The sequence below is a fragment of the Streptomonospora alba genome (assembly GCF_000826685.1).
In the GTDB taxonomy this organism is placed as follows: Bacteria; Actinomycetota; Actinomycetes; order Streptosporangiales; family Streptosporangiaceae; genus Streptomonospora; species Streptomonospora alba.
Genome location: NZ_JROO01000007.1, coordinates 1 through 56152 on the forward strand (window position 1 = coordinate 1; position 56152 = coordinate 56152).

A 56152-nucleotide genomic window follows, 5' to 3' on the forward strand; every position below is an offset into this window, starting at 1 on the left:
GCGGCGGCCCCCGCCGCGACCGGCGGGGGCGCCCGCAGCGCCCGGCGCGTGCGGCGCGTCCACAACCGGTCCGGCCGCGCTTCCTCCGGGCGCGCCGCCCCCCGAGACTTGAGAGACTGAGTGGACGGATGTGATCGGCGCGGCCGCGGCCGGCCGCTGATACGCCGAGCCGTCACGACCCGAACCCCACGGCCCGCCCGGTGCTCCGGCCGGGCCGGAGCGGAATGGAGGCGCAAGCATGGACCCCGACCGCGTGCTGGAGGGACTCGATCCCGAACAGCTCGAGGCGGCGCGCGCCCTGCGCGGACCCGTGTGCATCCTGGCCGGAGCCGGCACCGGCAAGACCCGCGCCATCACCCACCGAATCGCGCACGCGGTCGCCAGCGGCGTCGCCACCGAGCAGCAGATCCTCGCGGTGACATTCACCACCCGCGCCGCCGGCGAGATGCGCGGCCGGCTGCGTTCGCTGGGCGCGCCCCGGGTCCAGGCGCGCACCTTCCACTCCGCGGCCATCCGCCAACTCTCCTACTTCTGGCCGCAGGCGGTCGGGGGACCGATGCCCACCCTCGTCGAGAGCAAGATCCAGGAGGTCTCGCGCGCCGCCTACGCCTGCGGACTGCAGTTGGACCGCACGGGCCTGCGTGACCTCGCCGGCGAGATCGAGTGGTCCAAGGCCACCCAGGTGCGCCCCGCCGACTACGAGAAGTCCATCGCCAAAGTCGGCCGCACCGCGCCCATGCCCGTCCACGACGTGGCACGCGTCTACGAGGCCTACGAGGAGCAGTGCCGCGACCGCAACCTGCTCGACTTCGAGTCGATGCTGGAGCTGACCGCGGCCATGATCGCCGAGCACCCGCAGATCGCCGAGCGCGTGCGCGCCCAGTACCGCTACTTCGTCGTCGACGAGTTCCAGGACGTCAACCCGCTGCAGAAGCTGCTGCTGGACACCTGGCTGGGAGACCGCGACGACATCTGCGTGGTGGGCGACCCCAACCAGACCATCTACTCCTTCGCCGGAGCGACCCCCGGCTACCTCACCGGCTTCTCGGCCGCGTACCCGCACGCGACCGTGGTGCGGCTGGTCCGCGACTACCGCTCCACGCCGCAGGTGGTGGGCGTGGCCAACGGCGCGCTCAAGCACGCCCGCGGCCCGGCGGCCGAGCACCGCCTGGAGCTGTCGGCCCAGCGCCCCGACGGCCCCGACCCCCTCTACACCGAGTACGACGACGAGCCCGCCGAGGCCACGTCGGTGGCACGCAAGATCGCCGCACTGATCGACTCCGGAGTCCCCGCGCGCGAAATCGCAGTGCTGTTCCGCACCAACGCCCAGTCGGCGGCTTACGAGCAGGCGCTCGCCGACGCCGGGGTGGCCTACACCGTGCGCGGCGCCACCCGCTTCTTCGAACGCCCCGAGATCCGCCAGGCCGTGCACACCCTCCGCGGCGCCCGCCAGGGAGCCGGCTCCGACCCCCTTGTGCAGACGGTGCGCGACATCCTCGCGCCCCTCGGACTGACCCCCGAGGCACCCGAGGGCCGCCAGGCGCGCGAGCGCTGGGAATCGCTGGCTGCGCTGGCCCAACTGGCCGAGGACGTCGCCGCGGCGCGCCCCGGCGCCGCCATGGACGACTTCGTCGAGGAGTTGGAGGCCCGCGTGGCCACCGAGCACGCGCCCGAGTACGAGGGCGTCACGCTGGCCTCCCTGCACTCGGCCAAGGGCCTGGAGTGGGACGCCGTCTTCCTGGTGGGGCTGACCGAGGGCCTGATGCCGATCGTCTTCGCCGAGTCCGCCGACCAGATCGAAGAGGAGCGCCGACTGTTCTACGTGGGCGTCACCCGCGCCCGCGAGCATCTCTCGCTGTCGTGGGCGCTGGCCCGCTCGCCCGGCGGCCGCAAGTCCCGCAAGCCCTCGCGCTTCCTGGACGGCCTGCGCCCGGCCTCGCCGTCGCTGGCCAACCGCGAGAACCGCAGACAGGCCAAGCTGGTGCGCTGCCGGATCTGCGGGAACACCCTCACCGAGGCCGCCGAACGCAAGCTTGCGCGGTGCGGCGACTGCCCGGCCGACTACGACGAGGAGCTGCTGGAGCGGCTGAAGGCCTGGCGTCGCGGCGTAGCCGAGGAGCAGCGGCTCCCGGCCTATGTGATCTTCACCGACGCCACTCTGCAGGCCATCGCCGAGCACCTGCCGGCCGACAAGGCCGCACTCTCGCGCCTGTCCGGCGTGGGAGCCGTCAAGCTGGAGCGCTACGGTGATGCCGTGCTGGCCCTATGCGCAGGCGACGAACCCGCCGCCGAGTACCGAGGAGGAGTGCCCCATGGGGGACGCACAGAGCAGGCCGACTGACACCGCCGAGCCGCCTGCCCAGCAGGGCCAGTCCGTCGACGGCCTGCTGGAGATCCTCGACCTGGAGCGGATCGAAGACAACATCTTCCGCGGCCGCAGCCCCGACGGCGGGCCGCAACGGGTCTTCGGCGGGCAGGTCGCCGGCCAGGCGCTGGTGGCCGCGGGCCGCACCGTGCCCGAGGATCGGCGGGTGCACTCCCTGCACGCCTACTTCATCCGCCCGGGCGACCCCTCGGTGCCGATCGTCTACGACGTCGACCGCGTGCGCGACGGCCGCTCCTTCACTACGCGGCGTGTCACGGCGGTCCAGCACGGAAAGGCGATCTTCACGCTTTCGGCGTCGTTCCACAAGGACGAGCCGGGACTGGAGCACCGCGTCTCGATGCCCGAGGCGCCCGGCCCGGAGGAGCTGCCGAGCATGCGCGAGCGGCTCTACAACGCCTTCGGCCGCGTACCGCGCTTCGCCAGCTGGCACCCGATCGATCTGCGCCCTGTGGGCCCGCTGTCCTTCGAGGTCGAGCGCGATCCCAGCCTGAGCACCACCGACAACCTGGTGTGGCTGCGCGTCGACGGCAGCCTGCCCGACGACCCGATGCTGCACGTGTGCCTGATGACCTACGCGTCGGACATGACGCTGCTCGACACCGTGCTGCTGCGCCACGGGCGCACGTTCTCCGGCATCTCCATGGCCAGTCTCGACCACGCCATGTGGTTCCACCGGCCCTTCCGCGCCGACGACTGGCTGCTGTACGCACAGGAGACCCCCGCCGCCGGCGGCGCGCGCGGCCTGGCTCGGGGCCAGGTGTTCACCCGCGACGGCGACCTGGTGTGCTCGGTGGTGCAGGAAGGGCTGCTGCGCGTCCTCGACTCCGACGGTTCGGGCGAGTCCTGAACCCTCGCAGGCTTCTCCGTATCCCGCGGTCCGGTCCGCGGCCTGCGGACCGCCTGCGGACGGAGCCCGCGATCGGCGGTCCCGGGCCTCGGGATCCGGATGAGCGGACCCGATTCCAACGCCCTGCCGAGGTTGGCCATTCCATCGCCGCAGTGGCCGAGTCCGGACGAAACACCAGGTCAAAAATTGCTTGCCGGTCGTGTCGGCGCCACTCTAGTGTTGACTCCGTCAGCGCCCGCGCAGGCGGCGGACGAGAGTCCGCGGCCCGGCCCCGAGGGGAGGTGTCCCATCCGATGATCGTGAATATGCGGCCCGGTTCCGTCGTCGTCTCCGGCGAGTTCGTCGCCATGTCCTGGGACACCGTGCGCAGCGGCGCCACGTGTGCTGAGTCGCAGCTGCTCGGCGTCCAGGGCATCGCCCGCGGCGCCGTCCGGATGCGTCCCGGTGTCGAGCACGGGCGTTTCTATGCCCGCAGTGCCCGTACCGCGGATATCAGCCGACTGGAAACCGAGCCCGCAGCAGGAACCCCGCGCCCCAAGGGCGTCGTGGGGGAGTGTCCACGGGGCATACCGGCCTAGAACACCGGCCGGGTGTCTTCCCCGTGGCCGCGGACCCCACATAGGGGCCGCGGCCATTTTGATCTTCAGTGGAGACCGCCGTTCCGGCAGGTCCCGGGAGCGTCTCCGCCGATCGCAGGTCCTGGCCCCGTAGCCGGACGCACAGACGTCCGGCGATGTAGCCGCCAACCGCGTTCGACACCACAGATCAGGGAGGACACCGATGCTTGCGTCGGTCCTGGAGACGTCGAGTTTCGGCGAGACCGAGATCCCGTGCCGGCAGGACCCCGACCTCTTCTTCGCCGAAGCACCGGCGGACGTCGAGGCGGCCAAGGCGATCTGCGCGGACTGCCCGGTCCGTGAGCAGTGCCTGGCCGACGCCCTTGAGCGTCGGGAGCCGTGGGGAGTCTGGGGCGGCCAGCTCCTCGTCTCCGGAAAGGTCGTGCCGCGCAAGCGCCCGCGCGGCCGTCCCCGGAAGGACGCCGAGCCCGTGGCGGCCTGACCGCCCGCCGCGGACCCTCCGCCCGCCGCCGACCACCGGCCCTCGAAACCGCACTACCTGCATGAACGAAAAGGACCCGGGAAAATGCTGCTCTACGAGCTTGTGAACCTGCAGATGAACGTCGACCAGCGGCGCGAGCGTGAGCGCCGCCGGCTCTCGGCCCGCAGGCTGCGCGCCGAGCTGCGCGAGCGCCGCCGCGCCGAAAGCCTGCTCATGGAAGTGTCGTGGTCACGCCTATGTTGATGTGACCCCTTCAGGGGCCGGTCCGGCCGAACACGGCGTGGGCCGGCCCCGGCCCGTTGTCGGCCGGAACCGGTCACGCGAGGTGCGGTAAGGGTTCCGCAGGTCACCGCGGATTGCGCTCCGTTGCGCCGCTGTAGCCGCAGGCAGACCGGGTCATCACTTCCGATAAGGAACAAAAAGTGGCAACACGGCCCTGTGTCGTCGGCCCGGTCTGAGCTACCGTGAATCTGTGCCTCAGAACACCAAGGTCGAGGTACGCCGAAGTCCCCGCCGGCGGCGCACGGTGTCGGCCTACCGCGACGGGGACAAGACGGTCGTCCTCGTACCAGCCTCGTTCTCCCGCGCCGAAGAGAAGCGCTGGGTCGATCGCATGCTGGAGCGACTTGAGGCACGCGAGGAGCGCCGCCGCCCCGACGACGAGTCGCTGCAGTCCCGCGCACTCGACCTCGCCGACCGCTACCTCGAAGGCCTCGCCCGCCCTTCCAGCGTGCGCTGGGTCGACAACCAGCAGACCCGCTGGGGCTCGTGCACGCCCGAGAACGGCTCCATCCGGCTGTCGCGCCGGCTCTCGGGCATGCCGTCGTGGGTCGTCGACTACGTCCTGGTGCACGAGCTCGTGCACCTGATCATCCCGCACCACGGCCAGGAGTTCTGGGACCTGGTGCACCGCTATCCCAAGGCCGAGCGGGCCCGCGGCTACCTCGAGGGCGTCAGCGCGGCCCCGCGCCTGGAGGACGGCCGCAGCGGCGAGGTCGGCGAAGAGGACGACGACATCGACGACGGGCTCTCATCCGGACTCGACCGCTCCGACAGCGCCTGACCCGCGGGCCCGCCCCGACGCGCGGCACCGGGCACGCGCAGGTCAGCGGCGCGCCGCCGAGTCTCGTCCCGCTTGCGCGCGCACGGCCTGCGCCGCCGCGCGAACGAGCAGGCGGCAGGCCTCGTCGGTGGGCTCGGGGACCTCCTCGACGCCGAACCAGCCCAGATCCGCCGACTCGGCGGCGTCGCGGGTCAGCACCGCGTCCTCAGCCGCGGCGACCACCGCGTACTGCACGTCCAGATGCCAGGTCCCGCCGCCGCAACCCACCCGGTGGCGGTCCAGTCGTACCGGCCCCGGCAGCAGCCGCAGGCCGCTCAGGCCCGACTCCTCGGCCGCCTCGCGCAGGGCAGCATCCCCGAGGGAGAGGTCGCCCTCCTCGCAGTGGCCGCCGGTCTGCAGCCACTTGCCGATCTTGCGGTGCAGGGTCAGCACCGCGCGCGTGCCGCCGGGGTCGACGACCGCGGCGCTGGCCGTCAGGTGCCCGGGCATACAGGCGCGCGACATCGCGTCGGGGTGGCGGTCGAGATGGTCCAGATAGGAGCGGCGCAGCTCCTCCTGTGCGGCATCGGGTGCGCTCCAGTCGGCGAGTTCGCGCCGGGCGCCGGCGTGCAGCCCGGTCACGTTCACGCGGAGCCTCCGCCCGTGCCGGGGCCCTCCCCGCGGTCGTCGCCGCCCTCGCCCTCGGCCCGCTTGTCGCCGGAGGACTCCTCGGGGGCGTCCGCGGAGCCGGCGGTGAACTGGCTGATGTCGATCTCGTCGGCCTCCGAGCCGCCGCGGCCGTGCACGAAGCCCTGGGGATCGTCCAGGTCCTCTCCCGAGGGCATCAGATCGGGGTGCTCCCACACGGCGTCGCGCCCCTCGATCCCGCGGGCCTCCTCCAGTGCGCTCCACAGCGCCGCGGCGTCGCGCAGCCGGCGCGGCCGCAGTTCCAGACCCACCAGAGTGGCGAAGGTGTGCTCGGCGGGGCCGCCGGTGGCCCGGCGCCGGCGGGTGGCCTCGGCCAGCGCCGCCGACTGCGGCAGCCGCTCGGCGACCGCGGAGTCGACCACGACCGACAGCCAGCCCTCGACCAGCGCCAACGCCGTCTCCAACCGGGCCAGCGACGCCTTCTGCTGCGGGGTGTCCTGCGGCTGGAACAGGCCCTCGCCCTCGCTGCCCGAGAGGATCTCCTGCAGTGCTTCGGGATTGGCGATGTCGACCTGGCCGAGCTTCTCCTCAAGCCCGCTCATGTCGAAGGACATGCCCCGGGCGTACTCCTCGACCAGGCTGAACACGTGCCCGCGCAGCCACGGGACGTGCCCGAACAACCGGTGCAGAGCGACCTCGCGCGCGGCCAGGTAGAGCCGGATCTCGTCCTCGGGAATGCCCAGGCCCTCGCCCCAGGCCGCGACACCGTCGGGCAGCAGCGCCGCGGTGCCCTCGCCGGCCAGCGGCAGGCCGACGTCGGTGGAGCCCACCACCTCGCCGGCGAGCTCGCCGATGGCCTGGCCGGCCTGCTGGCCCACGAGCATGCCGCCCATCTGGCGCACCATGCCCATCAGCGGGCCCGCCATGGACTGCATCTCCTCGGGCAGGTTCTGGCCCATGGACTCCACCAGCCGCCGGGTCAGCGGCTCGCACAGCTTCGACCAGGTCGGCATGGTCTTCTCGATCCACTCCGACCGGCTCCAGGCCTGCATGGTGTGCACACCCGACGGCAGCGCCGTGGCCTCGTTGGTCCACAGGTCGGCCAGTCGCAGGGCTTCCTCGACCTTGGCGAAATCGTGCGCGCCGACACTGGAGTCGCCCTTCTGGGAGACCGCGTGCCGGGCGATGTTCTTGGCCATGTCCCAGTTGACCGAGGCGGACTCGGACTGCTGCTCGCCGGTCGAGGACTGGGCTGCCATCATGTCGGCGAACTGGCGCAGCATCTGCGCCATCTGCTGCGGATCGCCGAACGGGAAGCCGCCCGGCATCCCCGGCTCGCCGCCGCCGGGGCCGCCACCGCCTGGGCCGCTGCCGGCGCCCGAGCCGGAGTCGCCCGATCGGCGCCCGGACTCGTCGTCGGGGTCGTTCGGCATGCTGAAACCAAAAGGTAGGTCGCTCACGATTAGACCTCAGGCAGGATTAGGTTTGTCTCCACTGTCACGTTAGCTGGGAGCCGCCCGGAGTGAATACCGAAACCAGCCAGGTTCGCCCACAGCACACCACACGCCCCCGCGCGCCGGTGGTAGCTGTCACCGGCGCCGCCGAGGGTATCGGGCGTCTCCTTGTGGAACGCCTGGTCAAGGCTGCTAGTTCCGGCCATGTAGCCGAAGTCGTGGCGATCGGCGACAGCGCTGACGAGGCTGCGGGCGTCCCGCTGGGCGTCACCTGGCGCACCGCAGACGTCCGCGACCCCCGGCTGGCGGCCTGCCTGCCGGGCGTGGACGTGCTCGTGCACGCCGGAGACGACCGCACTCTGGCGACCGCGCCCAAGCAGCGGCGCGCCGACAACCTGCGCGCGGCCCAGACCGTGCTGACCTCGGCCGCCGCCCGGCGTGTACCCCGGGTCGTGCTGCTGACCAGCACCATGGTCCACGGCGCCGACCCCGACAACCCCGTGCCGATGTCCGAGGACTCCGAAGTCCGCACCGAGACCGGGCCCGGCCTCCTCGGCGACTGGGTGGAGATCGAGGACCTGGCCTGCCGCGCCCGCCGCTCCCACCCCGGCCTCTCGGTGACCGTGGTGCGGCCCGCGCCGCTGGTGGGCCCCGGCCTGGACACCGTGCTCAGCCGCCACTTCTCCGCCCCGCGGCTGCTGACCGTTCGGGGCCGCGAGCAGCGCTGGCAGTTCTGCCACGTCGACGACCTCGCCGGCGCCCTGGAACACGTCGCCGTGCACGGAGTCGTAGGCAAGGACGGCGCGCTGGCGGTGGGGTGCGAGGGCGCGCTCGACCAGGCCGAAGCCGAGGAGATCGCGGGGCTGCGCCGCTTCGACGTGCCGGCCAACCTGGTCTTCGGCGCCACACAGCGGCTGCACTCTGCGGGCATCACCCCCGCCTCGGCCGCCGAACTGAAGTTCCTCGTCTACCCGTGCGTCGTCGACTGCGCGACTCTGCGCGAAAGCGGATGGCGGCCGGACTACGACAACGCGGGTGCGCTGCAGGCGCTGCTGGAGGCGCGCAGCGGCAAGGCCGCGCTGGTGGGACGCAACGTCGGCCGCAAGGAGGTCACCATCACCGCGGCCAGCGCCGCAGGCGCCGCGGCGGCGGCCATCGGGACCGCGGCCGCGGTGCGCCGCCTGCGCAAGCGGCGCGGCCGCTGACCCACTCGGGCCGCGGCCGCGCGCGGCGATCAGGGGCCGATCCGGCTCCGGCCGCGGCGCCGGCGCTGTTGATACTGTCGCTCATGTGGATGCCATCAGCCTGGTAGGACTGCGCGAAACCCCGATCTCGGTCGACGAGGTCCTCGCCGCAGTGGGCGATCCCCGCGCCGGGGGCACCGCCTTCTTCGTCGGAACGGTCCGCGACCACGACCACGGGCGCGCCGTCGCGCGCCTGGCCTACTCCGCCCACCCGCGCGCCGAGGGCGACATGCGGCGTGTCATGGAGAAGGTCGTGGCCGACGTCTCCGGCGACGGCCGCCCCGTCTGGCGGGTGGCCGCCCTGCACCGCGTCGGCGACCTGGAGATCGGCGACACCGCCGTGGTCGCGGCCGCCGCGGCCGGGCACCGCGACGAGGCGTTCGACGCCTGCCGCCGGCTGATCGACGACCTCAAGGCCGAGGTGCCCATCTGGAAGCACCAGGAGTTCACCGACGGCGACACGGAGTGGGTCGGCGCGGAGTAGCCGACCGACAGCCGCCCGCGGCGGGTCCAGATCGGGGTCCGCTCTGCGCCGTTTAGGCTGTGCAGCATGTTCCGTCGTGCTATGACCCTGATCGTCGCGTTGCTGCTGCTGGTCGGCTTCGGGGCGGGAGCGGTGTTCCTGCCCGTGCCCTACCTCGTCGCCTCGCCCGGCATCGCGCTGAACACCCTGGGCGAAGCCGACGGCGAGAAGATCATCCAAATCGAGGGCACCGAGAGCTACAGCCACGAGGGCGGCGAGCTGTCCATGGTCACGGTGCAGTACTCCGGCGGACCCGACGTGCGCATGGACCTGTTCACCGTGCTCGGCGCATGGCTGTCGCCCACCCAGGCGGTGATCCCCCAAGAGGCGCTGTTCCCGCCGGACCGAAGCGTCGAGGAGATCACCCAGACCCAGACGGTGGAGATGAACAGCTCCCAGCGCCGGGCCACCGCGGCGGCGCTGACCCAGCTGGGCGTCGAGTACGAGACCAGCGCCTACGTCGCCCAGGTCATGAAGGACATGCCGGCCCGCGGCAAGCTGCGCAAGGACGACGTCATCACCCGGGTGGACGGCGAGCCCGTCGCCGACAAGCAGGAGGCGGTCGAACTCGTCGCCGACCGCGAACCCGGAGACCCCGTCGCACTCACCGTCGACCGGGACGGCGAGCGGGTCGAGGTCGAGGTCGGCACCAAGGCGAACGACGACGGAGACCCCGTCATCGGCATCCTCATCGCCGACCGGATGGACTTCCCCTTCCAGGTCGACATCAGCGTCGGCGAGATCGGCGGCCCCAGCGCCGGCATGATGTTCGCGCTGGGCACCATGGACCGGCTCTCCCCCGAAGACCTCACCGGCGGAAACCACATCGCCGGCACCGGAACCATCACCCCCGAGGGCGAGGTCGGCGGTGTCAGCGGCATCGCGCAGAAGATGGTCAGCGCCCAGCAGCAGGGGGCCGAATACTTCCTCGTCGCCGGCGAGAGCTGCTCGCAGACGTTCGACTCCGCCGCCTCCGGCGAGATCGAGGTCGTCAAGGTGAACACGCTCGACGACGCCGTCGGCGCGCTGGAGGCCATTCGCGCCGGCGAGGACGGCGACCTGGCACGCTGCCAGCCGGGCTGAGCCCTCCGGCCGCACCGGCGCGCGCCGGTGCGGCACCGCCCGGGTCCGCTCCCGGGCCGGCACAGCGCCGGAGCGGGCCTCAGCCCTCCTCGCCGTCCTCCTCCAGCGTGATCGCCAGCGCCGAAGTCAGCGCCGGCACGAGGTCCTCGCCGCTGAGCACCTCGTCCTCGGAGTCGTGGCTGCGCATCCGCATCGCCGACTGCCGGCTGCCGTCGCGCAGCACACCCGCGACCATGCGGACCTCCTCACGCCCTTCCTGGCTCTGCGCCCACGTTCCCGCGTCGACGTCGTCGGGCGGGTCCAGCGTGGCGTCGGAACCCTTCACCACCAGGCGCTCCATCACCAGGGCGCATCCGGTCACCGCCTCGGGCCAGGCCATCCTGCCCAGCGCCTCCTCCAACGGGACGTCCTCGGGCAGCGGTTCCTGCTCCACCGGGGTCAGGTCGTCGGCGGGGACGTCGCCGGTCAGCCCCAGCATCTCCGCCAGGGCGGGTTCACGCTCCATCAGGTCGGTTGTCGGCACCAGAGCGTAGATGCGCACCGGCTGGTCCCAGCCTTGTCCGGCGGCGTGGCGCTCGAGTTCGAGGACGGCTTCGCGAATGTTGAAAGACACCCCTCCATGGTGGCCGACGAGGGAGACCGGAAAGCGCGCCGCCGACGGAGTAAAGTCGCACCACGGCGCTCCGATGCCTGACCGAGGCACAGTCGATGTCATGTTGTCATCGGCTGGCGCGGGGTTTCGGGAACCCCCGCACCACCCAATAAGTTGCGTTACCGAAGGGACCCGAGTCCCCAACCGACCGACCCGCAGTGCTACCTATGAGGGGGAGGCGTGAGCTTCCGATCGCCCGGCGCACCGTCCGCGCGAATGCCCCGCCGATCCCGGCTGCTCGCGCCTGTCGCAGTGGCCGTGGTCGTCGTCATCGCGGGGTTGCTGACCGCCGCGAACTTCTGGACCGACTACCTGTGGTTCGACTCCGTCGGGTATACGTCGATCTTCCTCACCGAGCTGCGCACGAAGGTGCTCATGTTCGTCGTCGGCGGCCTGGTCATGGCCGCCGCCGTCGGCGCCAGCATGTACTTCGCCTACCGCAGCCGACCGCTGGCGCCGCCGATGAGCCCCGAACAACAGGGGCTGGCGCGCTACCGGATGTCGATCGAACCGCGCCGCAAGCTCTTCTTCTGGGCGATCGTCGCCGGCCTCGGCGTGCTGGCCGGCGCCTCGGCCAGCGGTGAGTGGGGTACCTACCTGCAGTTCGCCAACGGCGCGTCCTTCGGCGTCGAGGACCCGCAGTTCGGCCGCGACATCTCCTTCTACACCTTCACCTACCCCTTCCTGCGGGTGGTGCTGGGTTACCTGTTCGCGGCCGTGGTGCTGGCCTTCATCGCCGCGGTCGTCGTGCACTACCTCTACGGCGGCGTCCGGCTGCAGGGCCAGGGCCAGCGCGCCACCCCCGCCGCCCGCGTGCAGCTGTCGGTCCTGCTGGGCGTCTTCGTGCTGCTGCGCGCCGCCGCCTACTGGCTCGACCAGTACGGGCTGGTCTTCTCCAGCCGCGGCTACACCTTCGGCGCCTCCTACACCGACGTCAACGCGGTCCTCTACGCCGTGATCATCCTTTCGGTGATCTCCGTGGTCTGCGCGCTGCTGTTCTTCGCCAACATCTACGTGCGCAACGTGATGATGCCGGTGGCCAGCCTCGGCCTGCTGGTGCTGTCGGCCATCCTGATCGGCGGCGTCTACCCCGCGATCGTGCAGCAGTTCCAGGTCAGCCCGAACGAGCAGCGGGTGGAGCGACCCTTCATCCAGCGCACGATCGAGGCCACCCGTGCCGCCTACGGCATCGACAGCGCCGAGGTCACCGACTACGACGCGCAGACCGAACTGTCAGCAGACCAGCTGTCCGACGAGGCCTCCACCATCCCCAGCGTCCGGCTGGTCGACCCCTCCGTGGTGTCCCAGACCTTCCAGCAGATGCAGCAGGTGCGCGGGTTCTACCAGTTCCCCGAGGTGCTGGCCGTCGACCGCTACCAGGACGGCGAGGGCAACAGCGTCGACACGATCATCGCCGCACGCGAGCTGTCGGGGCCGCCGCAGGACCAGGACAACTGGCTGACCCGGCACACCGTCTACACCCACGGCTTCGGGATCGTCGCCGCGGCCGGCAACCAGGTGGACAACCAGGGGCGGCCGGTCTTCACCGAATACAACATCCCGCCCGAGGGCGAGCTGTCCGAAACCACGGGCGAGTACGAGCCGCGGATCTACTTCGGCCAGGAGGGCGCCGACTACGTCATCGCCAACGCCGAGCCCGAGTACGACTTCCCTCTGGGCGGCACCAGCGACGACGTCACCACCACCGAGGACGAGGAGGGCGCCACCCCCACTCCCACGTCGGACAACGCCAACGCGCCCGCCGATGCGCAGGCCGATGCCCAGGCCGACGGCCAGGGCGGCGGTGAAGGCGGCGGCCAAGGCGGCGAGAGCCCCGAAGGCCAGGGCGAGGGCGAAGGAGGAGACGGCGGCGAAGGCAGCGGCCAGCGCACCAACAGCTACGACGGCGACGGCGGCGTCGAGCTGAGCAACTTCTTCAAGCGCATCCTCTACGCGCTGCGGTACCAGGAGCCCGACATCCTGCTGAACAACGCGATCTCGGAGGAGTCGCGCCTCATCTACGAGCGCGACCCGGCCGACCGCGTCGAGCGGGTGGCGCCGTTCCTGACCGCCGACGGCAAGGTCTACCCGACCATCGTCGACGGCCGCGTGAAGTGGGTCGTGGACGCCTACACGACCACGAACATGTACCCCTACTCGGAGCGGATCGACCTCTCCGACGCGACCGAGGACACGTTCACCCAGAGCACCGACACCGTCAACGCGCTGCCGGGCAACCAGGTGAACTACATCCGCAACTCGGTCAAGGCCACGGTCGACGCCTACGACGGCACCGTGACCCTCTACGGCTGGGACCAGGAGGACCCGGTCCTCAAGACCTGGTCCAAGGCCTTCCCCGAGGTGATGACCAAGAAGGGCGAGATCAGCGACGAGCTGATGTCGCACCTGCGCTACCCCGGCGACCTGATGAAGGTCCAGCGGGAGATGCTGCGGCGCTACCACATCACCGACGCCGACGCGTTCTACGGCGGCCAGGACTTCTGGAACGTTCCCTCCGACCCCACGTCGGAGAGCGACAGCCCCGAACCGCCCTACCGCCAGACCATCGGCTACCCGGGCGAGGACGACGCCGACTTCTCCATCACGTCGACGTTCGTGCCGCGCGGCCGCGAGAACCTGGCCGGCTTCCTGGCGGTCAACAGCGACGCCACCGAGCAGGACTACGGCAAGCTGCGCATTCTGAAGCTGCCGCAGGACACGGTGGTCATGGGGCCGGGACAGGTGCAGGCGCAGTTCTCCGCCGACGACGCGATCCGCGACGAGCTGCTGCCGCTGCAGCAGAGCCAGCAGTCGCGGATCATCAGGGGCAACCTGCTCACCCTGCCGTTCGCCGACGGCCTGCTCTACGTCGAACCGCTCTACGTCCGAGCCGAAGGCAGCCAGACCTCCTATCCGCTGCTGCAGAAGGTCATGGTCGGCTTCGGCGAGGAGGTCGCGATCGGCAACAACCTCCAGGAGGGGCTGAACAACCTCTTCGAGGGCGGTGAGGGCCCGCTGAACGAGGGCGGCGGCCAAGACTCCGGCTCCGAGGACGGCCAGGAGGACGGCGGCCAGCAGGACGGCGGCGGAGGCGGCGGGGGCAACGGCGAGCTCGCCGAGGCCCTCGACGACGCCGCTCAGGCCTACGAGGACGGCCGGCAGGCCCTGCAGGACGGCGACTTCACCGCCTACGACGAGGCCAACGAGCGCCTTGAGGAAGCCCTGCAGCGCGCCGAGGAGGCCTCAGGCGACGGCGGCGGAGGCTCGGACTGAGCCCTCTGCACAGTGATCGCTGCGGCGGCCGCGGCGGAAGGCGCTCCTTCCGCCGCGGCCGCGGTCGCACCGATTTGGTGTTGGCGCACGGAAGCGCTAATGTTGGAAACACATCGACGCGGGGTGGAGCAGTTCGGTAGCTCGCTGGGCTCATAACCCAGAGGTCGCAGGTTCAAATCCTGTCCCCGCTACCAAGGAAAGATCCGGTTTCGCATTCCGGAGCCGGATCTTTCTTTTTGCCCCCGCCGCATCCGGATCGCACGGTCCGCCGATTCCCTCTGGGGATCATCGGATCCGCGTTCCCACCTGCGGGGGTACGGAGTGCGCCGAGCCATCCGATTTGGTTCAGAGGCTCGGACGCGATAGTGTGGAAACACATCGACGCGGGGTGGAGCAGTTCGGTAGCTCGCTGGGCTCATAACCCAGAGGTCGCAGGTTCAAATCCTGTCCCCGCTACACAGAATGGCGGCCCGGTACTCGGAAACGAGCACCGGGCCGTTTTGTGTTCGCTTCCGGGCGGCGGCTCCCGCCGTCCGCCGCAGACCCCGAGACCGGCACCCCACCGGGAAGACCGGCGGCCGGTCACCCCGAAGGCGCGTCGACGGGGGCGGGTGTGCGCGAGACGGGCACCCGTGCCCGCACAGCGCGGTGATGCGGGAACCCGCCCGAAGCCATTCACACGCCCCGTGTGGGAGCAGGCGGGAATCCCGAGCCTTCAGGCCCGGGAGGATGTCAATCGCCCTTGAAGCCGTCGCAGGCGATGTAGACGCCCTTGTCGGTGGTCCACACGACGGTGTGGACGCCGCTCGACAGCGACGCGTCGGGGAAGTCGTCGGGGAAGTCCACCTCGGCCCAGTCGCTGCCGGAGACCTTCGCCTGCGTCTCGACGGTGCTGTCGTCGGGTGCGGTGACGGTGGCCGTGACGGAGACCTCGCCCGATCCCTCGGTGTCGCGCAGCTTGAGGGGCGCGCTCTTGGAGACGCCGTTGCGCGGCGCCGCGGTCTCCCACGCGCCGGGCGCGTTGCCGGTGATCCGCGGATCGCAGGCGAGGGCGTCGGCGTCGAAGCGAAGCTCCGCCAGCGCCGACGGGTCGGTCACCGGCGCCGCGGCGTCGGCGCTCGGGGCGATCTGCTGCTCAAGCTCCTCCAGCGACGGCCCGGTCTCGGACCCGCAGGCGGTCAGCGCGAGGCAGGCCGCCGCGGCGGCCGGGAGCAGGAGGCGGAGGGGGCTGCTGATGAGCTGTTGCGACACGAGCCGCAGACTACTACGCCCCGGCGGCTCGCGAACCACGCCCGGAACGCCCACCGCAGGCGCGCACGGGTTCAGGTCAGGCGCAGGGGAGCCGGCCCGCCGCCCGGGGTGGGGCCGCCGTTGAGCCAGGTGAGCACCTCGTCGTGCAGCACCCCGTTGGTGCAGACCAGCGGGCCGCCGTCGGTGAAGTCCTGGCCGCGCAGGTCGGTCGCGCGGCCGCCGGCCTCTTCGAGGATGACCGGCAGCGGTGCGGCGTCCCACAGCGACAGCTCCGGCTCGGCGGAGATGTCGACCGAGCCTTCGGCGACCATCACGTGCGACCAGAAGTCGCCGTAGGCGCGCGTGCGCCACACCGACCGGGTCAGACCGAGGAAGCTGTCCAGGCGCTGCTGGTCCTCCCACTCCGACAGTTCGGAGAACGACAGGGACGCGTCCTCCAGCGAGGACACCCCCGAAACCGTGCAGCGGGTCGCCTTGGTCAGACTGCGCCCGGACCAGGTGCCGCCTGATCGCGAAGCCCACCAGCGGCGGGTCAGCGCCGGTGCGGACACGACTCCGACCACCGGGCGGTCGCCTTCGAGCAGCGCGATCAGGGTCGCCCAGACGGGCACTCCGCGCACGTAGTTCTTGGTGCCGTCGATGGGGTCGAGGACCCAGACCCGGTGGCTGACACCGGTCCTGCCGTACTCCTCGCCCACCACCGCGTCGCGCGGCCGGGCGCGGGAGAGCACCCCGCGCAGCGTCTCTTCGACGGAACGGTCGGCCTCGGTGACGGGCGTCAGGTCGGGCTTGGTGTCGACTTCGAGGTCGAGCGCTCGGAAATGCTTCAGGGAAATGTCGTCGGCCGCGTCCGCGAGGACGTGGGCCAGACGCAGATCATCGTCAAAGGACGCCATGGCGGCTTACGCTACCGTTCCGGGCGCCGGTGCGGGCTACCGGCACCCTGCGGATAGGAGAACTGGGAGACGTTCGTGACAGTATGGCGGCATGGGCCAGGCGAGTGAGCAGCCGACCCCCCGCAGCGAGGCGGCGGGCACGCGGACACGCCTGCTCGACGCGGCATACGTCGAGGTCGTGGGCGGTCGGTGGGCGCGGATGCGCATGGCCGACATCGCCGCGAGCGCGGGAGTGTCGCGCCAGACGCTCTACAACGAGTTCGGCGCCAAGGAAGGGCTGCTGCAGGCGGTCGTCGTGCGCGAGGCGGGACGGTTCCTCGACGCGGTGATGGACATCCTCGCCGGATCCGCCGGCGACCCCGCGGACGCGGTGGGCGAGGCGGCGCGCTGGACCCTGGCGGCCTCGGCCGAGGACCCGCTGCTGGGAGCGATCATCACCGGCGACTCCGAATTGCTGCCGGTGCTCACCACGCGGGCCGAGCCGCTCTACGTCGAGCTGGGCTCGCGGATGACGCAGTACCTGCACGAGCGCCTGCCCGACATCGGCGCCGAGCGGGCCGAGGCGGTGGCCGAGGTGGCGCTGCGGCTCACCCTGTCCTACGTGCTGCTGCCCACCGCTTCGGACAAGGCCGCCCAGCGGGTCCAGCTCGCGGTGCGCAGCATGGTGGAGGCCTCGCGGGATTCCGCGCGCACCCGCGCGCCGGGGCCCTGACCGCCCGATCGGACCGCCGCTCCAGGCCGACGGCGAGGTCGAGGGGCTGTATCGCACCCCGGTGGAGGAACGGGGGCGTCGGCCGCGTTTCCGACGTCCCCGAACACCGCGGCTAGTGCCGCTCTTCCTCGGCGTCGCGGCTGCTCAGCAGGCGGCGCAGGGAGTCGACGCGCTCGGGCGCCAGCCGGCCCCGGGCCACTCCGGTGTCCAGGGCGCAGCCGGGGGTGTCGACGGCGTGCGGGCAGCCGGGCGGGCACTCGGCCACCTCGTCGGCGAGGTCGGGGAATCCGGCCACGACGTCGTCGGGGCTGACATGGGCGAGCCCGAAGCTGCGCACGCCCGGGGTGTCGATGATCCAGCCGCCTTCGAACGGCAGCGCCACGGCAGAGGTCGAGGTGTGCCTGCCGCGCCGGGTGACGGGGTTGACGTGGCCGACCGAGCGTCCGGCCTCGGGATCGAGCAGGTTCACGAGCGTCGACTTGCCCACGCCGGAGTAGCCCACCAGGACGCTGATCCGGCCGGCCAGGCGCTCGCGCAGTGCGCTCAGGTCGCCGGTGCTGCTGGTGACCACGTGGGGCAGGTCGAGCCCGCCGTAGGTGCGCAGCAGGCCGCCGGGGTCGGCCAGGTCGGCCTTGGTCAGGCACAGCAGCGGTTCCAGCCCGGCGTCGAAGGCGGCCACCAGGCAGCGGTCGACGAAGCGCGGCCGGGGCTCGGGGTCGGCCAGGGAGCAGACGATGGCCAACTGGTCGGCGTTGGCGACGACGACCCGCTCGACGGGGTCGGTGTCGTCTGCGGTGCGGCGCAGCACCGAGGAGCGCTCTTCGACGCGCACCACCCGCGCCAGCGTGCCGGGTTCGCCCGACAGGTCGCCGACCAGCCCGACGCGGTCGCCGACCACGATGCTGCCGCGGCCCAGCTCACGGGCCTTCATCGCCACCACGGGGCGGTCCTCGATCAGGCAGCTGTAACGGCCGCGGTCGACGGCGGTGACGAAGCCTTGCCGGGCGTTCTCGTGCTTGGGGCGGTTCCGGGTGCGCGGGCGCGAGCCGCCGCGCGCGCGGACGGGAACGTCGTCCTCGCCCAGTTCGCGCCGCCCGCCCCTCATCGCGTCACCTCGGCCCACAGCTCGGGGAATCCGGGCAGCGTCTTGGCCGTCGTGGCGATGTTCTCCACCTCCACTCCGTCCACCGCGAGGCCGATCACCGCGCCGGAGGTGGCCATCCGGTGGTCGTCGTAGCTGTGGAACACACCTGCGTGCAGCGGTCGCGGACGCACCGAGAGCCCGTCGGGCAGTTCCTCGGCGTCGCCGCCGAGCGCGTTGATCTCGCGTACCAGCGCCGCGATCCTGTCGGTCTCGTGGCGGCGCAGATGGGCGATGCCGGTCAGTCGCGAAGGGGTGGAGGCCAATGCGGCCACGGCGGCGATCGTGGGGGTCAGTTCGCCGACTTCGCGCAGGTCGGCTGTGATGCCGCGGATCTCTCCGGTGCCGTGCAGGGTCAGACCGTCGGGGCCGACGGCGACGTCGCCGCCCATCCGGGAGAACAGGTCTCGCAGCGTGTCGCCGGGCTGAGTGGTGTGCTCGGGCCACCCCGGAACCGTCACGCGGCCGCCGGCGACCAGCGCCGCGGCGAGGAACGGTGCGGCGTTGGAGAGGTCGGGCTCGACGGTGATCTCGCCGGTCTTGACCGGCCCCGGCACCACCCGCCACACGTCGGGCTCGGAGGTGTCGACGGAGACGCCGGCGGCGCGGAGCATCTCCACGGTCATGTCGAGGTGGGGCCGTGAGGGCACGGGGGGTCCGTCGTGGCGGATCTCGACCCCCTGCTCGAAGCGGGCCCCGCTGAGCAGCAGTGCCGAGACGAACTGGGAGGAGCCCGAGGCGTCCAGACCCACGGCGCCGCCGGGCAGCCGGCCCGTTCCGCGGATGAGCAGCGGCAGCGCACCGCGGCTGCCGTCGTCGATGTCGGCGCCCAGGGCCCGCAGCGCTTCCAGCAGCGGGCCGACCGGGCGCTCGCGCGCCCGCGGGTCGCCGTCGAAGGCCACCTCGCCCTCGGCCAGGGCGGCCAGCGGTGGCAGGAAGCGCATGACCGTGCCCGCGTTGCCGACGTCCACGTGTGCGGGCCCGTGCGGCCGCGCGGGCGCGACCTCCCAGTCGGCGCCGGCATCGGCCACCCCGATGCCCAGCGAACGCAGCGCGGCGGCCATGAGGTCGGTGTCACGGCTGCGCAGCGGGCGGCGCACCATGCCGGGAGTCTCCGACAGCGCCGCCAGGACGAGCGCGCGGTTGGTCATCGACTTCGAGCCCGGAAGCTCGACCGTGGCGTCCACGGGCGTGCGGGCGGTCGGTGCTGGCCAGTGCTGCGCGGATCGGGGCATGCCCCAAGGTTAACCGGCGGGCGCGGACGCCGGCATCGACCGCGGCGCGCCGGTGGGGGAGGCTGGGAAGGGGCGGCGGCGCCCGCCCGGCCGCGGAGCGCGGCAGGCCGGGGGAAGCAGTGCACGGCATCCCGGGAAGGGGAGGCTCAGATGGCCGACAAGGTCCACCACTACCGAGTCGACGTCCGATGGACCGGCAACACCGGCTCGGGCACCGGCGGCGGCTACCGCGGCTTCGAGCGCGCGCACGACGTCGAGGCCGAGGGCAGGCCCGTGCTCAAGGGCTCGGCCGACTCGGCCTTCCGCGGCGACCCCGGGAGGTGGAATCCCGAGGATCTGCTCGTCAGCGCACTCAGCGAATGCCACATGCTGTCCTACCTCTCGCTGGCGGCGGCGGCGCAGATCGACGTCGTCGCCTACACCGACACCGCCACCGGCACCATGACCACCCACCGCGACGCCTCCGGGGAGTTCGACGAGGTTGTGCTGCACCCGGTGGTCACCGTCGCCGAGGAGGGCATGGTCGCCACCGCCCGGCAGCTGCACGAGAAGGCGCACGGGAAGTGCTTCATCGCGCGGTCGGTGAACTTCCCCGTCCGCAACGAGCCCGAGATCCGGGTGGCGGGCGGGGAGTGAGCCGGGCGGGTGTGTCGGCCCCTGCCGGGGGAGACGGGCGCTGCTCTTTGTCACCGCCCCCGGCTAGGCTTGCCCTCATGTGCGGTCGATACGCCCAAGCCCGTAACCAGCACGAGCTCCAGCTCGCGTTCGACTTCCCCGAGGCCGACGAAACCGCGGCCCCGGCCGACGGCGCCGCCGATCCCCGCGCCCGGCCGCCGCTGGAGGAGCTGGCGCCCGACTACAACGTCGCACCGGGCAAGAACGTCTACACCGTGCTGGGCACGCCTCCGGGAGAAGCCGCGGCCGACGGCGGCGGGTACCGGGGACCGCGCACGCTGGGGACCATGCGCTGGGGACTCGTGCCCTCGTGGGCGAAGGACCCCAACGTCGGCTACAAGATGATCAACGCGCGCAGCGAAACCGTCGCCGAGAAGCCCGCCTACCGCAGCGCCTTCGCCCGCCGCCGCTGCCTCATCCCCGCCGACGTCTACTACGAGTGGCAGCTGCTGCCCGAGGACCGGCCGGGCGAGGCCGAGGCCGGCACGTCTCCGGTGACCGATTCCGGCCACCAGCGGCGCAAGGCCAAGTCCCGCAAACAGCCCTACGCCGTCGGCTACGCCGACGGATCGCCGCTGGCCTTCGCCGGGCTCTTCGAACGCCGGCGCGACCCCGAGAGCCAGGGAGACGACCCCGCGGCGTGGCTGTGGAGCTGCACCATCGTCACCACCCAGGCCGCGCCCGAGCTGAGCGCCATCCACGAGCGCATGCCCGTGGTGGTCCCGCCGCAGCTGTGGGAGGTCTGGCTCGACCCGGCCTCCGGCCCCGACGAACTGCACCACGCCCTGTCGGCCACGCCGGCGGGCGACTTCTCCGTCACCCCGGTGAGCACCGCCGTGAACAGCGTCCGCAACAACGGCCCCGAGCTGCTCCGTCCCGCCGAGGCCCCGGGGCTCCCCGGTGCCGAGAGCGCCACACTGTTCTGACACGGGCCCTGCGGCCGCGCGCGAGCACACTCCGCATCCGCCTCCCGATTCCGCCGCCGCTCTGGAAGCCGCCCGCAGCCCGCGGGTAGGGTGGCCCCGATCACTCGATCACCGCCGACCGGACGCGGTCGGCGGCGCACCGTGACGACGGTGCGACAGCCGATTCGACACCGACTGCACTACACGGGCCGCGGGGCCGACAGCGCCCCGGCGGCGAGCCGACACCATCACAAACCGCGGGAGCTCGCGCCATGGCGGGCTGAGAGGGTGGCTGCCCCCGAGAAGGGGCCGGTGCCGCCGACCGCAGAACCTGTTCGGGTAATTCCGACGTAGGGAGGCATGCCTTGACGGCGCTCGACGACCGTAGTGTCCAGCCCACCGTGACCAGCGGCCCCATCAAGGGGTCGCGGAAGGTCTACCACGAGGTCACCGGCCCCGACGCCGCGCAGACGCTGCGCGTGCCGCACCGGCGGGTGGAACTGGACAATGGCAGCCACATCGACCTGTACGACACCTCCGGCCCCTATACCGAGTCCTCCGTCGACATCGACGTCCACTCCGGCCTGGCGCGCATGCGCGAAGAGTGGATCCGCGACCGCGAACCCGTCGGCGGCGCGGTGACTCAGGCCGCCTACGCCGAGGCCGGGATCATCACCCCCGAGATGCGCTACATCGCCGCGCGCGAGGGCATGGACCCCGAGTTCGTGCGCTCCGAGGTGGCGATCGGGCGGGCGGTCATCCCCGCCAACCGGTGCCACCCCGAGTCCGAGCCGATGATCATCGGCAAGAACTTCCTGGTGAAGGTGAACGCCAACATCGGCAACTCCGCGGTGACCTCGTCGGTCGCCGAGGAGGTCGAGAAGATGGTCTGGGCCTCCCGGTGGGGGGCCGACACGATCATGGACCTGTCCACGGGCAAGCGCATCCACGAGACCCGCGAGTGGATCATCCGCAACTCCCCCGTCCCGGTGGGCACCGTGCCCATCTACCAGGCCCTGGAGAAGGTCGACGGCGATCCCGCGCAGTTGACCTGGGAGATCTACCGCGACACCGTCATCGAGCAGGCCGAGCAGGGCGTGGACTACATGACGGTGCACGCCGGCGTGCTGCTGCGCTACGTCCCGCTGACCGCCCGCCGCACCACGGGGATCGTCTCGCGCGGCGGCTCGATCATGGCGGCGTGGTGCCTGGCCCATCACGAGGAGAGCTTCCTCTACACCCGGTTCGAGGAACTCTGCGAGATCTTCCGGCGCTACGACATCACGTTCTCCCTCGGCGACGGGCTGCGGCCGGGCTCCATCGCCGACGCCAACGACGAGGCCCAGTTCGCCGAGTTGCGCACGCTGGGCGAACTGACCCACATCGCCCGTGCCCACGGCGTCCAGGTGATGATCGAAGGGCCCGGGCACGTGCCCATGCACAAGATCGCCGAGAACGTCCGCCTGGAGGAGGAGCTCTGCGGCGAAGCCCCGTTCTACACGCTGGGGCCGCTCGCCACCGACATCGCGCCGGGCTATGACCACATCACCTCCGCCATCGGCGCTGCCCAGATCGCCTGGCACGGCACGGCGATGCTGTGCTATGTCACGCCCAAGGAGCACCTGGGCCTGCCCAACCGCGACGACGTCAAGACCGGCGTCGTCACCTACAAGCTGGCCGCCCACTCCGCGGACCTGGCCAAGGGCCATCCCCGCGCCCAGGAGTGGGACGACGCGCTGTCGACGGCCCGGTTCGAGTTCCGCTGGCAGGACCAGTTCCACCTGGCCCTGGATCCGGAGACCGCCCAGGCCTTCCACGACGAGACGCTGCCGGCCGAGCCCGCCAAGACCGCGCACTTCTGCTCCATGTGCGGTCCCAAGTTCTGCTCGATGAAGATCACCCAGGACGTGCGCAGGTACGCCGAGGAGAACGGCCTGTCCACGGTGGCCGCCATCGACCAGGGCATGCGGGAGAAGTCCGAGGAGTTCAGCGATCGCGGCAAGCGGGTGTACCTGCCCGTGGCCGAGGCCGACTGAAGGCGCGGGGGCCGGGCGCGCCCGGCCCCCGCGGACGGCCCGCCCTCCTCGACGGGAGGGGAAGGAACCCCCGGGCACCGCCTGGGGATCGTCACCATAGAAGGCTGCGGCCAGGGGCCCAGCTCGCCTGGCGAGCGGGCCCGCCCGTCTCCCACCACTCGCCCCCGCTGCCTGCGGGGGCGGGTGGTTGCGGTCGCTCGCCGGATACGGGCTTTCAGCGCGGCTTCGGCAGGGCATCCATGGCGGGCTTGCGCGCGCTGGCGAGCAGGTGCACGCCCACGTTGTCGTCGGACTCCGCGGCCCGCAACTCCATCTCGACCAGCCGCCCCAGCGCCTGGGAATCCCGCGCGAGCATCAACTCCACGGTCGAAGCCGAGAGCACGGTGCGCGGTCGGACCCATTCGAGCTCCAGGCCGACGTCGGCGACGACCTCGGCGACCTGTTCGGCGGTGAAGCACCGGGTGATCGAGCCGTCGGGCCAGGGAACCAGCAGCACGTCGGCGCTGGGGGCCGAGCTCAGCTCCGGCCAGCAGTCCTGCTCCGCCAGCAGGGCCATGCCCAGCACGACCGAGTCCACGCACAGCAGCACCTGGCCGCCCGGTCGCAGCACGCGCGCGATCTCGCCCAGTGACGCCTCGGTGGCCAGGTGGCGCGACAGCACGCGGTTGTCGGCGACCACGCAGTCGAAGGCCCCGGAGGCGAAGCCCGACAGGAACGTGGTGTCGCCGATGACGGGGTGCAGCCGTCCGGGCGATCGGCGTCGCGCGGCGGGGACGTGGCCGTTGACCAGGGTGAGCTGCCGGCGCGGGCGCAACTCGGTCGACGGCAGCAGGGTGACCACGTCGTGTCCGTCGGCCACCGCGCGCGGGGCGCCGCGGAAGTCGGGTCCGGACAGGTCGAGGATGCGCCCGGGCTCCTCGGGGAGCCACCGGGCGAGCTGAGCGTCCGCCACCGCCCAGTAGAACCGCCAGTAGGCGGACAGGGAGTCGCTGGTCGCGAAGTGCGCGGACGCCGAACGTGCCGTGCGGGGCTCAGACACGGTTTCGGCGTCGTGGTCCGGCGGGCGGGAGGACGCGGAGTTGGAGGACGGTGGCACGCATGCTCCTCTCCCACGTCTTTGTCGGTGGTTTTACCCCCACTGTGGCACGGGTCACCCCCCGCGGGTGCGCCGAAAGCAGCGGTTCCGTGCAGTGCGTGATCGGACCTCCCGGCGGAATCAGCAAGGGGGACCGGTTGTTGGCACCTACATCACTACCCGGCAGGTCAGGTCCGGAACACGCCGCGGCGGGATCCGGACAGCGCTGGAGATCGGGACGAGCACGAGGAGAGTAAAGGCAGGTCAATGCCTACTGCTACCGCTGAGTTCGTTGAAGCTCGCGCGGGCGATTGGCCGCCCGGCGATGTGCCCTCCGGCGGTGCGGCGTCGTATCGTGAGGCTACGGTTGCCCCACGGGAGGCCAGCACAAGGAGGCAGGCGGGCTTGAATCAGAGCCAGGAGACACTCGACGAGCAGTCGGCTCGGTTCGAGCGGGACGTGCTCCCGTACTTGGACCAGCTTTATTCGGCGGCGTTGCGCATGACCCGCAACCCCTCCGATGCCGAGGATCTCGTCCAGGAGACGTTCGCGAAGGCGTTCGGTTCGTTCCACCAGTTCAAGCAGGGAACGAACCTCAAGGCCTGGCTGTATCGGATCCTCACCAACACGTTCATCAACTCCTACCGCAAGAAGCAGCGCGAGCCCAAGCAGGCGGGTACCGAGGACGTCGAAGACTGGCAGCTCGCCCAGGCCGCGGCACACTCCTCGTCCGGGCTGAAGTCGGCCGAGGCGGAGGCGCTGGAGCACCTGCCCGACACCGACGTCAAGCGCGCCTTGCAGGACCTGCCCGAGGACTTCCGCATAGCCGTCTATCTCGCCGATGTCGAGGGCTTCGCCTACAAGGAGGTCGCCGAGATCATGGAGACCCCGATAGGCACGGTGATGTCTCGGCTGCACCGCGGCAGGCGGCAGCTGCGCTCGATGCTGGAGGACTACGCGCAGGAGCGCGGCATCCTGGAATCGGCGGACGGCGAGGGCATCGCGGTACAGGCGTCCAACAGCGGGTCGAGTCGGAGGGACCAGCGATGAGCTGCGGAGGAGAGCACGCTACCCCGTGTAGTGAGGTGCTGGCGAAGGTCTACTCCTACATCGACGGGGAGCTCGAAGAGGGCAACTGCGCCGATATCCGCGCCCACCTCGACGAGTGCGGCCCCTGCCTGGCGGAGTACGGCCTGGAGGAGGTCGTCAAGAAGCTGGTGGCCAAGCACTGCGGTGCCGATCCGGTACCGGGCGACCTGCGATCCAAGGTGCTGCACCGGCTTGAGGCGGCCCGCGCCGACCTGCAGGTGCGTGAAGGCGCGGAGGCCGAGTAGGCCCCGCGGACCGGGGCGCGGGCGCCCGGCAGCCCGCGGAACCCGACAACGCGGTCGAAATTCGGAGAAGTTCGGTGAACATCGGCGAACACGTCGTGTATTCATGAAAGACCGCATAATCAGTTGATTCGTGAGGATTCCGGCGGCCGTGGAAACGGTCGTCGGTTCTTTCGTTCCGCAGGGCACCGGCGATAACGGTCGTCCGGGAACCGGGGGCGAGGGACTGCGCCCCGGGTTTCGGACGGCCGGTGCTCCTGGGCGTGCGGACGGGGTGCGCCGACACGCCCGGATCCTCGTGTCTTCAGGTCAAAAAAAGGTCGCATTCTGTTGTAGACGATATACGGAATTCGGTGCACGTTCGATGACAGTGCGTGATCGCTCGTGGTGAGAAGCGGGCTTCAGTGGCCGGAGACCTCTGGTTGTGCGGCTCGAATCAGCGTGGGGGCTCGGCGTTCACATGATTTCAGAGAGTAACCGGAGTGACTACGAGTCAACTTAGAAATTCCGTAATCCGAAAAACAAGTGTCGGCGGCGGGAGGCGCGGCTCCGGCGCATCCGGTCACTGAAATACGAGCCTCCGCGGAGCCCGTTAAACTGGCCGCCATATCCACCGTATTGGGTAATTCGTACGGCGCACCCGGGGGTTCCCGCTCACAGGGGGCAGGAGGGGTGCGCGGACCGGAAAACAGGGGGGCTGCCGTGGGTTGGCTCATTTCCGCAATGGTGCACCAGTCAATCGTGGCGACCGGGATGGCCACAGGGATGCTGGCCTGCGCGAACGGGTGGTGCTGGTGGTAGAACGGAATCGATGAAACCATGGCGGTTCGGTCGGCTTTGGGGTGGGAGGTACCAGAAATTGCGTGCCCTGCCGGGAGCGGCCCGGGTCTACGTCGGGCTCGTGGTCCTCAGCGCCGTCGCCGCGATAGCACTCGGACCGCACGCCGGGATCGAGCCGGCGACGCTGGTACTCGTCGTGGTGCTGTACGTGGTCACCGAGTCGATCAGCACCGCCATGTACAACGGCAAAGCAGGGATCTCGCCGAGCGCAGCGGCGTCGCTGGCCGCCGTCGTCCTCGTCGGACCGGTCGGGGCGGCCGCCGGCGCCCTGTGCGCGGCGCCCTTCGTGCTGCGCCGCCAGAACCTCGTCAAGCGGATGTTCAACGGCGGCCAGCTCGCTCTCGTCGGCTACGCGGCCGGGCACGCCTTCCTGGCCCTCGGCGGCCAGGTGGGCCCGCCCGACCGCGCCGACTTCCCGTGGGTCCTCGTCCCCTTCTGCGCGGCGCTGGGCGTCTACGGAATCGTCAACGCCCTGCTGGTGGGCCTGCTGATGTGGTGCCTGGGCGAGGTCCGCCTGCAGCCCCCGCGCCGGGTCCGCTGGCGGACACTGGCCACGCTGGAGCTGGCGTCGCTGGGCTACGGGATGCTCGGACTGTTCATCGCCGTGGTGTGGGGCGTCATCGGGGCGCCGGCGATACTGCTCGTGCTGCTGCCGCTGTTCATCGCCCGCTGGGCCTTCGACCAGTGCATCGCCGAGCAGCGCGCGCACGAGGCCACCCTGGCCACGCTGTGCCAGGCCGTCGAGACCAAGGACTACTACACGCGCGGGCACTGCATGCGCGTGTCCAAGGGCGCGGGCATGATCGCCCAGCAGCTGGGCATGCCCGCCGAGCGGGTGCAGACCATCCGCTACGCCGGCATGCTGCACGACGTCGGCAAGCTGGGCGTGCCGACCAAGGTCCTGCAGAAGCCGGACAAGCTCACCGAGGAGGAGTTCGCGGCGATCCAACTGCACCCCATGCGCGGCTATGAGATCGTCCGCGAGATCGGCTTCCTGGACGAGGCCCTCGGCGGGATCATGCACCACCACGAGCGCATGGACGGGAGCGGTTACCCGATGGGCCTGGCCGGCACCGACATCCCGGAGTTCGGCAGGATCATCTCCGTCGCCGACGCCTTCGACTGCATGACCTCCACGCGCTCCTACCGCAAGGCGCGCAGCATCGAAGAGGCCTTCGCCGAGCTGCGGCGCGGCGCGGGCACCCAGTTCGACCCGACGATGGTGGCGGCCCTGATAACCGCGGTCGACCGCGACGGCTGGGAGCTGCCCGACGCCGTCGAGCCGCCCGGCGACGGCTCCGCCGTGGTGGCCCAGCAGGACCACGACGACCCCAGCGTGCCGTTGCGCGTTGTGCGGGAGGCCGAACGGTGATCACCGAGGAGTTCTACGCCATGCGCGCCCCGCGCCGAGCGGGAGCCTGGCGGATGCTCGACGAGCCTGTGCGCGTGCTTGTGATCGCCGTGGCGGCGGTCTTCGCGGCGGGCTCGCTGCTGTGGACGCTGGTCAGCGGGTTCGTCGAGGGGCAGACGGCGCTGGCCTTCGGCGTGCTGATCGCACTGGGCGAGCTGGCACGCATCACACTGCCGGGCAACCGCGAGGTCGCGCCCGTGGCGTCGGCCGGTGCCATCGGCTACACGTTCCTGCTCACCATCGGCGGCGACACCGTGCACCATTCGGGCTGGCAGGTGCTGGCCGTGGTCACCGTCGGGTTCGCGCTGGGCGAGCTGCCGCACATCGCCGCCGGGCGCAGCCCCGAATGGAGCGACGTCGCGCGCCGGATGCTGGTCATCGTCGTGATCACGCTTGCGTTCCGGCCCTTCGCCGACGTCCTCTCGCCCGGCTCGGCGGACTGGCATTGGTGGCCCGCCCTGCTGCTGATGGCGACACTGGTGCTGGTCGGCTGGCTGACCGACGCCATCACCGCCGCGGCGGTGCGCGCCGAGCGGTTGCGCACCCGCATCACGGTGGCCTTCCGCGACGAGTTGCGCGCCCACGCCGGACTGGGCATGGCCATCGGCTCCTCGGGCATCCTGATCGCCCTGGCCAGCACCATCACCGGCCTGGCGGGGCTGCTGGTGTTCACCGCGCCGCTGCTGGTCACCCAGGTGGCCTTCCGCCGGTTCGCCGAGGTCCGGCTCACCTACCTGCAGACGGTGCGGGCGCTCTCGCGCGTCACCGAGGTCGGCGGCTATGTAGCGCCCGGCCACTCGCGCCGCGTCAGCCGCCTGGCCAAGTCCATCGGCTGCGAGCTGGGCATGCGGGAGTCCGACCTGCTGGAGCTGGAGTACGCCGCGCTGATGCACGACATCGGACAGCTCTCGCTGCGCGACCCCGTCGCCAGCGGCGCCACCGTGTTCGCACTGCCGCGCGAGCAGCGGCGCATCGCCGAGCTCGGGTCCGCGGTGATCCGCGAGACCGGAGTGCTCGACTCCGTGGCCGAACTGGTGCGCCGCCAGTGCGAGCCCTACGCGGGCGACGGCGACGACGGGCCGCCGCCGCTGGGCAGCCGGGTCATCAAGGTCGCCAACGCGGTGGACGACCTCGCCGGCGAGGCGGCCGACACCGAGCGCGTCCAAGCGGTGCTGGAGCGCCTGCGCATGGACGGATTCGGCGAGTACGACCCCGAGGTGGTCGAGGCGGCCGCGCGGGCGATCGAGCGCGCCGTAGCCCGGTGGTGAGGCGGCGCCCCGCTTTCCGGTGGCCGCTGCCGTAAGACCGGCGCTTTTTCGGGTAGGCGTCCCCGCGTCGTCCGAGTCGACGGACGTTCGACGGAATCGGGGGGAACGATGGCCGAGATCCGCGCCGAGATGGTCGCCAACGTGTTCAAGGTGACCGCGCATCCGGGAGACGAGCTCGACGACGGCGACACCCTGTTCGTCCTGGAGTCGATGAAGATGGAGATCCCGGTGCGCGCCGAGGATTCCTACCGGGTGGTCAGCGTCGAGGTCGGCGAGGGCGACGTCGTCCAGGAGGGCGACCTGCTCGCCGTCGTCGAGTAGCGCCGCGGGGCGGGCGGGCCGCCGCCTCCCGGCGTGGACGTCCCCGGCAGACGGGTGCCGCGCCGCTAGCATGGGCCGCCGTGATCACCGAAGGACTGCATGGCAGCGCCGACCTGCAGGTCGGCGCCCAGGACACCGCACTCGCGCTGGGCAGCGGCGAGGCCGAGGTGCTCGGCACGCCCCGCGTGCTGGCGCTGGCGGAGGCGGCCACCGTCGCCGCCACGGCCGGCGAGCTTGAGCGGGGCAGTACCACCGTGGGCACCGAGATCGCCCTCTCCCATCTGGCCGCCTCGGCCGTGGGAGCCCGGGTGCGCGCCGAGGCGCACCTGCGCCGAGTCGACGGGCGGCGGCTGTTCTTCGATGTCACCGTCGCGCAGCAGGACGGCGGCGCCGAACTCGCCCGGGGCACCGTCGAGCGCGTCGTCGTCGACCGAACCCGCTTCACGGCCGCGGCGCGGTCCTGACGCCGCGGCCGCCTCGGGTCCTGTCAGACGCCCATCGTCTTGCGGGGGTAGACGTTCTCGGGGTCGGTGGCGATGTTGACCATGTAGGGCACGCCCGAGTCGAAGGCGCGGCGCAGGGCCGGGGCGATCTGGCCGGGGTCGGTGACCAGTTCGCCGCCGCCGCCCAGGGCGCGCACCACCTCGTCGTAGCGGGTCTGCGGGGCGAGTTCGGCGGCGACGTCGTAGCCGTAGAGCATCTGCATGGGCGCCTTCTCCAGGCCCCAGATGCCGTTGTTGCCGCACACCATCACCACAGGGAGCCGGTGGCGCACGAGGGTGTCGACGTCCATGAGGGAGAATCCGGCGGCGCCGTCGCCCATCAGGGTCACCACCTGCGAGGACGGGCGCGCCAGCCGGGCGGCGATGGAGTAGCCCATGGCCGTGCCCAGGCAGCCGAAGGGGCCGGGGTCGAGCCACTGCCCGGGGTGCTTGGGCTCGACGTACTTGCCGGCGTAGGAGACGAAGTCGCCGCCGTCGCCGATGACCACTGCGTCGTCGTCCAGGATCCGGTTGAGCTCGCCGTAGATGCGCGCCGGGTGGACGGGGGTGTCGCCGCTGGCCAGCACGTCGGCGTCGGAGGCCGCCGCGGCCGTGGCCGCCTCGGTGATCTCCTGCCGCCAGCTCCGGGCGGAGGCGGTCGGCGCCGCGGCGTCGGCGATGCCGCGCAGCGCGGCGGACAGGTCCCCCCAGACCGCGGCGGCCGGGGTCATGTGGTCGGTGACCTGCTCGGCGGAGTCGGCGACGTGCACGACCTTGGCGGGCGGAGCGCCGTCCTTGCCGCCGAACAGCCCGTGGCCCAGGCGGAAGTCCAGCGGCGTGCCGACCACGACGACGAGGTCGGCACGGCCCAGGGCGGCGCCGCGTGCCCGGTTGGCCAGCAGCGGGTGCCCGCCCGGCAGCACACCGCGCCCCTGGCCGTTGGTGATGACCGGGATCCCCAGCTCCTCGGCGGCCTCCAGTGCGGTCCGTGCGGCACCGTCGAGCCAGACGTCGGAGCCGAAGACGAGCACCGGCCGCTCGGCCTCGCCGAGCAGCCGTGCGGCCTCGGCGACTCGGCCGGGCTCGGGAGAGCGGTCGGCGCGCTCGGCCGCCCCCTTCAGCTCGGTTTCGGCCTGATCGTAGAGGCGGTCCATGGGCACGTCGAGGAAGACGGGGCCGCGGTGGGCCCCGTTGGCGGTTCTGACGGCTTCGTCCATCGCGGCGCCGATGCCCTCGGTGGCGTGCACGGTCCAGGCGCGCTTGGCCACCGAGTCCAGCAGCGGCGGCTGGTCCAGCTCCTGCAGCAGCCCCTGGCCCCAGCGGCTGTCGGGGGCGCGCCCGCCCACCAGGATCAGCGGCGATCCGCTGAAGCGGGCGGTGGCCACGCCGCTGACGGCGTTGGTCACGCCGGGGCCGGCGGTGACCACGGCCAGGCCCGCGCGGCCGGTGAGCTTGCCGATGCCCTCGGCGGCGAAGACGGCGGTCTGCTCGTGGCGCACGTCGAGCAGCCGCATGGTGGGGTCGGGATTGACCGCGCCGTCGTAGAGCGGGAACACGTGGCCGCCGCTGAGGGTGAACATCGTGTCGATGCCGTGGTGGCGGGCGACCTCGACCGCGTGGGACCCGCCGTGCCCGCTCAGGCGTCCGGCGAAGGGCGGCGGGTCGAAGACCTCAGGCGTGGACATGGCGGAGGAACACTCCTTCGTGGGCAGGCGGGGCGGTCGGTGGCCGACCCGGGGGCTACTGGTCGGTAAGTTACCAGTCGCCGCGTGATGGCGCCCACATTCGCGCGGTGGACCACAGAGACCGGTGGCGGCGCCTCACTCCTCCTCGGGCGGGCGCAGCCGGGTGACGAACTTGTAGCGGTCGCCGCGGTAGAGCGAGCGCACCCACTCCACCGGATGGCCCTCGCCGTCGAAGCTGTGCTGGCAGTGCAGCACCAGCGGCAGACCCACGTCCACACCCAGCAGCCGCGCCTCGTTGGGCGTGGCCAGCACGGTTTCGATGGTGGCCTCGGCCTCGACCAGGCGGACGTCGTAGGCGCTCGCCAGCGCCTCGTACAGCGACGCGTAGCGGTCCAGCTGGCGGCGCAGCCCCGGAAAGCGCCGCGCAGCCAGGTGCGCGGTCTCGACGGCCATCGGCTCGCCGTTGGCCAGCCGCAGCCGCTCGATGCGCAGTACGCGCCCGCCCGAGCGGATCGCCAGCAGCTCGGCAAGCTGGTCGTCGGCGTTGATGTAGCTGACGTCGAGGATCCGCGTGGCAGGGTGGAGCCCGTGGGAGCGCATCTCCTGGGTGTAGCTGGTCAACTGCAGCACCTGGGCCACCTTCGGCTTGGCGACGAAGGTCCCCTTGCCCTGGATGCGCAGCAGCCGGCCCTCGACCACCATCTCCGTCAGCGCCTGGCGCACCGTGGTGCGCGAGGTGCTGAACTGGGCCGCGAGCGCACGCTCGGGCGGTACCGGGTTGCCGGCGGGCATGGCCTCTATGAGCTCCAGAAGCAGTTTCTTGACCTGGTAGTACTTCGGAACTCGGTGCCCGTCTTCGAGCGTTCGCTGACCCGTCACGTCGGACTCCTCCACCGCTTCCCCGGTCGCTATTGGTGTGGACCACTGGTCGAGTGCGTTCTTATGAGTATGCCTGCAACCGTGGGATGATTTGTGAGTGCCTCACCTCAGCGATCTCATCCGACGCTATACGGCGCTGAAGACGGCGGATCTGGAGTGGTTCCACTCGCTGGTCTCCGACTGGCAGCTGCTGGCCGACCTCTCCTTCGCCGATCTGGTGCTGTGGGTGCGCCTGCGCGACGACAGCGGCTGGGTGGCCGTGTCCCAGATGCGCCCCACCACCGGCCCCACCGCCTTCCAGGACGACCTGGTCGAGACAGTGCTGCGCGACGGGGCCGCCGAGCCCCCCGGCGACTCGGCGCCGTCCCGGCTCTCGGGGCGGCATACGCTCATCGACCGCGCCTGGGACGAAGGGCGCATCTGCCGTGAGGGCGATCCCGACTGGTCGGGCGGGGTGCCGGTGCGCGAGGAGACGATCCCGGTGCGCCGCGACGGCAAGCTCATCGGCGTCATCCAGCGCAGCACCAACCTCAGTTCGGCGCGCACCCCCAGCCGGCTGGAGCTGACCTACCTGCAAAGCGCCAGCGACCTGGCGCAGATGATCAGCGAGGGCGCGTTCCCCTTCAACGACCAGGGGCCGCTGATGGTGCGCTCGCCGCGGGTCGGCGACGGCCTGCTGCGGCTGGACCAGAACGGGGAGGTCGTCTACGCCAGCCCCAACGCGCTGTCGGCCTACCGCAGGCTCGGGCTCACCGCCGACCTGGTGGGCGCGCGCCTGGACCGCACCACCTTGGACCTCGCCGCCCTCGGCGACGCCCGCGACGAGTCGCTGACCTGGACCGCGGGCGGGCGCGTACCGCAGGAGGCCGAGGTCGAGGGCCGCGGGTCGACCATCCAGCTGCGTTCGATCCCGCTGGTGGTGGGCGGAGTGCGCATCGGCGCGCTGGTCATGGTGCGCGACGTGACCGAGCTGCGCCGCCGCGAGCGCGAGCTGATGACCAAGAACGCCACCATCCGCGAGATCCACCACCGGGTGAAGAACAATCTCCAGACGGTCGCGGCGCTGCTGCGGCTGCAGTCGCGGCGGCTGGGCGTCCCCGAGGGACGCGCCGCCTTGGACGAGGCGGTGCGCAGGGTCGGCTCGATCGCGATCGTGCACGAGATGCTCTCCCACACCCCCGACGAGGTGGTGGACTTCGACGACATCGCCGACCGCGTCATCGAGATGGCGGCGGAGATCTCCTCGACGGAGGGGCCGGTGATGCCGCGCCGGACGGGGCAGTTCGGGCTGCTCTCGGCGCTGGTGGCCACTCCGCTGTCCATGGTGCTGGCCGAGCTGGTGCAGAACGCCGTCGAGCACGGGCTGCGCTACGGGCCGGGCAGCATCGAGGTGCGCGCGCACCGCCACGACGCTCCGTCGGGCCAGGAGGAGAACGGGGGGCGCCTGGTGGTCGAGGTGACCGACGACGGCGGCGGGCTGCCCCCGGACTTCGACGTCGAGAGCACCGCGAGCCTGGGCCTGCAGATCGTCCGCACGCTCATCACCAGCGAACTGGGGGGATCGCTGGAGATCAAGCCGCAGGAGCGCGGCGGCACCAAGGTCGCGATCGAGTTGCCGGTCGAGCGGAGTTTCGAGCCGTACGCCTGAACGAAGGCGGCGCCGGGAGGGGGCCGGCCGCGCGGCCGGACCGGCAGCGGCGGGCGGCGGAGCGGCGCAGAGAAGGAAGGAGCGGCCGGCGGGGCGCGCGGCGCCGTGGAGAGGGACGGGCGCGTCGCGCGGAGCGCGGGCGGGAAGGTGCGGGCAGCGGATGCGGCGACCGACGGCGCCGAGCGTAGCGTGCCTGCTCAGGGGCAGGGGGCCGGTGCGGCTTTCGCCGAGGTCGCGGCGCGGAGAAAGCGGCCCGGCCCCGCTCCGCAATCCCGGGGGCGCGGTGCCCGGGCGGAGCGGGCCGTGCGATGCTTGGGCCGTGGAGTCAGAGCGAGGGACGCGCCATGGCGACAGGCGTGCGGCGGCGCTTGAGTGCGCGGCGCTCGTCCTCGCTCATGCCGCCCCACACACCGCCGTCCTGGCCGGTCTCCAGAGCCCAGCGGAGGCACGCGGTGCTGACCGGACACTCCCGGCACACCTCTTTCGCCTCTTCGATCTGGATGAGGGCCGGGCCGTGGTTCCCGATCGGGAAGAACAGCTCGGGATCCTCGTCTCGGCAGGCGGCGTGGTTACGCCAGTCCATGCGGATCACTCCTCACGGTGAGGGAAGCGTGCGCTTTGTGAACGAATTCACTAAGTCGGCGGCGACCAGGCGCTTGTCATCGTTGACTCCCGGTCCGACGTGCGCCCGTGCTCCCGGGCGCCCAGGGGTCCGCTGATCCGGCGGAGCCGCGCCGTGCTCCCTGACCTCGGAATCTCCCTTTTACTCGCCCGTAACGTGCGGCGACACATTTGAGCGTGACAGCATTGATCGGCCCATGCAAGGGCGCTCGAAAGTGAACCAGCGCACCGCCGTGTCGTGTGCGTCACAGGCGTTATCACCTGGTTGTTTTCCGCGCCGTTAACCGATGATTCGTAATGCCTTCGGTATGGATTCGAGATTGACTCGTTTTCGGTGTCCGAGGTATTCGCCGTCGATCTGGAATGCGCGCGGAGTGCGGGACGTGATGGTTATCGCGCTCTGATCGTGCCACGAGACGTAGCCCGCTCCGCTGGGCGGAACGCCCCGGTGCGAGAGCATCCGGCGCAGCAGTTGGGCGGTGCGGGCGGTGCGCATCTGGGTGAGCGCGAACAGGTCCAGGCCCAGCCCGAACCGCGAGCGCGGCGTGGGCTGCACCGGCACCGAACCGGCGTAGGTCCACGGCGTGGTGTTCGTGACCAGTGCGAAGTACAGGTCCTGGACGGTCTCCCGTCCGGGGGCGTCGATGCGCAGCGACGGCAGATTGGCGTCGCCGCGCAGGAACATCTTCAGTGCGACGGAGATGTAGAGCCCGGGGGACGCCCGTCGCCCGCTGCGGCGCAGCCTGTCGACCTCGTGCACCACGTCGGCGTCCCAGCCGAAGCCTGCGCAGAAGGTGAAGTACCTGTCGTCCTCGTCGCTGCGCAGCCGCCCCAGACCGACCGAGCGGTCCTCGCCGTTGCGCGCCGCCTCCAGCATCGCCCCGGTGGCCTCGATGGGGTCGGTCGGCTGGCCCAGCGCCCGCACGAAGACGTTGGCGCTGCCGCCGGGCAGGGCCGCGAAGCTGGGCCGCTCAAGGTGCTCGGGGGTCGACAGCAGACCGTTGACGACCTCGTTCACCGTCCCGTCGCCGCCGAGGCTGATGACCAGCTCGTAGCCCGCGTCCGCCGCCTGCCGCGCGAGTTCGCGGGCGTGGTCGCGGTACTCGGTCTGGGCGACGTCCAGTTCCATCTCACGGGCGATCGCACCGACGAGTACGTCGCGGGAACGGGGCGTGGTGGTGGTCGCCTGGGGGTTGACGATGAACAGGGCGCGCACGCGGCCCAGTCTAGGGCTCGCCCTCCGCAGTCGGGGCGTCGGCCCCTGCGCGCGCCGATTCCCGTTGATCTTGTACTTACGGTTACGGAACATCGATTTCAGTGACCGTAAGTACAAGATCAACAGTGATATGCCCGGCTCTGTGCATGCGCAGGGGCGGGATAAGCTCGAAACGTGTCTGCACGTCCGCTCACCATCACGCTCGCCGCGGCGGTCCAAGCCCTGGTCGCGGCCGCGGTCGCCGCCGGAGGCTGCTACGCCCTCGTGGGCACTCTGCTCGGCCGCGCCGCCGACGCGGGCTCGGCCGTCCCGCTGGCCGCCTTCGCGCTGCTGGCCGCGGCGGCCGCAGGCTACTGCGCATGGGGGCTGTTCCGGTTGTACGACTGGGCGCGCACGCCGGTCGTGCTGACCCACATCTTCGTGCTTGTGGTGGCCTACTACATGTTCACCAGCGGACAGTACGCCGCCTGCGCGGTCATGGTGGCCGCGGCGGCCGCGGGCCTGGCGCTGGTGCTGGCGCCTTCCACCACCGCCACCCTGTTCCCCGAGGGCGGTGTGCGCCGCGGCGGCTCCGACAGCGGCGGGTAGCGCCGCCGGAGCCGCCGGGTGCTCAGTCGTCGGTGGTCAGCGCGTAGCGCAGCTGAGCCAGCGTGCGCGCGAGCAGCCGCGAAACGTGCATCTGCGAGATCCCCAGCTCTTGAGCGATCTGCGACTGGGTCATGTTGCCGAAGAAGCGCAGCAGCAGGATCCGCTTCTCGCGCGGCGGCAGCTGCTCCAGCAAGGGCTTGAGCGACTCCCGGTACTCCACGCCCTCCAGGGAGTCGTCGACGATTCCCAGCGAGTCGGCCACCGCGGGGGCGTCCTCGTCGCCGCTGTCGGGGGCGTCCAGCGACACGGTGGAGTAGGCGTTGGCCGACTCCAGGCCCTCCAGCACCTCCTCCTCGGACATCCCGAGGTGCTCGGCGAGCTCGTGGACGGTGGGCGCACGACCCTCCCGCTGGGAGAGGTCGCTGACGGCCTTGGTCAGCGACAGCTTCAGCTCCTGCAGCCGGCGCGGCACGCGCACCGCCCAGCCCTTGTCGCGGAAGTGCCGCTTGATCTCGCCGACGATGGTGGGTGTGGCGTAGGTGGAGAACTCCACGCCGCGGTCCAGGTCGAACCGGTCGATCGACTTGATCAGCCCGATGGTGGCGACCTGGGTGAGGTCGTCGAGCCACTCGCCGCGGTTGCGGAAGCGCCGTGCCAGGTACTCGACCAGGGGCAGGTGGAGCTCGACAAGTTCGTCGCGGATGCGCTGCCGTTCGGGAGCGTCCTCAGGAAGCTCGCTCAGGCGTTCGAACAACTCGCGCGCACGGGCGCGGTCAGGCACCGCGTGCTCCGTCTTCGCCGTCAGAGCGGGCCCCCTCTCGCTCACGCCGTCTCCGCCACGCCGCGCCGTTTGTGCAGCACGATGGAGACGCGGTCGTCAGGGCCGGCGTCGGCGTCGACCTCTCCGGCCAGGGCCGACAGGACGGTCCAGGCGAAGGTGTCGCGCGCGGGGAGCCGGCCGTCGGCCGTCAGCACCGAGACGGAGATGCGCATCCCGTCGCCGGTGAGTTCGAAGTCGGTGGTCAGGTCGGTGCCCGGCAGTGCCTGGGTGAGCAGCATTGCGCAGGCCTCGTCGACCCCGATGCGCAGGTCCTCGATCTCGTCGAGGGTGAAGTCCAGTCGGGCCGCCAATCCCGCTGTGGCGGTGCGCAGCACGGACAGGTAAGCGCTGTCGGCCGGCATCCGGACCGTCACAGCGTCGCGAACCTCCGTTGCACCCGGGGTCGGTGCGGCGGTTTCTTCGGTCACGTGCCTCCTCCGGGAAGCGAGATTGCCGCTTGACTGCAATCTATCTTGTTTCGGTCCGCGTCCGGTGCACACGCTTGGCACCGTGTCCCGTTCCGGCTTCCTATCCCTAGTCTCGGACACGCCCGAAAACGGGGGAGGGCCGGGGGCGCGGCGGATGCCGTGCCGATACGCCGCCGGAATCGCTTCGGTATCGGCGGATTCGGCGCCGTCGGATCGCGTCCCACCCGGGCGAGGCGCCCGCTCGAAAGCTCCCTGACCTCTACGGAACCGTGATGTCGGGAGTGCGAAGCGGCCCAAGAAACCCTACGGGGACCGTGCGGGGCCGCTTTCCGCAGAGGCTGCGGCGATGGGGCGCAGCTCGCGCAGCGATCGAGCCGGCTTGCCGCCGAGCGCACACCGAGGCTCTCAAGCGGGGCGTCACACCACAGGACCGGCGCCGATGCGGCCGCACGAGCGATCACACCTTGACGAAGGTTCCCCGTCCCGGGGAGGTCGCGATCAGCCCCTCGTTACCCCATAGCGCGGCCGATGAGTTTGCGGCTCCCGGCCGGTCCAAGCTCGTAACACCCGAGGAAAGGACACGATCATGTCAGAGCTTCTCGTCGACTTCATCACCTCCCTCGACGGCCACGCATCGGGAGAGGGCTGGCCCGGGTGGTGGGGCCTCGAAGGTCCGGAGTACCTCGCATGGGAGAGCAAGCAGCCCGAGGCCACCTACCTGATGGGAGCGAACACCTACCGCCAGATGTCCGGCTTCGCCGCCGGCGAGGTCCCGAATGGCCAAGACGCGTTCAGGGCCGAGGAAGAGGAGTCCGTGGACGAGCTCACGCGAGCGTCCAAGGTGGTGTTCTCCTCCTCACTCGAGGAACCACTCACGTGGGCCAACACGACGCTCGTACGCGGCGACGCCGTCGAGGCAGTCCGCGCGATGAAGGAGAACGGCTCGGGGCTCCTCAGCACGATCGGCAGCCTCAGCCTGTGCCGGTCCCTGCTCAAGGCCGGACTCGTCGACCGCTTCCGGGTCGTGATGTTCCCGGTGATCACCGGGGCCACGGGCGCGGAACGCATCTACGACGGCTATCCGGACGTCGCTCTTGAGATGATCGAGCACCGCACCTTCGACGGCCGCATCCAGTTGGTCGAGTACAAGCCCCGCGTGCTCGAGCACCCGCCGCTCGGCGCCCCTGCGTGACGTCGCCCCGTCCGCCGGTGCGGACCGCCGCCAGGCCGGCGGGCGCGGAGCAAGCTAGAGAAATGGCTGTGCTAAGAGGTCCGCCGGGTAGGTGCGTGTCGGTGATGCAGAACAGGCACGGGCCTCGGTAACAGAAGAGGTGTTCTACACCGTGCTCTTCCCCGAGGTCCTCGTGCCTGCCCTGCCGTCTTCTGACATCGAACCGGACTGGGGCCGGTTCGTCGTGCTGATTCCCGAACCCATCGATACTCATCCGCTGGGCTGCCACAATCCACGCATCCCCGACCGGACCGTGTTCGACAAGCTCGTCCAGGTTCTGGTGCTGGGCGCCTCCTACCGCGAACGACGCGCCCGCGTCATCGGCGCCTTCATCGCTCTCGCCAACGCCGTCATCGTGACCCGACGACTACTGATTGAAGCCTGACCCAACCACCGCTGGGACGACCGGCCGGCCCGTCGACCGTGACCTACCCGCGAAACGCCTTAGCGCGGTACGTCTGCCGGTGCCGCTAAACGACGAAGGTCCCCTTCGCCGGAAGCGTGGTGACCAGACCTCGGTCGCGAAGTTCCTGGATCGCGCGGCGTGCGGTGCCGAGCGCGACGCCGTACTCCTCGGCGAGATCCCGTTCCCCGGGCAGCCGGGCACCGCTGGGAAGCTCGCCGGCGTCTCTCCGCTCGACAATGTGGTCGGCTACAGCCACGTAGACATAGCCGACCTTCGGGACCTCGAACTCTGAAACACCGCTCACGGCATCACCGTAGGACGGTCCTACGCTGCACAGAGGTATGGGTTGCGGCGTAACGCGGTATAGAGCGGTCTGACGCTGTATGATGAGCACGGAGAAACGACAGGACCCCGCGACGGTGGCGGCCGTCCGGGGCCATGGCCTACCAGAGGAGACCTGGCAGACATGAAGATCCTAGTAGCCCTTGTGGCGATCCTCGTCCGGCGTGTTCGGGCGTCCTGCGGCGTTCACGCGCCGCTGTCGCCCGAATCCGACGACCTTCCTCCGCCCGTCCGCCCGGTGCCCGTCGTACGCACGGCCCGCGTCCGCCCGTATGTACGCGAGGCGCCTGCCCGTCCCGCCGAACCTCCGGCCGTCGCCGAGGGCGGCCCCACTCCCGTCGCTCCGTACGTGGCGCGGTGGGAACGCGATCGTGCCGTCGAGCAGGAGACGCGCGGCCGACGCGGCACACCCGTCTTCTGCGAGGCCGCCGGGGGTGTCCGATGATCTACTCGACCGACTGCCACGGCCGCCCCGACGAGGCGCACGCCGACGCGCTCTACGACACGCTGAGCGACGCCCTGAAGGAACGCGGCCAGACGCCCGCCCAGCGGGCGCGCGCCCAGGACAACGCCGACGCCGCCTTCAGCGTGCTGGACGTGTGGCTGCGGTCCGGCGGGGCGTGGCCGACGCCGTGGCGGCGCTGCGCGGGCGGCGAATAGCGGACCGTCGACCCGCACGGCCGGCGGCGCGGGCGGCCCCGGCCGTGCGGGGCGCTACGCCTCTGCGTTCAGATAGCGGCTGAGGACGTCGGCTTCGGCCCGCAGGCGGTCGGCGGCGTCTTCGCGGCCCAGACGGACGTACTCCTGCGCCGAGGCCGAGCGCTCGCTGACCTCGCGCGCGACGACCGCGTGGACGTCGGACTCGGTCAGGACGCGGCGCTCCGCCTCGGCCGCCCCGACGCCCACCGCCGCACCGGCGACGTGTTCGCCGCCGTCGGCGGGAACCGCAGAGTCGACCCCGGAGGACTCGGCGTTCTCGATGGCGGCCAGCGCCGAGCGGAGAGCGGAGGCGGCGACCTTGTCGCGGTTCTTCAGAGCGGCCGTCAGATCGCGCCGCAGATGGGTACGCACACGGCGGAACATAGCCCGCCCAGGCGCGCGAGTCGAACGGTTTCCCCGGCCGCGCGCGGGTCAGGCGCCGCCCTTGGCGCCCAGGTCCCGCAGCGCCTCGCCGTCCAGGCGGAAGACCGTCCACTCGTCCATGGGCGTGGCGCCTAGGGCCGTGTAGAACTCGATGGACGGCGTGTTCCAGTCCAGCACCCACCACTGGAGCCGGTCGTAGCCGCGCTCGACGCAGAGTTCGGCGAGTGCGGTCAGCAGCGCCTTGCCGTAGCCGTGGCCGCGCAGTTCCGGGCGGACGTAAAGGTCCTCCAGGTAGATGCCCGGATTCCCGGTCCAGGTGGAGAAGTTGCGGAACCACAGCGCGAACCCGGCGACGGCGGCGGGACCGCCGCCGTCGGGCGTGTGCTCGGCGATGTGCGCCCCGGCCACGGGGTCGTCGCCGAACAGCGCGTCGTGGAACTGCGCCTCGGTGGCCACGGCCGCCTCGGGCTCCTTCTCGTACTCGGCGAGCTCGCGCACCAGGCGGTGGATGACCGGGACGTCGTCGGGGCGGGCGGGGCGGATCACGGCTTCTCCTCGGCAGGGCGGTCGGCGGCGTGCGAGGCCGCGAAGGCGGCTCAGAGCACCTTGGACAGGAACGACCGGGTGCGGTCGTGCTGAGGGTCCGCCAGCACGCGGCGCGGCTCACCGGACTCCACCACGATGCCTTCGTCCATGAAGACGAGCTTGTCGCCGACCTCGCGGGCGAAGCCCATCTCATGGGTGACCACGACCATGGTCATGCCTTCCTCGGCCAGCCCCTTCATCACGTCCAGCACCTCGCCCACAAGCTCGGGGTCGAGTGCGCTGGTGGGCTCGTCGAACAGCATCAGCCCCGGGCGCATCGCCAGAGCTCGGGCGATGGCCACACGCTGCTGCTGCCCGCCCGACAGCTGGCGCGGGTACTCCCCGGCCTTGTCGGCCAGGCCCACCCGGTCCAGCAGGTCCAGGGCCTCCTTGCGCGCCTCCGAGCGCGGGCGGTGGTTGACGCGGACCGGCGCCTCCAGGAGGTTGCCCAGCACGGTCATGTGCGGGAACAGATTGAAGTTCTGGAAGACCATGCCGATGCCGCGCCGCTGGCGGGCCACCTGGGCGTCGTGCAGTTCGTAGAGCTTGCCGGCGCGCTGCCGGTAGCCCATCAGCTGCCCGTCGACCCACAGCCGCCCAGCGCTGATCTTCTCCAGGTGGTTGATGCAGCGCAGGAACGTGGACTTGCCGGAACCGGAGGGGCCCACCACGCAGCAGACGTCGCCGCGGTGCACCTCCATGTCGATCCCGCGCAGCACTTCCAGGCGGCCGAAGTGCTTGTGCACGTTCTCGGCCACGACCATCGGGTCGTCTCCGAGGCCGGTCGCCGTACCGGCCTCCGCGGTGTTCTGGGTCAACTCGCCGTCCTACTCGCTCTATGCCCTCTGCCCGACGCCGCGCACGCTCGCCGCACTGCGGTTGGAGCGGTTGAAGGCGTGCTCCAGGTAGTACTGGCCCACCATCATCAGACTGGTGATCGCCAGATACCACAGGCAGGCGGCCACCAGCATCGGGAACAGGTTGAAGGTGCGGGCGCCGATCTGCTGCAGCTGGAAGAACAGCTCGGTGGTCAGCGGGATCGCCGATACCAGCGAGGTGTCCTTCATGATCGCCGTGGCCTCGTTGCCGGTCGGCGGGATGATCACCCGCAGAGCCTGGGGCAGGGTGATGCGCCGCAGCACCAGGCCCCGGTTCATGCCCAGCGCCTGCGCGGCCTCGGTCTGGCCCTTGTCGACCGAGAGCAGTCCCGCGCGAACGATCTCGGCCATATAGGCGCCCTGCGACAGCGAGAGCGCGATGACGGCTGCGACGAACGGGCTGAGCAGGGTCTCCATCGGCACGGAGTAGAACCGGGCGCCGTCCTCGAAGCCGAGCAGCGGCAGCCAGTAGTTGTCGAAGGGGATCCCGAACTCGAGCGTCTGGTACAGGATGGCCACGTTGCCGAAGAGCACGCAGAGCACGATGCGCGGCACGGCGCGGAAGAACCAGGTGTAGACCCACGCCACGGTCACCAGGATCGGATTGTCCGACAACCGCATGACGGCGACGAAGATGCCGATCGCGACACCGATCGCCATCGACACGGCAGCCAGGATCACCGTGGTGCGCACACCGATCAGCACCTGTGACGAGAACATCTGCTCGAACAGGAACGGCCAGTCGAACGCGGCGTTGGTGATGAGCATGTGCACGAACATCGCGCACAAGACGACGAGAACGGCCGCCGCGACCCAGCGGCCGGGGTGGCGGACGGGGATCGCCTTGACGGGTTCTGGCGGGGACTGCCCGGCCGGCGCACCGGGGTCGGGGGCCGGCCGGGGGTCGTCGGGAGTTGTGCTCACGTGGTTCTCGGTGCCTTCTAGCCTTCGACGGGCGGACTAGCCTTCGACGGACGGATCGACCTCGGAGGTCTCCAGTGTGCCCTGGCCGTCGAGCTCCCACTTGGCGAGGATCTCGGTGTAGGTGCCGTCGTCCATGATGCTCTGGTAGCCGGCGGAGATCGCCTCGGCGAGTTCGGTGTTCTCCTTGGAGACCACGGCGCCGTAGGGCGCGGCCTCATACTGCTCGCCCAGCGTCTCCAGCTTTCCCTCGGTCTGCTGCACCGCGTAGACGGCGACGGGCATGTCGGCCAGGCCGGCGTCGTTGCGTCCGGAGATGATCGACTCGGTGGCCTGGTCCTGGCCCTTGAACCTGCTGATGTTGATCTCGGGGTCGCCGTTGTCGGCGCACTCCTGGCTGCGGGCCTCGATGTCCTCGACCTGGACCGTGTTCGCCTGGACCGCGACGTTCTTGCCGCAGGCGTTCTCGGGGTCGACGTCGGCGGGATTGCCCTTGGCGGTGAACCACTGCGTGCCCACGGTGTAGTAGCTCACCATGTGGGCCTGCTGCATGCGCTCCTCGTTGATGGTGAAGGAGGAGACGCCCACGTCGTACTTGGCGGTGTCGACGCCCTCGACGATGGTGCCGAACGAGGAGCTCTGCCACTGGGCCTCAAGGTCCAGCTTGGCGGCCACCGCGTTGAACAACTCGACGTCGAAGCCCACGATGCTCTCGCCGTCCTCGGAGAGGTACTCGGCGGGGGCGTAGGTCGAATCGGTGCCGACCTTGAGGGTCCCCTGGTCGCGGAACTGCTGGGGGACCATCTCGGCGAGTTCGGGGACGGCCTCGACCGACGGGGTGGACGTGGCGTCGGCGGCCCCGCCGTCCTGGGAACCCCCTTCACCGCCACCGCCGCCGCAGGCCGAGAGTGCCAGTACGGCGGCGAGTGCGCCGGCGTAGTAGGACCCGCGTCCGAGGCGGGCCGTCGGCGCGGTCAAGTGCTTGAGCACGGCCACGTGTCTCTCCTTCTCATGGGCGAACGGCGTCGGGTGGTCGGCGTTCGCGTCGTCACGCGCTCGGCGAGTAGCCGAACGTGCAGCATAAACGTGAGGATAGCCGTTCGTGCGAACGTGAATATGCCATGGTCGGCGGCCCGGCATGTTCCTGGGGTCACCGTTGTGAGAGGATTGGATAACGGGTGAACCCCGCGAACCACTGCGGCGCCGGGCTCGCACCGAGCCGCGGAGACCGAGCTGAGCTCCCCGTCCCTCCGGCATCCGACGACGTGGCCGAGGGGCCTGTCACTAGCATCCCTAGCACCCCTGCCGCTCCGCGCGCCGTATCCGACGAACGCAGGCGTCTTCACGCCGCGCCCGAAAACCTGCCCGTGCGGGCGCTCGCATCTTTGAGGGGTTTTGCACAGACATGCCGTCCACTGATTCCCACAGCCGGTTCGACGACGATCCCGCCTTCAAGCTGCACCGCGGCGGCAAGCTGCACGTGGAGGGCACCGTCGAGGTCGACGACCACGACGACCTGGCCCTTGCCTACACGCCCGGTGTCGCGCGGGTGTGCACCGCCATCGCCGACTCTCCCGAGCTGGTCGACACCTACACCTGGAAGAGCTCCGTCGTCGCCGTCGTGACCGACGGCTCGGCGGTGCTCGGTCTGGGCGACATCGGCCCGCAGGCATCGCTGCCGGTCATGGAGGGCAAGGCGCTGCTGTTCCGCAAGTTCGGCGGTGTCGACGCGGTGCCCATCGCTCTGTCCTGCGACGGAGTCGACGACATCGTCGAGACCGTCGAGCGCATGGCGCCGTCCTTCGGCGGCGTCAACCTTGAGGACATCTCCGCGCCGCGCTGCTTCGAAATCGAGCGCCGGCTGCGCGAGCGACTGGACATCCCCGTTTTCCACGACGACCAGCACGGCACCGCGATCGTGACGGTGGCGGCGCTGCGCAACGCGGCCCGGTTGACCGGGCGCTCGCTGGCCGACCTGCGCGTCGTGGTCTCGGGCGCCGGCGCGGCCGGTGTCGCGGTCACCAAGATGCTGGTCGAGGGCGGCATCGGCGACATCGCCGTCGCCGACAGCAAGGGGATGATCTACGCCGGACGCGAGGGGCTCACCCCGATCAAGGCCGAGATCGCCGAGATCAGCAATCGGGCCGGTGTGGAGGGGTCCATCGAGGGCGCGCTCGAGGGCGCCGACGTGTTCATCGGGCTATCGGCGGGCGAGCTGCCCGAGTCGGTCGTGGCGTCGATGGCCCCTGAGGCGATCGTCTTCGCCATGGCCAACCCCACGCCCGAGATCCACCCCGACGCGGCCCGCAAGCACGCCGCTGTCGTGGCGACCGGGCGCAGCGACTTCCCCAACCAGATCAACAACGTGCTGGCGTTTCCCGGAGTGTTCCGCGGTGCGCTGGACGCGCGCGCCCGCGACGTCACCGAGCCGATGAAGCTGGCGGCGGCCGAGGCGATCGCCGACCTGGTCGGCGACGACCTGAGTGCGGACTACGTCATCCCGAGCACCTTCGACCCGCGGGTGGTCCCCGCGGTCGCCGAGGCGGTGGCCGCGCAGGCGCGCCGCGACGGTGTCGCCCGAGCGTAGTCGTACGGTCATTCTCCGTAGTCGATCCGGGGCGCAGGTGTCCCGCGCCCCGGATCGCCACCGCCCCCTGTCGTCAGAGGCAGCGTCCCACGGCGGCGACGACGAAGGCCGTCCACGCCCCCGCGGGGAACCGCAATACCGTGCTCTCAGGCGCCGCGGAGTCGCGGACCCGCACGGCCCCGGCCCAGCGCATCACCTGGACGCACTGGCCTCCCCCTGTTCCGCTGTAGGTGCTCGTGCGCCATCGCACGCCCAGCGGATTCTTCGCGGCCATGCCGCGCTCCCTTCATGTCCCATCGGCTTCCCCCTCCTCCTCGCTCCGCAGGCGCCGCTCGGCCCCGCGGATGACCTCCCGCGTCTGCTCGGGGTGCAGCGCAGCGGAGCGCAGGTGTTCGAAAGCGGCCGTGTAGAAGGCCGCTTCTGCGGTTTTCTCGATGTAGAAGCTGCCGGTCAGATTCTCGACGTGCACCAGCCGCGGCGCGTGGATGTCCGATTGGGCGAACTCGAGGATGTCGAAGGAACCGTTGAGACCCGAATGCGCGCCGGCCTGGAACGGTAGAATCTGTAAGGTCACCTGCGATTTTTCATGTATGTCGAGCAACCGCCGCATCTGGTCGGCCATGACCGCTCGGCCGCCGATCGGGCGGTGCAGGATTGATTCGTCCAGCAATGCCCAGATCTGCGGGGGAGTGTCATCGAATACCAACTCCTGACGCCGTATGCGCATCTCGGTCCGCCGCTCGATCTCGTCCTCCGAGACCGGGGAGGGGTGCGCCCGCATCAGCGCCCGCGCGTAGTCGCGGGTCTGCAGCAGGCCCGGGACGATGGCGCCCTGGAAGAAGCGCAACGTGGCGGCCTCGGGCTCCAGACCGAGGTAGACGTCGAAGCGCTCGGGCATCACATCGCCGTAGACGTGCCACCAGCCGCGGCGCCGCGACTCGCGGGCCAGCGTGATCAGCGTCTGGCGCAGGCGGGCGTCGGCGACCTCGTAGAGTTCCAGCAGATCGCGTACGTCGTCGGAGTTGGTGGCGACCTGTCCGCGCTCGATGCGGGACAGCTTGCTGCCCGACCAGGACATGCGTTCGGCCGCCTCCTCGCCGGTCAATCCGGCGTTCTCCCGCAAACGACGCAATTCGACACCGAGGCGGCGCCGGCGAGCCGTGGGGTTGTCGGCATCGGCCACGGGCTGTGCCTCCTGTTCGGGGGAAGGCCGCGGATGCGGCCGGGGGTCGCGCAGACGCCGCGAAGACGGCGGTCGGGGCCATTCCGCACGCGGCACACGAAGCCGGCTCGGCGCCGGAGCACGGGGGAATCCGTCGGCGCCGTGACGTGTTTGCGCGGCCCTTCGCGGAAAAGGGGCAGTGCCGAGTCATTGCCCGGCCCGCCGAACCGCGCACCGGACCGCCTCCCGGCTTTTACGCGAGAATATCCCCGGGGACAATTCTAGGGCCATCGAAGACCCTGCTGCGGCCCTGCCGAGCGGGGGATTCGCAGCGGAAGCGCCGGCGCCGCCCGAAAGGGCGCACGGGGTGGGTCGTACCGCGTCGCCTGTGGTTAGGGTCAGGGCATGTTCGCTATCACCGCAGCGCGTATCGACAAGAACGACCCACTGTCCGGGCTGGAGGCGGGGGAGCGGCCCGACCCCGCCCCGCCGGAGGGGTGGACGACGGTGCGGGTCAAGGCCGCCGCACTCAATCACCACGACCTGTGGAGCCTGCGCGGTGTGGGCCTGCCCGAGGAGCGGCTGCCCATGGTGCTCGGCTGCGACGCCGCCGGCCTCGACGAGGAGGGCAACGAGGTCATCGTGCACGCCGTCATCGGCGATCCCGACGCCGGCGGCGGCGACGAGACCCGCGACCCGCGCCGGTCCCTGCTCTCCGAGGTGCACCCGGGCACGCTGGCGCAGCAGGTCGCCGTCCCCCGGCGCAACCTCGTCCCCAAACCGGCGGAGCTGTCCTTCGAGGAGGCCGCCTGCCTGCCCACGGCGTGGCTGACCGCTTACCGGATGCTCTTCGCCCGCGCCGGGCTGGAACCCGGCTCGACGGTGCTCGTCCAGGGTGCGGGCGGCGGCGTCAGCAGCGCGCTGATCCGCATGGCCGCGGCGGTGGGCCACCGCGTCTACGCCACCAGTCGCGACGAGGGAAAGCGGGACCGTGCTCTGCAGCTGGGCGCCTACGGCGCTGTGGCGTCGGGGGAGCGGCTTCCGGAGAAGGTCGACGTGGTGTTCGACTCGGTGGGCGAGGCGACCTGGGGCCATTCGCTGCGTTCGCTGCGTCCTGGCGGCAGGATCGTCACCTGCGGAGCGACCAGCGGCGATGCGCCCAAGGCCGAGCTGAACCGGATGTTCTTCCTGCAGCTGTCGGTCGTCGGCTCCACCATGGGCTCCAGGGACGAGCTGCGGCGCCTGGCCGAGTTCTGCGCCCGCACCGGAGTGCGCCCCGAGATCGACAGGACGCTTCCCCTCGACGACGCCCGGGAAGGCTTCGCGGCCATGGACCGCGGCGAGCTGTTCGGCAAGATCGTCTTCCAGGTCTGACCACGGCCCGCACCCCGGCACGACCAAGCAGCGGACGCCGCCTTCTCAGGCGGGGTCCGCTGCGTCGCATGCCGGGCGGGTATCAGGACGAAGCGCCGCCCCCGCGGTGCTCACCCGGTTCGCCGCTCTCGTCCACGACGGCGCCCCAGGGGTCGCCGGAGGCCGCCGAGTCGCCGGATGCTCCGTCCCGCTCGCCGGGCCCGTCCTGGCGCCGCTCGGACGGGGTGTCTCCGCCGCCGGCGGGCCGGTCCTGACCGGACGTGGCGGCGCTCCACGGGTCCGCCCCCTGCTCCGCGTCGGCGCGGTCGGCGCGGTCGGCGCCGGTGGATCCGCCGGGTCGACCGGCGGCGCCGTCCGCGGAATCCGCGGCCCCGGCTCCGGGGCCGGAGCCGCCCCCAGCGGATCCGCCGGACCTTCCGGGGGCGGAGTCGTCGGTGCCCGCGTCCCGCCGCTCGGCAGAGCCGCCCTCACGGCCGGCGGGCCGGTCGGCCTCGTCGGCCTCGTCGGCGCCTCGCGGGCCCCAGCCGCCGACGTCGCGGCGGATGGTCTCGAAGGTGTCGTCGAGGATCCGGCGCAGGTCGGTGGCCGCCGACTCGCCCACGCTTCCCGCCTCGCGCACCACACCGCGCACACGGTCGGTGAAGTCGCGCAGCGCCTGGTCGAACTCCGGGCGCTCGCCCCCGCGCTTGCCCCAGGCGCCGAACCCCTGCGTGAAGCGCTCCCAGTCGCGGGTCCACCGCGGGCCGCCGCGGGAGGAATCCGCCGCTTCGCCTTCGCGGCCTTCGCCGCCGCTCCCGGAGCCCGTGCTCGGGCCGGGCCCCCCGGCCTTGCCGGACTCCCGTGCGCCCGCACCCGTGCCCTCGCTGCGGGACCGGCCGGTCTTCAGCTCGGCGCGCAGGGAGCTGATTGTGTCGCGGACGTCCTCGCGGACGGCCTCGGCGACGTCGCGCACGGAGTCGGTGATCTGGCGTTCGAGGTCGTCGAGGTCGGCGCTGCGGTTGCGCAGCTCCTCACGCCCTTGGTCGGTGAGGCGGTAGACCTTGCGGCCGTCGACCTCCTCGTGCGTGACCAGCCCTTCCTCCTCCAGGCGGGCCAGCCGCGGGTAGATGGTGCCCGGCGAAGGGGAGTAGACGCCCATGAAGCGGTCGCGCAGCAGGCTGATGATCTCGTAGCCGTGGCGCGGACTCTCGTCCAGCAGCTTCAGCAGGTACAGCCGCAGGCGTCCGTGGCCGAAGATGGTACTCATGCTCCGTTCCCCCTCGGGATCGCGGCGGGGGCGTCGGGCTCGCGGCGCAGCAGCGAGACGGCGCCCGAAACGGTGTTCGCGGTGATTCCGGCGGGGTCGACCCCGCTGCCGATCTTCCCGCCGAGGCTACTGCGGGCGCGCTGGTCGCGGCGGTCCAGGCCGAAGTCGGAGTCGAGCTTGCCCGTCGCCGAGCGCAGCTCCACGGTCGCCGAGGTTTCGGCGGGGACCCGCAGCGCTACCTCGCCGGAGACCGACGTCACGCGGACCCGGCCCGAGGGCGCCACCTCGACGTCGCCGAGGAACTGGCCCGAGGCGCTCTTGCCGGTGAGGTCGTAGAGTCGGCCGCCGGCGACGGCGACCTGCCCGCTGACGGAGTTGAAGCGCAGGCTGCCCTCCAGGTCACGGGCCGCGACGTTGCCGGAGACGGTGTTGACGTCGACCTCGCCGGTGAGGCCGTCCATGGTGACGTCGCCCGACGCCGTGCGCAGCTGGGTCTTGGCGCTCAGCCCGGCCACGACCACGGGCGCCGACAAGGTGGTGACCTCCACCGGGCAGTCGCGCGGCACTTGCAGGCTGACGGTGGCCGACCGGCGGGCCATGCCGCGGTAGCCCGACAGCTGCATCGGGCGCAGCCGGTCCAGCAGCCCGCTGCCGGTGAGGTCCTCGTAGGTGATGGTCAGGATTCCGGCTTCCTGAGTGGCGAGCACGGGCTCGCCGGAGACGTCGGAGACCTCGAAGGTCACCGGGTCGTCGGTGGGAAGGATGTTGACGTGACCGCCGATGATCCGGACGCGCAGTGCCACGATCCCGTCCAGAGTGCGTGTCGTCGGCTGGTCGATGGTCCAACGCGCCATCGGGATACCTTTCGGCTCGAACTGCTGTCGAGACTCACGATATGTCGCGAGCGTCCGCGATTCAAGATATGTCGCGAGATACCGGGGACGGCTCCGGGTCGGCTCAGGGACGACCCGGGTACGGGTCCCGGGGTTCGGGCCAAGCAGCGGGGCACCGGACCAGCCCGGTCCGGTGCCCCGCTTGCGTCGTGCGCGCCTCTCAGGCCGACCGCGTCCTCACTCGTCCTCGTCCTCGTCGTCGAGCCGCGCCAGCCAGGTGGCCAGCCGCTCGACCGGAGTCTCGAACTCCGGGTTGAGGTCGGTGAAGGTGCGCAGCTGCTCGGCCACCCACGACAGGGTGACCTCCTCCTCGCCGCGGCGCTGTTCCAGCTCCTCGATGCCCCGGTCGGTGAAGTACATGCCGTCCCCTCCGAAGCTCTAGTCGGCCGGAGGGAAGACGGTGTTGACGAGCGCCTGCTGCTCGACCTCGTGCCGCTTGCCCGAACCCGCTGCGGGCGCCGAGCCGGCCGGGCGCGAGACCCGGGTGAACGGGCGGTCGAGCTGCTCGGAGAACACCAGCGCGACGAACGGCCACGGGCCCATGTTCGCCGGCTCCTCCTGCACCCACAGCACTTCACCGGCGTTGGGGTAGCCCGACAGCAGCTGGCGGATCTCCTCGGTCGGCAGCGGGTAGAGCCGCTCGACCCGGACGATGGCCGTGCTGGTGTCGCCGGTGCGCTGCCGTGCGGCCTCAAGCTCGTAGTAGATCTTGCCCGAGCACAGCACCACGCGCCGCACGTTCTTGGGATCGAGCCCCGAACCGTCGGGGATGATCGGCTGGAACGCGCCGGAGGTGAAGTCGGCGACCGGTGAGGTGGCGGCCTTCATCCGCAGCATCGCCTTGGTCGTGAACACCACCATCGGACGGCGGTACTGCGACTTCACCTGCCAGCGCAGCAGGTGGAAGTAGTTCGCCGGAGTGGTGGGCAGAGCCACGGTCATGTTCTCCTGCGCGCACTGCTGCAGGAACCGCTCGATGCGCGCCGAGGAGTGGTCGGGCCCCTGGCCCTCGTAGCCGTGCGGCAGCAGCAGCACGACGCTGGAGCGCTGGCCCCACTTCTGCTCGCTGGCGGTGATGTACTCGTCGATGACGACCTGCGCGCCGTTGACGAAGTCGCCGAACTGCGCCTCCCAGGCCACCAGCGCGTCCTCGCGCACCGACGAGTAGCCGTACTCGAAGCCCAGCGCCGCGTACTCGCTGAGCAGCGAGTCGTGCACGTAGAACTTGGAGGTGCCCTTGTCGAACTGCTTCAGCGGGGTGTGCACCTGGCCGGTGTTGCGGTCGACCACCACCGAGTGGCGCTGACCGAAGGTGCCGCGCCGGGTGTCCTGGCCGACCAGCCGCACCGGGTGCTCCTCCAGCAGAAGCGAGCCGAAGGCCAGCATCTCGCCGGTGGCCCAGTCCAGCGCGTCGTCCTCGACCATCTGGGCGCGGCGCTGCAACTGCGGCTTGAGCCGCGGGTGCGGCGAGAAGCCCTCCGGCAGGCTGACCTGGGTGTCGACCACCTGCTTGAGGACCTCGCCGGTGATCGCGGTGCCGACCGACCCATGGTCGATGCGGGCCTCGTCGAAGACCTCCGGCTTGATCACCGCGCCCGGTTCCATCGGCTTGCGGCCGGCCTCGCGGGTCTCGGTGAAGGCGCGCTCCAGCTGCTCCTGGTAGTCGCGCAGCGCCTGCTCCGCCTCCTCCAGGGTGATGTCGCCGCGACCGATCAGCGCCTCGGTGTAGAGCTTGCGCGTGGAGCGCTTCGCGTCGATCACGTCGTACATCAGCGGCTGGGTGAAGGCCGGGTTGTCGGTCTCGTTGTGGCCGCGGCGCCGGTAGCAGACGAGGTCGATGACCACGTCCTTGTTGAAGTGCTGCCGGTACTCGAAGGCCAGCTGCGCCACCCGCACGACGGCCTCGGGGTCGTCGCCGTTGACGTGGAAGATCGGCGCCTGCACCATCCGCGCCACGTCCGTGGCGTAGACGCTGGAGCGGCTGTCGGTCGGCGAGGTGGTGAAGCCGACCTGGTTGTTGACGATGACGTGCACGGTGCCGCCGGTGCGGTAGCCGCGCAGCTGGGACAGGTTCAGCGTCTCGGCCACCACGCCCTGGCCGGCGAAGGCGGCGTCGCCGTGCACCAGCAGCGGCAGCACGGTGAACCCGTGCGGCCCCTTGTCCAGCACGTCCTGCTTGGCGCGGACGATGCCCTCGGCGACCGGGTCCACGGCCTCCAGGTGGCTGGGGTTAGCCGCCAGCGAGATCGCGATCTTCTCGCCCTCGGGCGTCTCGAAGGTGCCCTCGGTGCCCAGGTGGTACTTGACGTCACCGGAGCCGTGGGCGCTACGAGGGTCGAGGTTGCCCTCGAACTCGCCGAAGATCTGCCCGTAGGACTTGCCGCAGATGTTGGCGAGCACGTTGAGCCGGCCGCGGTGGGCCATGCCGATGACGACCTCGTCCAGTTCGTTCTGCGCGGCGCGCGAGATCACCCCGTCCATCAGCGGGATCAGCGACTCGCCGCCCTCCAGCGAGAACCGCTTCTGCCCGACGTACTTCGTCTGCAGGAAGGTCTCGAAGGCCTCTGCGTTGTTCAGCCTGCGCAGGATGTGCAGCTGCTCGTCGCGGCTGGGCTTCTCGTCTTCGCGCTCGACATACGCCTGGATCCACTCGCGTTCCTCGGGATCCTGGATGTGCATGTACTCGATGCCGACGGTGCGGCAGTAGGTGTCGCGCAGCACGCCCAGCACGTCGCGCAGCTTCATGACCTGCTCGCCGCCGAACCCGCCGGTGGGGAACTCGCGCTCCAGGTCCCACAGCGTCAGACCGTGGGTGAGGATGTCGAGGTCGGGGTGGCGGCGCTGGTGGTACTCCAGCGGGTCGGTGTCGGCCATCAGATGGCCGCGGACCCGGTAGGCGTGGATCAGCTCCTGCACACGGCTGGTCTTGTCGAGCTGGTTCTCGCCGGCCGCGATGTCCTGGGTCCAGCGCACCGGCTCGTAGGGCAGACGCAGCGAACGGAAGATCTCGTCGTAGAAGTCGTGCTCGCCCAGCAGCAGCTGGTGGATGCGGCGCAGGAACTCGCCCGACTGCGCGCCCTGGATGATGCGGTGGTCGTAGGTCGACGTGAGCGTCATGACCTTGCTGACCGCGAGGTTGTTCAGGGTCTCGGGCGCGGCCCCCTGGAACTCGGCCGGGTACTCCATGGCGCCCACGCCCACGATGGTGCCCTGGCCGGGCATGAGGCGGGGCACCGAGTGCACGGTGCCGATGCCGCCGGGGTTGGTCAGGCTGATGGTGGTGCCCTGGAAGTCCGGCACGCCCAGCTTGTTGTTCCGCGCCTTGCGGATCAAATCCTCGTAGGCGGTCCAGAACTCCTTGAAGTCCATGGCGTCGGCGGACTTGATGCTGGGTACCACCAGCTGCCGCGTGCCGTCGGACTTCTGCAGGTCGATGGCCAGGCCGAAGTTGACGTGCTCGGGCTTGGAAACGCCCGGCTTGCCGTCGACCTCGGCGTAGGAGTGGTTCATCTCCGGCATGGACTCCAGGGCCTTCACCATCGCGTAGCCGATGATGTGGGTGAAGGACACCTTGCCGCCACGCCCGCGCCGCAGGTGGTTGTTGATCACGATGCGGTTGTCGAACAGCAGCTTGACCGGAACCGCCCGCACGCTCGTGGCGGTGGGCAGCTCCAGGCTGGATTCCATGTTGGAGGCCGTGCGCGCAGCCGCGCCGCGCAGCCGCTCCTCGGTGGTCTTGAGTGACTCGTCGACGGGCTTCTCGCCCTCGCCCTCGGCCCCGGGTTCGGCCTTGGCCTTGGCCTTGCCCTTCCCGTTGCCCGAGGCCGGTGCCGCGCGCTTGGGCTCGGCGGACGTGCCGCCGTCGGTGGTTCCCGAGGCCGACGAAGCGGACTGGGTGCCCGTGGCCGCTGCACCCTTACCCGCGCCGTTGGCCTGGGGGACGCCGGACTTGTAGTCGGCGAAGAAGTTCCACCATGCCTTGTCAACCGAGTTCGGGTCGTTGAGGTACTTCTGGTAGAGCTCCTCGACCAGCCACTCGTTCGGGCCGAAATCTGTCAGGGGTTGAGACGCCTCAGACGACACGGCGGAGATCGCCCTCTTCCGCAGCTCGCTTGTGAATGAATGTATGGCGAGATGGCCGCTCTTCGGGGCGGGCTCGAAGGTACAGCGGTCCGCTTGCCCGCGAACCGCCGGGATACACGCCCGGTCAGCAATCTCGGATAACAGGCTACTTGTCCAGGCACGCCGATTGGGACCCGAGTCCGGTAACGGACTGGGAGATTGCTAACAATCATTCACACTGTAGTGGGCTCCGCATGACCTGACCTGCAATCGAGCTCCCGCGAGCCGGACCGGGGCGACGGCGGGCGAGCGGGGGGGCAACCGCGGAAGGACGGTCGAGGCGGGGCCGGAGGTCGGCGGAAAGGGCGAGACGGCGGCAGGGAGGCGCCGACCGGCCGGCGTGCGTAGCGGGCCATTCCCGCTCGCCGGACCGCTCAACCCCCTGCGGACCGATCCCCTTCGGACGGTGAACCGGTGCCGGGTCGCGACGGGATCTCCGCGGTCCTCACCGGAACCTGAGTGTGCGGCCTCGCGTCTCACCTGATGTGCGCGGTCCGGACAGGACGGCTGGTTCCGAGCCCGGCGAAACACGGGGGTTTCGCCGGGTGAGGGGGCAGGTCCGGGCCGCGCATCGCGCTGTCGGCGCCCGCGGGCATCCCGACGGCGCGCGGGTGGCCGCGGGGCTGCCTTTCGCCGCGCGCCTGTGCCATCCTGCCCGCCTGTCTTCCGCGGCGCGCTCGGGCGCGGCGGCGGTGCGCCTGAGGGAGGTGGACCCGCCCAGCGGGTAGGAATTGCGCGTGCTGCCGCCATCGGGGCGGCAGGCCGCGGAGCGGATCAGCGTGGAGGAGACATGGCGGAGTTGCGGTTCGACGGGCGCGTCGCGGTCGTCACCGGCGCCGGGCGCGCTCTGGGTCGGGCCCACGCACTCGAACTGGCGGCGCGCGGTGCGAAGGTCGTCGTCAGTGAGAACGCGAGCGACAGGCCCCGGGCCGAAGGCGGCGACCCCGACCCGGTCGAGGCGGTCGAGGAGACCGCCGAGCGCATCCGGTCCGGCGGCGGTACCGCGGCAGTCAGCGTCGACGACATCACGACCGAAGAAGGCGCCCAGTCGCTGGTCGACACCGCAGTGGAGGCCTATGGGCGGGTCGACGTCGTCGTCAACAGCGCGGGCATCCTGCGCGACCGGGCCTTTCGAAACATCGGCGTCGCCGAGTGGGACGCCGTGGTCGGCGTGCACCTGCGCGGCACCTTCCTGGTCACCCGCGCCGCTTTCGGCTACATGCGCGGCAACGGCTACGGGCGCATCGTCAACACCGCCTCGCCCTCCGGGCTGTTCGGCAACTTCGGCCAGACCAACTTCGCCGCCGCGAAGATGGGCGTCCTGGGCCTCACCAAGACGCTGGCCATCGAGGGCGCCAAGTACGACATCCTCGCCAACGCGGTCGCCCCGCTGGTGCGCACGCCCGAGACCGAGGGGATGTTCCCCGAGGGCGCCAAGGCGCTGATGGCTCCCGAACGCATCAGCCAGGCCGTCGCGTGGCTCGCCCACGAGAGCTGCGAAACCACCGGCGAGGTCTACTCCGTGGGCGGCGGGCGCGTGGCCAGGATCTTCGTCGCCGAAGGGCCCGGCGCCGAACTGGGCGAGGGTTCGGCCGAGGATCTGCGCGACCTCTGGCCCGACGTCAACGCCGAGCAGCCCTATGTGAT

54 protein-coding genes, 2 tRNA genes and 1 pseudogene (1 of these 57 cut by a window edge) are annotated in these 56152 nt (G+C 71.0%); 31 read left to right on the top strand and 26 right to left on the bottom strand.

Features of this window, described 5'->3' with window-relative positions:
• Positions 1 to 238: 238 nt before the first annotated feature.
• From LP52_RS04350 to LP52_RS04370, 6 genes are all read left to right on the top strand, one after another.
• Complete coding sequence (locus tag LP52_RS04350) at positions 239 to 2341, top strand: ATP-dependent DNA helicase UvrD2 (RefSeq protein ID WP_052809419.1); 2103 nt, start codon at positions 239 to 241, stop codon at positions 2339 to 2341.
• Entirely contained in the window at positions 2313 to 3233 is a 921-nt protein-coding gene (gene tesB, locus LP52_RS04355; RefSeq protein WP_040270991.1) for an acyl-CoA thioesterase II, read from the top strand. Before LP52_RS04350 ends, tesB begins: the two co-directional genes overlap by 29 nt.
• 293 nt (positions 3234 to 3526) lie before the next feature.
• Positions 3527 to 3811 carry a hypothetical protein gene (locus tag LP52_RS04360; protein WP_040270993.1) on the top strand — a complete coding sequence of 95 codons (285 nt, stop codon included), beginning with the start codon at positions 3527 to 3529 and terminating at the stop codon, positions 3809 to 3811.
• A 202-nt stretch (positions 3812 to 4013) separates the two neighbouring features.
• Positions 4014 to 4292 (top strand): WhiB family transcriptional regulator, encoded by a 279-nt coding sequence (locus tag LP52_RS04365; protein ID WP_040270994.1) that lies wholly within the window; start codon positions 4014 to 4016, stop codon positions 4290 to 4292.
• An 84-nt stretch (positions 4293 to 4376) separates the two neighbouring features.
• On the top strand, positions 4377 to 4535 hold the full coding sequence (locus tag LP52_RS27615) for a hypothetical protein (RefSeq protein ID WP_169775338.1): 159 nt from the start codon (positions 4377 to 4379) through the stop codon (positions 4533 to 4535).
• A 229-nt stretch (positions 4536 to 4764) separates the two neighbouring features.
• The gene (locus LP52_RS04370; RefSeq protein ID WP_193789947.1) at positions 4765 to 5355 is read left to right on the top strand and encodes a M48 metallopeptidase family protein; all 591 of its coding nucleotides are present in this window, start codon (positions 4765 to 4767) and stop codon (positions 5353 to 5355) included.
• A 42-nt stretch (positions 5356 to 5397) separates the two neighbouring features.
• Here the strand turns inward: LP52_RS04370 and LP52_RS04375 are convergent, their stop codons facing one another.
• Together LP52_RS04375 and LP52_RS04380 are read right to left on the bottom strand one after the other, a co-directional pair.
• Complete coding sequence (locus tag LP52_RS04375) at positions 5398 to 5982, bottom strand: NUDIX hydrolase (RefSeq protein ID WP_238580727.1); 585 nt, start codon at positions 5980 to 5982, stop codon at positions 5398 to 5400.
• On the bottom strand, positions 5979 to 7442 hold the full coding sequence (locus LP52_RS04380; RefSeq protein WP_040271001.1) for a zinc-dependent metalloprotease: 1464 nt from the start codon (positions 7440 to 7442) through the stop codon (positions 5979 to 5981). The genes LP52_RS04375 and LP52_RS04380 overlap by 4 nt, the downstream gene beginning before the upstream one ends.
• 119 nt (positions 7443 to 7561) lie before the next feature.
• On the opposite strand from LP52_RS04380, the gene LP52_RS04385 reads away from it, so the two are divergent.
• From LP52_RS04385 to LP52_RS04395, 3 genes are all read left to right on the top strand, one after another.
• Positions 7562 to 8641: an NAD-dependent epimerase/dehydratase family protein gene (locus LP52_RS04385; protein ID WP_040271003.1), complete on the top strand. Its 1080-nt coding sequence runs from the start codon at positions 7562 to 7564 to the stop codon at positions 8639 to 8641.
• An 85-nt stretch (positions 8642 to 8726) separates the two neighbouring features.
• Entirely contained in the window at positions 8727 to 9164 is a 438-nt protein-coding gene (locus tag LP52_RS04390; protein WP_040271004.1) for a molybdenum cofactor biosynthesis protein MoaE, read from the top strand.
• 66 nt (positions 9165 to 9230) lie between these two features.
• On the top strand, positions 9231 to 10286 hold the full coding sequence (locus LP52_RS04395) for a YlbL family protein (RefSeq protein WP_040271006.1): 1056 nt from the start codon (positions 9231 to 9233) through the stop codon (positions 10284 to 10286).
• 79 nt (positions 10287 to 10365) lie between these two features.
• Here LP52_RS04395 and LP52_RS04400 read toward each other — a convergent pair whose 3' ends face one another.
• Complete coding sequence (locus LP52_RS04400) at positions 10366 to 10899, bottom strand: PPA1309 family protein (protein ID WP_040271008.1); 534 nt, start codon at positions 10897 to 10899, stop codon at positions 10366 to 10368.
• Between the two features lie 255 nt (positions 10900 to 11154).
• Here LP52_RS04400 and LP52_RS04405 point away from each other — a divergent pair, with 255 nt between their 5' ends.
• The 3 genes from LP52_RS04405 (at position 11155) to LP52_RS04415 (ending at position 14667) form a co-directional block, all read left to right on the top strand.
• The gene (locus LP52_RS04405) at positions 11155 to 14211 is read left to right on the top strand and encodes a UPF0182 family membrane protein (protein WP_052809420.1); all 3057 of its coding nucleotides are present in this window, start codon (positions 11155 to 11157) and stop codon (positions 14209 to 14211) included.
• A 117-nt stretch (positions 14212 to 14328) separates the two neighbouring features.
• Positions 14329 to 14405: transfer RNA gene (locus LP52_RS04410), tRNA-Met, on the top strand.
• A gap of 188 nt (positions 14406 to 14593) precedes the next feature.
• Positions 14594 to 14667 (top strand) — tRNA-Met (locus LP52_RS04415).
• 276 nt (positions 14668 to 14943) lie between these two features.
• On the opposite strand, the gene LP52_RS04420 is transcribed toward LP52_RS04415, so the two are convergent.
• Together LP52_RS04420 and hisN are read right to left on the bottom strand one after the other, a co-directional pair.
• A complete protein-coding gene (locus LP52_RS04420; protein ID WP_052809421.1) occupies positions 14944 to 15462 on the bottom strand; it encodes a hypothetical protein in 519 nt (172 codons plus the stop codon).
• Positions 15463 to 15533: 71 nt separating this feature from the next.
• Complete coding sequence (hisN, locus tag LP52_RS04425) at positions 15534 to 16358, bottom strand: histidinol-phosphatase (RefSeq protein ID WP_040271009.1); 825 nt, start codon at positions 16356 to 16358, stop codon at positions 15534 to 15536.
• A gap of 91 nt (positions 16359 to 16449) precedes the next feature.
• Between hisN and LP52_RS04430 the strand changes: the two genes are divergently transcribed.
• Positions 16450 to 17070, top strand: coding sequence for a TetR/AcrR family transcriptional regulator (locus LP52_RS04430; RefSeq protein ID WP_040271011.1), 621 nt, complete (start codon positions 16450 to 16452; stop codon positions 17068 to 17070).
• A 112-nt stretch (positions 17071 to 17182) separates the two neighbouring features.
• Here the strand turns inward: LP52_RS04430 and rsgA are convergent, their stop codons facing one another.
• Together rsgA and aroA are read right to left on the bottom strand one after the other, a co-directional pair.
• A complete protein-coding gene (rsgA, locus tag LP52_RS04435) occupies positions 17183 to 18175 on the bottom strand; it encodes a ribosome small subunit-dependent GTPase A (RefSeq protein ID WP_040271012.1) in 993 nt (330 codons plus the stop codon).
• Complete coding sequence (gene aroA / locus LP52_RS04440; protein ID WP_040271014.1) at positions 18172 to 19446, bottom strand: 3-phosphoshikimate 1-carboxyvinyltransferase; 1275 nt, start codon at positions 19444 to 19446, stop codon at positions 18172 to 18174. The genes rsgA and aroA overlap by 4 nt, the downstream gene beginning before the upstream one ends.
• Before the next feature lie 150 nt (positions 19447 to 19596).
• Between aroA and LP52_RS04445 the strand changes: the two genes are divergently transcribed.
• The 3 genes from LP52_RS04445 (at position 19597) to thiC (ending at position 23062) form a co-directional block, all read left to right on the top strand.
• Positions 19597 to 20082, top strand: coding sequence for an OsmC family protein (locus tag LP52_RS04445; RefSeq protein ID WP_040271015.1), 486 nt, complete (start codon positions 19597 to 19599; stop codon positions 20080 to 20082).
• Between the two features lie 77 nt (positions 20083 to 20159).
• Positions 20160 to 21047 carry an SOS response-associated peptidase gene (locus tag LP52_RS04450; RefSeq protein WP_040271017.1) on the top strand — a complete coding sequence of 296 codons (888 nt, stop codon included), beginning with the start codon at positions 20160 to 20162 and terminating at the stop codon, positions 21045 to 21047.
• Between the two features lie 344 nt (positions 21048 to 21391).
• Complete coding sequence (gene thiC, locus LP52_RS04455; RefSeq protein ID WP_040271019.1) at positions 21392 to 23062, top strand: phosphomethylpyrimidine synthase ThiC; 1671 nt, start codon at positions 21392 to 21394, stop codon at positions 23060 to 23062.
• A gap of 214 nt (positions 23063 to 23276) precedes the next feature.
• Here the strand turns inward: thiC and LP52_RS04460 are convergent, their stop codons facing one another.
• A complete protein-coding gene (locus tag LP52_RS04460) occupies positions 23277 to 24158 on the bottom strand; it encodes a class I SAM-dependent methyltransferase (RefSeq protein WP_394298181.1) in 882 nt (293 codons plus the stop codon).
• 384 nt (positions 24159 to 24542) lie between these two features.
• Between LP52_RS04460 and LP52_RS04465 the strand changes: the two genes are divergently transcribed.
• From LP52_RS04465 to LP52_RS04490, 6 genes are all read left to right on the top strand, one after another.
• Entirely contained in the window at positions 24543 to 25187 is a 645-nt protein-coding gene (locus LP52_RS04465; RefSeq protein WP_040271021.1) for a sigma-70 family RNA polymerase sigma factor, read from the top strand.
• The gene (gene rsrA, locus LP52_RS04470) at positions 25184 to 25471 is read left to right on the top strand and encodes a mycothiol system anti-sigma-R factor (RefSeq protein WP_040271023.1); all 288 of its coding nucleotides are present in this window, start codon (positions 25184 to 25186) and stop codon (positions 25469 to 25471) included. Before LP52_RS04465 ends, rsrA begins: the two co-directional genes overlap by 4 nt.
• A gap of 856 nt (positions 25472 to 26327) precedes the next feature.
• The gene (locus LP52_RS04475; RefSeq protein ID WP_238580728.1) at positions 26328 to 27680 is read left to right on the top strand and encodes an HD-GYP domain-containing protein; all 1353 of its coding nucleotides are present in this window, start codon (positions 26328 to 26330) and stop codon (positions 27678 to 27680) included.
• A 20-nt stretch (positions 27681 to 27700) separates the two neighbouring features.
• The gene (locus LP52_RS04480) at positions 27701 to 28987 is read left to right on the top strand and encodes an HD-GYP domain-containing protein (RefSeq protein WP_040271096.1); all 1287 of its coding nucleotides are present in this window, start codon (positions 27701 to 27703) and stop codon (positions 28985 to 28987) included.
• Between the two features lie 108 nt (positions 28988 to 29095).
• On the top strand, positions 29096 to 29308 hold the full coding sequence (locus tag LP52_RS04485; protein ID WP_040271024.1) for a biotin/lipoyl-binding carrier protein: 213 nt from the start codon (positions 29096 to 29098) through the stop codon (positions 29306 to 29308).
• An 80-nt stretch (positions 29309 to 29388) separates the two neighbouring features.
• Positions 29389 to 29772: a thioesterase family protein gene (locus LP52_RS04490; RefSeq protein WP_040271026.1), complete on the top strand. Its 384-nt coding sequence runs from the start codon at positions 29389 to 29391 to the stop codon at positions 29770 to 29772.
• A gap of 23 nt (positions 29773 to 29795) precedes the next feature.
• Here LP52_RS04490 and LP52_RS04495 read toward each other — a convergent pair whose 3' ends face one another.
• Positions 29796 to 31475: an acetolactate synthase gene (locus tag LP52_RS04495; protein WP_040271028.1), complete on the bottom strand. Its 1680-nt coding sequence runs from the start codon at positions 31473 to 31475 to the stop codon at positions 29796 to 29798.
• Between the two features lie 135 nt (positions 31476 to 31610).
• Positions 31611 to 32354 (bottom strand): GntR family transcriptional regulator, encoded by a 744-nt coding sequence (locus LP52_RS04500; RefSeq protein ID WP_040271098.1) that lies wholly within the window; start codon positions 32352 to 32354, stop codon positions 31611 to 31613.
• Between the two features lie 97 nt (positions 32355 to 32451).
• On the opposite strand from LP52_RS04500, the gene LP52_RS04505 reads away from it, so the two are divergent.
• The gene (locus tag LP52_RS04505; protein WP_040271030.1) at positions 32452 to 34002 is read left to right on the top strand and encodes a sensor histidine kinase; all 1551 of its coding nucleotides are present in this window, start codon (positions 32452 to 32454) and stop codon (positions 34000 to 34002) included.
• A 325-nt stretch (positions 34003 to 34327) separates the two neighbouring features.
• Here LP52_RS04505 and LP52_RS04510 read toward each other — a convergent pair whose 3' ends face one another.
• Both LP52_RS04510 and LP52_RS04515 read right to left on the bottom strand, forming a co-directional pair.
• Entirely contained in the window at positions 34328 to 34585 is a 258-nt protein-coding gene (locus LP52_RS04510; protein WP_040271031.1) for a WhiB family transcriptional regulator, read from the bottom strand.
• A gap of 318 nt (positions 34586 to 34903) precedes the next feature.
• Positions 34904 to 35839 carry a diacylglycerol/lipid kinase family protein gene (locus LP52_RS04515; protein ID WP_040271033.1) on the bottom strand — a complete coding sequence of 312 codons (936 nt, stop codon included), beginning with the start codon at positions 35837 to 35839 and terminating at the stop codon, positions 34904 to 34906.
• Positions 35840 to 36013: 174 nt separating this feature from the next.
• Between LP52_RS04515 and LP52_RS04520 the strand changes: the two genes are divergently transcribed.
• Positions 36014 to 36427 (top strand): hypothetical protein, encoded by a 414-nt coding sequence (locus LP52_RS04520; protein ID WP_040271034.1) that lies wholly within the window; start codon positions 36014 to 36016, stop codon positions 36425 to 36427.
• Between the two features lie 22 nt (positions 36428 to 36449).
• Here the strand turns inward: LP52_RS04520 and LP52_RS04525 are convergent, their stop codons facing one another.
• Both LP52_RS04525 and LP52_RS04530 read right to left on the bottom strand, forming a co-directional pair.
• Positions 36450 to 37208, bottom strand: a complete 759-nt coding sequence (locus tag LP52_RS04525; protein ID WP_193789948.1) for an RNA polymerase sigma factor SigF — start codon at positions 37206 to 37208, stop codon at positions 36450 to 36452.
• Positions 37209 to 37249: 41 nt separating this feature from the next.
• On the bottom strand, positions 37250 to 37675 hold the full coding sequence (locus tag LP52_RS04530) for an ATP-binding protein (protein WP_040271035.1): 426 nt from the start codon (positions 37673 to 37675) through the stop codon (positions 37250 to 37252).
• A 586-nt stretch (positions 37676 to 38261) separates the two neighbouring features.
• On the opposite strand from LP52_RS04530, the gene LP52_RS04535 reads away from it, so the two are divergent.
• Together LP52_RS04535 and LP52_RS26135 are read left to right on the top strand one after the other, a co-directional pair.
• Positions 38262 to 38867, top strand: coding sequence for a dihydrofolate reductase family protein (locus LP52_RS04535; RefSeq protein WP_040271037.1), 606 nt, complete (start codon positions 38262 to 38264; stop codon positions 38865 to 38867).
• Between the two features lie 172 nt (positions 38868 to 39039).
• Positions 39040 to 39204, top strand: a pseudogene (locus LP52_RS26135) (IS5/IS1182 family transposase); the annotation flags it as partial.
• A gap of 172 nt (positions 39205 to 39376) precedes the next feature.
• On the opposite strand, the gene LP52_RS04545 reads toward LP52_RS26135, so the two are convergent.
• Positions 39377 to 39616, bottom strand: coding sequence for a winged helix-turn-helix domain-containing protein (locus tag LP52_RS04545; protein ID WP_040271038.1), 240 nt, complete (start codon positions 39614 to 39616; stop codon positions 39377 to 39379).
• 162 nt (positions 39617 to 39778) lie between these two features.
• Between LP52_RS04545 and LP52_RS04550 the strand changes: the two genes are divergently transcribed.
• Both LP52_RS04550 and LP52_RS04555 read left to right on the top strand, forming a co-directional pair.
• On the top strand, positions 39779 to 40099 hold the full coding sequence (locus LP52_RS04550) for a hypothetical protein (protein ID WP_157036202.1): 321 nt from the start codon (positions 39779 to 39781) through the stop codon (positions 40097 to 40099).
• Positions 40096 to 40314, top strand: a complete 219-nt coding sequence (locus LP52_RS04555; protein ID WP_040271041.1) for a hypothetical protein — start codon at positions 40096 to 40098, stop codon at positions 40312 to 40314. The genes LP52_RS04550 and LP52_RS04555 overlap by 4 nt, the downstream gene beginning before the upstream one ends.
• A gap of 54 nt (positions 40315 to 40368) precedes the next feature.
• Here the strand turns inward: LP52_RS04555 and LP52_RS04560 are convergent, their stop codons facing one another.
• The 5 genes from LP52_RS04560 to LP52_RS04580 all read right to left on the bottom strand — a co-directional run bounded on the left by LP52_RS04560 (position 40369) and on the right by LP52_RS04580 (position 44117).
• Positions 40369 to 40725, bottom strand: a complete 357-nt coding sequence (locus LP52_RS04560) for a GatB/YqeY domain-containing protein (RefSeq protein ID WP_193789949.1) — start codon at positions 40723 to 40725, stop codon at positions 40369 to 40371.
• 60 nt (positions 40726 to 40785) lie between these two features.
• Positions 40786 to 41283 (bottom strand): GNAT family N-acetyltransferase, encoded by a 498-nt coding sequence (locus LP52_RS04565; protein ID WP_040271044.1) that lies wholly within the window; start codon positions 41281 to 41283, stop codon positions 40786 to 40788.
• 50 nt (positions 41284 to 41333) lie between these two features.
• Positions 41334 to 42086, bottom strand: coding sequence for an amino acid ABC transporter ATP-binding protein (locus tag LP52_RS04570; RefSeq protein ID WP_084722887.1), 753 nt, complete (start codon positions 42084 to 42086; stop codon positions 41334 to 41336).
• Positions 42087 to 42158: 72 nt separating this feature from the next.
• The gene (locus LP52_RS04575; RefSeq protein WP_040271048.1) at positions 42159 to 43124 is read right to left on the bottom strand and encodes an amino acid ABC transporter permease; all 966 of its coding nucleotides are present in this window, start codon (positions 43122 to 43124) and stop codon (positions 42159 to 42161) included.
• Between the two features lie 36 nt (positions 43125 to 43160).
• Positions 43161 to 44117, bottom strand: coding sequence for an ABC transporter substrate-binding protein (locus LP52_RS04580; RefSeq protein WP_052809423.1), 957 nt, complete (start codon positions 44115 to 44117; stop codon positions 43161 to 43163).
• Between the two features lie 409 nt (positions 44118 to 44526).
• Between LP52_RS04580 and LP52_RS04585 the strand changes: the two genes are divergently transcribed.
• Complete coding sequence (locus LP52_RS04585; protein WP_040271050.1) at positions 44527 to 45708, top strand: NAD(P)-dependent malic enzyme; 1182 nt, start codon at positions 44527 to 44529, stop codon at positions 45706 to 45708.
• A gap of 73 nt (positions 45709 to 45781) precedes the next feature.
• On the opposite strand, the gene LP52_RS04590 is transcribed toward LP52_RS04585, so the two are convergent.
• Positions 45782 to 45982 (bottom strand): DUF397 domain-containing protein, encoded by a 201-nt coding sequence (locus LP52_RS04590; RefSeq protein WP_040271051.1) that lies wholly within the window; start codon positions 45980 to 45982, stop codon positions 45782 to 45784.
• Between the two features lie 12 nt (positions 45983 to 45994).
• Entirely contained in the window at positions 45995 to 46891 is an 897-nt protein-coding gene (locus LP52_RS04595; protein ID WP_238580729.1) for a helix-turn-helix domain-containing protein, read from the bottom strand.
• A 384-nt stretch (positions 46892 to 47275) separates the two neighbouring features.
• On the opposite strand from LP52_RS04595, the gene LP52_RS04600 reads away from it, so the two are divergent.
• Positions 47276 to 48244: a zinc-binding dehydrogenase gene (locus LP52_RS04600; RefSeq protein ID WP_040271056.1), complete on the top strand. Its 969-nt coding sequence runs from the start codon at positions 47276 to 47278 to the stop codon at positions 48242 to 48244.
• Between the two features lie 82 nt (positions 48245 to 48326).
• Here LP52_RS04600 and LP52_RS04605 read toward each other — a convergent pair whose 3' ends face one another.
• The 4 genes from LP52_RS04605 to LP52_RS04620 form a co-directional block, all read right to left on the bottom strand.
• Positions 48327 to 49490, bottom strand: coding sequence for a PadR family transcriptional regulator (locus LP52_RS04605; RefSeq protein ID WP_084722883.1), 1164 nt, complete (start codon positions 49488 to 49490; stop codon positions 48327 to 48329).
• Positions 49487 to 50344 carry a DUF4097 family beta strand repeat-containing protein gene (locus LP52_RS04610; RefSeq protein WP_040271057.1) on the bottom strand — a complete coding sequence of 286 codons (858 nt, stop codon included), beginning with the start codon at positions 50342 to 50344 and terminating at the stop codon, positions 49487 to 49489. Before LP52_RS04610 ends, LP52_RS04605 begins: the two co-directional genes overlap by 4 nt.
• A gap of 216 nt (positions 50345 to 50560) precedes the next feature.
• Complete coding sequence (locus LP52_RS04615; protein WP_040271058.1) at positions 50561 to 50743, bottom strand: DUF6104 family protein; 183 nt, start codon at positions 50741 to 50743, stop codon at positions 50561 to 50563.
• 18 nt (positions 50744 to 50761) lie between these two features.
• Positions 50762 to 54466, bottom strand: coding sequence for a multifunctional oxoglutarate decarboxylase/oxoglutarate dehydrogenase thiamine pyrophosphate-binding subunit/dihydrolipoyllysine-residue succinyltransferase subunit (locus LP52_RS04620; RefSeq protein WP_040271059.1), 3705 nt, complete (start codon positions 54464 to 54466; stop codon positions 50762 to 50764).
• 829 nt (positions 54467 to 55295) lie between these two features.
• Here LP52_RS04620 and LP52_RS04625 point away from each other — a divergent pair.
• A protein-coding gene (locus LP52_RS04625) for an SDR family NAD(P)-dependent oxidoreductase (protein WP_040271060.1) crosses the window boundary here: on the top strand, positions 55296 to 56152 show its 5' portion. The gene runs 49 nt beyond the window's last position; only the first 857 of its 906 coding nucleotides appear in the window; it begins with the start codon at positions 55296 to 55298; the stop codon falls past the right edge of the window.

Coding starts and splice junctions, on each gene's coding strand:
- LP52_RS04350 (WP_052809419.1), top strand. CDS start 239: ATGGACCCCGACCGCGTGCTGGAGGGACTCGATCCCGAACAGCTCGAG.
- tesB (WP_040270991.1), top strand. CDS start 2,313: ATGGGGGACGCACAGAGCAGGCCGACTGACACCGCCGAGCCGCCTGCC.
- LP52_RS04360 (WP_040270993.1), top strand. CDS start 3,527: ATGATCGTGAATATGCGGCCCGGTTCCGTCGTCGTCTCCGGCGAGTTC.
- LP52_RS04365 (WP_040270994.1), top strand. CDS start 4,014: ATGCTTGCGTCGGTCCTGGAGACGTCGAGTTTCGGCGAGACCGAGATC.
- LP52_RS27615 (WP_169775338.1), top strand. CDS start 4,377: ATGCTGCTCTACGAGCTTGTGAACCTGCAGATGAACGTCGACCAGCGG.
- LP52_RS04395 (WP_040271006.1), top strand. CDS start 9,231: ATGTTCCGTCGTGCTATGACCCTGATCGTCGCGTTGCTGCTGCTGGTC.
- LP52_RS04405 (WP_052809420.1), top strand. CDS start 11,155: ATGCCCCGCCGATCCCGGCTGCTCGCGCCTGTCGCAGTGGCCGTGGTC.
- hisN (WP_040271009.1), bottom strand. CDS start 16,358: ATGGCGTCCTTTGACGATGATCTGCGTCTGGCCCACGTCCTCGCGGAC.
- LP52_RS04430 (WP_040271011.1), top strand. CDS start 16,450: ATGGGCCAGGCGAGTGAGCAGCCGACCCCCCGCAGCGAGGCGGCGGGC.
- rsgA (WP_040271012.1), bottom strand. CDS start 18,175: ATGAGGGGCGGGCGGCGCGAACTGGGCGAGGACGACGTTCCCGTCCGC.
- aroA (WP_040271014.1), bottom strand. CDS start 19,446: ATGCCCCGATCCGCGCAGCACTGGCCAGCACCGACCGCCCGCACGCCC.
- LP52_RS04445 (WP_040271015.1), top strand. CDS start 19,597: ATGGCCGACAAGGTCCACCACTACCGAGTCGACGTCCGATGGACCGGC.
- LP52_RS04450 (WP_040271017.1), top strand. CDS start 20,160: ATGTGCGGTCGATACGCCCAAGCCCGTAACCAGCACGAGCTCCAGCTC.
- rsrA (WP_040271023.1), top strand. CDS start 25,184: ATGAGCTGCGGAGGAGAGCACGCTACCCCGTGTAGTGAGGTGCTGGCG.
- LP52_RS04480 (WP_040271096.1), top strand. CDS start 27,701: ATGCGCGCCCCGCGCCGAGCGGGAGCCTGGCGGATGCTCGACGAGCCT.
- LP52_RS04485 (WP_040271024.1), top strand. CDS start 29,096: ATGGCCGAGATCCGCGCCGAGATGGTCGCCAACGTGTTCAAGGTGACC.
- LP52_RS04495 (WP_040271028.1), bottom strand. CDS start 31,475: ATGTCCACGCCTGAGGTCTTCGACCCGCCGCCCTTCGCCGGACGCCTG.
- LP52_RS04510 (WP_040271031.1), bottom strand. CDS start 34,585: ATGGACTGGCGTAACCACGCCGCCTGCCGAGACGAGGATCCCGAGCTG.
- LP52_RS04535 (WP_040271037.1), top strand. CDS start 38,262: ATGTCAGAGCTTCTCGTCGACTTCATCACCTCCCTCGACGGCCACGCA.
- LP52_RS04550 (WP_157036202.1), top strand. CDS start 39,779: ATGAAGATCCTAGTAGCCCTTGTGGCGATCCTCGTCCGGCGTGTTCGG.
- LP52_RS04555 (WP_040271041.1), top strand. CDS start 40,096: ATGATCTACTCGACCGACTGCCACGGCCGCCCCGACGAGGCGCACGCC.
- LP52_RS04570 (WP_084722887.1), bottom strand. CDS start 42,086: ATGGTCGTGGCCGAGAACGTGCACAAGCACTTCGGCCGCCTGGAAGTG.
- LP52_RS04585 (WP_040271050.1), top strand. CDS start 44,527: ATGCCGTCCACTGATTCCCACAGCCGGTTCGACGACGATCCCGCCTTC.
- LP52_RS04590 (WP_040271051.1), bottom strand. CDS start 45,982: ATGGCCGCGAAGAATCCGCTGGGCGTGCGATGGCGCACGAGCACCTAC.
- LP52_RS04600 (WP_040271056.1), top strand. CDS start 47,276: ATGTTCGCTATCACCGCAGCGCGTATCGACAAGAACGACCCACTGTCC.
- LP52_RS04605 (WP_084722883.1), bottom strand. CDS start 49,490: ATGAGTACCATCTTCGGCCACGGACGCCTGCGGCTGTACCTGCTGAAG.
- LP52_RS04610 (WP_040271057.1), bottom strand. CDS start 50,344: ATGGCGCGTTGGACCATCGACCAGCCGACGACACGCACTCTGGACGGG.
- LP52_RS04615 (WP_040271058.1), bottom strand. CDS start 50,743: ATGTACTTCACCGACCGGGGCATCGAGGAGCTGGAACAGCGCCGCGGC.